The sequence below is a fragment of the Bacillus sp. AK128 genome (assembly GCF_053903075.1).
On record NZ_CP096379.1, the window covers coordinates 403,699 to 461,369 of the forward strand.

Sequence of the window (57,671 nt, forward strand, 5' to 3'; positions counted from 1 at the left end):
AAAAGAAGCAGGAATTGATATGAAGATTTCCGTTCAAGAGGATGCAACAATCCGTGCACAAAGCCCTGAGGGTGTCCATGAAATGCTTCTATGGACGTACGGCTGGTATGATGCGGACATTCTACACTCCATGTTCGGTAGAGATCTGTCATCACGTGTACATTATCAAAATGACGAGTTAATTTCGATTCTTGAAAAAGCGCGTGTCGAAATGGATCCAGATGCAAGAATGAAGATGTATGAAGAAGCACAGATGATAATCGTAGAACAAGCGCCATGGGTACCATTATTCGTTCGTGAAAATGTGACAGCGGTACGTGACTTAGAAGGATTCAAGCTACATCCAATTACAGGAACAATTATATGGTCTGATGTAAAGCTTGAGAAATAAACAATTTATATAGGTAGAAACATGAGTTGGGAGAGTCCTGTGCTTTCCCAACTTCATTGTAATTTACGGCTTTCCTATATAAAAGCTGACCTAAGTTATCATTGTTCTTAAAAGGGGGGAATTGCTTTGACCAGATATTTACTAAAACGGATGGGTACGATGTTAATCACATTATGGGGTGTTTCGGTTCTCGTCTTTCTGATGATTCATCTCATACCAGGTGACCCCGTTCTGAATATTTTAGGGGAGTTTGCAACGGAAGAGGCTGTTAATAAATTAAAGGCTGATCTCGGACTGGATCAACCCCTGCTCATGCAATACTTTTTATTTATAGGAGACGCCTTGCAAGGAAATCTTGGTCAATCCTATATTACAAATCAGTATGTGGTAGATGAAATTATTAATCGCTTTCCGGTAACCTTTCAGTTAGCTGTCTATAGCTTGGTCATTGGTTCGGTTGTAGGAATTGTGATGGGAACAATTGCAGCGGTAAAGCAAAACACAATTTTTGATCAATTGGCGATGTTAATTTCATTAATAGGTATTTCAGCACCAGGCTTCTGGATTGCGCTCTTTTTAATTTTTATCTTTGCTTACCAAATCCCAATTTTCCCTATTTCGGGGTATGACGGGATTTACTCATTAATCCTGCCATCCATTACATTAGGTCTTGCAACAGCAGGTAATATTGCCAGGATGACTAGATCAAGTATGCTTGAGGTCGTCAAACAGGACTATATGAGAACAGCTGAAGCAAAAGGAGTAAATGCATACCGTTTAATTTTTGGTCATGGCTTACAAAATGCGTTAATCCCGGTTATTACACTAATTGGATTACAATTTGGCCACTTATTGGCAGGTGCTGTCGTAACGGAAACTGTATTTGCCTTACCTGGTATAGGTAGCCTTGCGATTGATGCAATTGCCACACGTGATATGCCTACGATTCAGGGATTAGTTTTATTTATGGCATTTATTTTCATCGTCGTTAATCTTCTAGTAGACATTTTCTATAGTGCAATTGATCCGAGGATTAAATATGAATAGGAAGGGGGGCAGATTATGAGTCAACTTGCTACAGAAACAAAAGCAGAAGCATTGCTGCCAGGTATTAAGGAAGATAAACCAAAATCATACTGGTCTCTTGTATGGGGACGCCTTAGGAGAAATAAGGGAGCTTTAGTTGGGGCAGGAATTTTGTTGATTTTCATTATGGGATCGGTGTTTGCACCCGTGTTAGCTCCCTTTCCAGTTGAGGAAATGAAGATGGAAAATAGATTTTTAGCTCCGTCAGCAGCACACTGGCTTGGTACAGATGAGTTTGGTCGTGACATCTTATCAAGAATGATGCATGGTGGACGCGTATCGTTAATGATGGGTCTTGTCGCCGTTTCCATTGCTGCTATCTTCGGAGTTCTTTTAGGTGTTATTTCAGGTTATTACAGGAAAATTGACATTTATATTATGCAGGGCATGGATATTTTACTTGCATTTCCTTCCCTTTTATTAGCGATTGCGATCATTTCAGTCCTTGGTGTAGGTCTTACGAATGCGATGATTGCTGTTGCGATATCTGTCATCCCTTCCTATGTAAGGGTCGTTCGTGGAACGGTTTTATCAATCAGGGAAAAAGAATATATAGAAGCGGTAAAAGCATTAGGGGTTAGTGACTTTAAGATTATTGTAAAGCACATTTTACCGAACGTCCTATCACCTGTAATCGTCTTGTCAACTCTGCAATTTGGTACGAGTATCCTAGCAGCAGCAGCATTGAGCTTCCTTGGGTTAGGAGCACAGCCACCAACTCCTGAATGGGGAGCGATGGCCTATGTAGGGAAGTCCTTCCTGTTAAATGCATGGTGGATGTCTCTTTTCCCAGGGCTTGCGATTATGTTAGTCGTATTAGGCTTTAATATGCTGGGGGATGGACTAAGAGATGCGCTTGATCCAAGGTTGAAATAATTCTGGAAACATAATATAAGCAATTTTAGCCATGAGGGGGAATTCGGGTGACTTCTATGCAGGAAATTACGGCGTTACGGAATAAAGAAGCAGATGAAAAACCAGAGCTGGTAACGGTTGATGAGCTTTATATAAAGTTTAAAAGTGCCAAAGACACAGTCACGGCAGTGAATAATGTCAGCTTTCAATTAAAAGAAGGGGAAACAGTTGCCTTGGTAGGAGAATCAGGTAGCGGTAAAAGTATAACAGCGCTTTCGATTATGGGGCTGATCCCCAAGCATGCCGGATTTGTTGAAGGAAGCATCACAATAAAAGGGAAGCAATTGAACAATCTGCCTCCAAAACAAATGCGTAAAATAAGAGGGCGTGATATTTCGATGATTTTCCAGGAGCCGATGACTTCCTTAAATCCTGTTCACAAAATTGGAGATCAAATTGGGGAAGTAATTCGTTTACACGAAAACACATCGAAGGAAGAAACGACAAAACGGACCATTCAAATGCTTGAAAAGGTAGGAATCCCAAGGCCGGATAAAATTATTAAAGAATTTCCGCACCAATTATCGGGTGGAATGAGACAACGTGTGATGATTGCTATGGCGATGGCCTGTAATCCAAAGTTGCTGATTGCCGATGAACCAACGACGGCATTAGATGTGACCATTCAAGCTCAAATCCTCGATTTAATGAATGATTTGAAAAAACAATATAGTACTACGATTCTATTAATCACACATGACCTTGGCGTAGTAGCCGATATTGCAGACCGAGTCATGGTTATGTATTACGGTCAAATAGTGGAAGAGGCGGATGTTTATACGCTTTTTAAGTCTCCTAAACATCCGTACACAGTAGGACTTATTAATTCAATTCCAAATTTAGAAGAACAAAAGAGCCGGTTAGACCCGATTGAAGGTAATGTTCCAAACCTTGGTGGTATCACAAAGGGGTGCCCGTTCCGAGGTCGCTGTAAAGAGGCAATGGACATATGCGCTGAGAAAAATCCACCTCTTATTTCACTAGAGAAACAAACCGTTCGATGCTGGATTCATGAGAAAAAGGAGGTAGGATGATGAGCACGATGTTACTTGAAGTGGGAGATTTAAAAACCTACTTTCCTATTAAAAGTGGTATATTGAAGAATACAAGCGGCTATGTTAAGGCTGTTGATGGGATCTCCTTTGCACTAGAGGAAGGGGACACCCTCGGAATAGTTGGGGAAAGTGGTTGCGGGAAATCGACAACAGGCAGGAGTATCCTACGGTTAATTGAACCTACCGGAGGGTCGGTGAAATATAAGGGTGTCGAGGTTACCACGATGGGAAAAAAGGAGTTACGAAAACTTCGAAAGGATATGCAAATTGTATTTCAGGATCCGTATGCATCCCTTAATCCACGTATGCAGATTGGAGCGATTATCGAAGAAGCTCTTTCCACCCACAATATTGGCAAAAATTCAAAAGAACGCAGGGATATGGTAATCAGCCTTCTAGAAAAAGTGGGACTAAGCCGTACTGCATATGAACGTTATCCTCATGAGTTCAGCGGTGGTCAAAGACAGCGCATCGGAATTGCACGTGCTATTGCCGTGAATCCGTCCTTAATTATCGCGGACGAACCGGTATCAGCGCTTGATGTTTCGATTCAGGCGCAAATTTTGAATCTATTTCAGGATTTACAGGATCAGTTAGGGCTAACCTATATATTTATTGCCCATGATTTGAGCGTCGTCAAGCATATTAGTGATAAAATAGGAGTGATGTATTTAGGCAGGTTGGTAGAGTTTGCCTCAAAGGAAGATTTGTTTTCAAATCCATCACACCCATATACCCAGGCGTTGATGTCGGCAGTTCCAATACCAGATCCAACAGTTAAAAAGGAACGGATTATTCTAACTGGAGACGTACCAAACCCATCGAATCCTCCGAGTGGATGCACGTTTAACCCCCGGTGTCGTTCATGTATGGAGATCTGTACAAAGGTCGCACCAAAACCGATAGAATTAAGCCCAGGACATGTGGTAGCCTGCCATCTATATGATCCTGAATACGATTAAGCGAAATAGGATTTTACGTCATAGGAGAGAATTCATTGAAAAAAATCATACAGCAAATTAAGCAACATTATAATGACCTTTCGCAAGGGCTTAAGCTTGTTGCCAATTTCATTATTGAAAATCCAAAACTGATTGCCCTTTATCCGGCTAAGGAAATTGGAAAATTAACGGAGACAAGTGAAACAACTGTTATCAGATGCAGCATTGCTTTAGGGTACTCAGGGTATGCAAACCTTCAGGAGGATATCCGGAAGGCTCTGCTTTTACCAGAGGATGACGATCCGATTCAGGCACTGAAAAAAGGAATCAAGACTCAGAATAATATTATCCATGATGTCATGGAGCAGGACATTGAATATATCAGGCAAACCTTTGGTGCGCTTGATGAAACACTGTTTATGGAGGCAGTAAACAGCATTGTGAAGGCGAAAAAGATTATTGTGATAGGACTAAGAACATCCTACGCACCTGCTAACTGGCTTGCCTACAGTTTAAACATTGTAAAAGGTGAAACAGTTTTATTCAAAGGCGATATTGATGACGCCAATTACTTATTAACGGAAGTGGATGAAGACTGGCTAATTGTCGCCTTATCGTTTCAACGGTATGTGAAGCAGACCATTTCCTTCGTAAAAGCTGCAAAAGCAAAGGGGGCGCAAGTGCTGACGATTACCGATAACGAGCTGTCTCCGGTAGGCGTCATGGCAGATATAACGATTAGAGCCATTACTCCAGTTCCAACCAGCCTGAAAGGTATGCCGCCACTATTTTCGATTTTAAATGCCTTGATTTCCGGTGTCATGGTCACTGATCAAGTAAACGTCGAAGCAAGGGTCGACACCTACAATCAAACAAGCAAGCATTATTATTCCTTTTATCGTCAAGAAGAATAGGGGGGCCAACTTTGACAATTGGCTCTCATGATTACAATTTAAGGAGGAGTTCAAATGAAAAGTCAGGTTACGATGAATGCATTTGAAGTACATGCAAAGGCTTTGATTGAAAAGTATCAAATTCCCGGCACAGCCATCGGTTTTGCCCATAACGGGGAGAAGATTTATGAAAAAGGCTTTGGATACCGAAATGTAAATCAGCAGCTTCCTGTCACAATGGATACGGTATTCGGAATTGCCTCCGTTACGAAATCATTTACTTGTATGGCCATCATGCAGCTGCAGGAACAAGGCAAGCTATCTGTTCATGACCCGGTTGTGAAATACTTACCGGAATTCTCCACACCTACACATTCAACAAATAAGATGACGATTCATCACTTCATGACCCATTCAGCAGGACTACCACCACTTCCTTCGTTAATCTATGCAAAGAAAAGAAGCCTAGATCAAGACCCTTCAGCAAACGATTACCCAGGACTAAATATCAACAAAGATGATACCCAGCCTCCAATTGATACATATGAACAGCTAATGGAGTTTATCGCCGGATTGGAATTCGACCTTCTGGGTGAACCGGGAACTGAATTCAGCTACTCTAACGATTGCTATGCCTTATTAGGTACAATCGTTCAGCGTGTCAGCGGCATTTCGTTTGAACAGTTTGTAAAAGAGTATATCTTGGATCCGTGTGGAATGGAGCAAACTTGTTTTGAAATTGAAGAATTACAAGACTATGAAAATATCACCTCCTTATATGCTGCTAGAAAGATAGAAGGTGGAATGGAAGTATATGAAGCACCAGTATGGTGGGAGTCTCCGTCTATGAGAGGAGCGGGAGCCCTTAAATCCACGGTGAATGACATGCTGAAGTACGCTGAAATTATCCGAAACAATGGTAGAGTTGGAGATAAACAGATTATATCGGCAGAAACCGTAAAACAGATGACTACACCATATATTGAATGCTCTCCAGGGCGCTATTATGGATATGGGTTTATGATTACTCCTAATTATCACGGTGCGACTCTAGTCGATCATGGCGGAAACTTAAAAGCCATAGCCTCCCAGCTATGCATCATTCCAGAAAGAGGAATTACAGGGATGATCTTAACCAATCTTGCCGGCGTTCCAGCCACAACCATCATGAGTGGAGCACTTAATGACCTAGAAGAACGCCCTGTCGATGCATTACCATTCCCTACAGAAAAGCATGAACTTTCACAGGAACAGTTAAGCGACTACGTAGGCACATACACCTCAAACGAAGGAATGGGCTTATCCATAACTGTCCAAGAAGGTGAACTGGACCTAAATGTCCAAGGCATTTCATTCCCAATCACATGTGTTGGTGAGGACTTATTCCTGGCTGTAGTCAAAGACCAAACCGAACTCATCCGCTTCGTCCGTAACCCTGAAGGCCAAATCGAAAGAATTGCCTACCACATGCGCCAATTTCCGAAGGTGGGGTAGGTACGGGGGGACAGGGACCTCGTTCCAGGTACGAGGGGACAGGGACTTCGTTCCCAAGCTCGCTACAATCTGATATTGAAAAAATGGCAAATTCTATATAATGAATATAGTAGAGAATAAACGGTACGAGGGGACAGGGACTTTGTGCCTTGGAATCATTCTGCCTATAAGGATAAGGTTTAATGGGCTTGCACAGGCGCAAAAGTATTATCTCTTTTCGTAATTCTAAACTAATCATTTAAAGAACAGTCACTCAATAGGCTGTTCTTTTTTGCCATAAACATTAAAGAAAGAGTCCGAAGAAAGAATGTTCATATCATGCTAAATTAACGATTAGTAGAAAAGTAACAGAGTTTTTTTGTTCTTTCTATGATTTAGATATGCTCCTACTAAATAACTATGTGAAAGAATCTTGTAATCCAAAGTGATGATAGGATTTTTAAACATTATTATCTATCATTTTAAGCAAAGTGATAGTATAATAATCATAGGTAAAAATAGCTAATTGAATATTCGGCAAACTACTTGAAAAAGTAGGACGCAAAACTAAAGGGGCTAAATCATTCGATATGCCAGCCAGTTGCATCTATTAACGTTTAGATCACTACAGCCCCTATTTGTTTAGGGGCTTTTTATTTTGTTTGGAAGGAAAGAAATGAGTGAGTGTATTTCGTCCTATTGATAAAGGGATTGGGACCATCGGTGGAAGAAGTGAATACCGCTAGAAATACTTATTTATTTCTAATACGGTTGATTTAAAAAGCAAAACACAACATGAATATCAAAAGGGGAGAGAGTCAATTGAAAACAGTATTTAAACATATTTTTGCCATTTTAGGGATCGCATTTGCAATTGCGCTAATGTTATTTGCAACAGCCATTAGTATGGGTTCACAAGCTATGGAAGAATTACTGATTACTTCCTCCATTTATAGTGGACTGGCACTAGTAGGCTATATGATTAGTGGTATCATGCCAAGATTAGGTGGATGGTTCATGATTATAGGAGGGCTCGTGTTCTCAGGCCAATATGAAACATTAGGTTTTTTAGGAGTAGGGCTGCCACTTTTATTTTCAGGAATTTTATCCATTCGTAGTAAAAAGAAAAAGCGGCTATCTAAGGTTCTGGTGGAGCAATAATGAAAGTTATTAAATGGGGATTCCAAATTGTTACCATTTCTTTGTTGGCATTTTTAATTTTTTGTTTATTAACTTATATTTTATTTAATTATGTCCTAACTCCAGGGGAAAACCAAACGGGTGTTTCAGAAGAGATGTTCCAGGATTCTCAAACACTTTTAACGATGATAAATACTCAATTTTTAACTGTTGATTTAGATGCTCAAGTAGACGAGCAACAAGTAGATGAACTGTTAGATATGATTGACAGCTATGGATATAAATATAGCAATACTAACCTTAATCCAGCTGAAGGTGAAATGTTTACTGATATAGGGATTGTTGTGTACGATTATTTGCAACTGGCTGAAATTGATGCATTTTATCAAGGAGAACCTCTTGATTTTAACGAGAGATATGGAATGTATTCTTCACAAAAAAGAGATATTTATGAATCATTCCTGAACAATCGAGTGGGGCTTAGAGAGACCTATGGATTTAGCTATGAACAGTAAAAATGATAGTTTAGTTAAGTTAAGTATTAACAACTTATTTTCTTCAAAATAATGAAAGATTAGGATAAACAGTCTTTTTTATAGAATTAGGCTGGAATAAGAAGAGCTAATCCAAAACAGGCTTACACAATTGATGATTGTAATAAGCCTGTTTTGAACTAATTTTGTATAAGTAACTGAAGATACTCGATTACTGCGAGAGCAAAGCGATGAGGTACGAGGGGACAGGGACCTCGTTCCATTAGTAAAGATGCGAAAAACTTTTGTTAATGTAAGAAGGGATATTCCCGACAAGTGTAGAATATAAATTCCAACCTCGAAATTTCAACTCTTTTACTCTTCTATTATTACTTCGTATTTAGTTTTCCCCAGCTTCAAATCAAGATCCCAAGAAAATATTTTATATGATTCCTCATTAAGAGCATTTTTTCGTTAACCAGTTGGAGGTGATTTATGTTTGCCTAGAAAAGCAAGGAGAATTAGCAGGACGGGGATTTACCACATTATTATGAGAGGTATTAATAGACAAGTGATTTTTGAGAATGAGGAAGATAAAAAGAAGTTCTTAGAGATTCTTGCAAAGTATAAGAGAATTTGTGGATTTGAACTATATGGTTATTGTTTGATGGATAATCATGTTCATCTTTTATTAAAAGAGGGTGAAGAATCGATATCAAAAGTGATGATGAGAATTTGCTCAAGCTATGTCCTTTGGTACAACTGGAAGTATGAGCGGTGTGGGCATTTGTTTCAGGAACGTTATAAGAGTGAGAATGTAGAAGATAAGAGGTACTTTTGGACGGTTCTTCGTTATATTCACCAAAACCCTTTAAAGGCAGAAATTGTTCAAACCGTTTGGGATAGTAGATGGACAAGTATTCATGACTATGTAGAACATGTCAGGATAGTAGATATTGATTGGGTACTTAATTTGCTTTCAGGAGAACGAAAGGTAGCTATCCAATGGTTTAGGGAATACATGGAAGAAAGTAATACCGACAAGTGTCTTGAATATGAAGTGAAACTTTCTGATTCGGAGGTAAGGGATTATCTGTTATCTTTAGGTATAGAGAGTAGTAGCAAGCTTCAACAGATGGAGCGAGAACAAAGAGTTGGTATTTTGGCCCAGGTAAGGCTTCTTAATGGAGTTTCCTTAGGCCAAATTTCGAGAGTTACTGGAATTTCTAAGAGTGTGATTAGTCGAGTTAAGTAGAATAGCTGGTACGAGGTCCCTGTCCCTTCGTACCACCTAAAACTGGAAAAAATTCCATTAATTTAAAATCGACACGATTCGACAAAATATGATATATTACTAATATAAGATGTATGTCTTGTAAGCCATGTTTCTTGTAAAATATCAACCTATCTTAATCCTCCCAGCTTGTAGAGATAATTAATCTTTACAAGCTTTTTATTTTGCTTGGAGTTCTATCATGTGCTAACTCAGAAGTAATACATATTATTTTTGTCCTCTGGTTTTCTATAGTCATAGATAAGCTTGTAAAGAAATGGGATGTTTCTAAATTAATAGGATACTTGTTTAAGCTATTAGCCTATTCCCTCTTTGGATTTATCCCAATATTAATTACATATATTAATAGCTCTATCCTGAAGCAACTCTTTTTTATCCTCAAGCCACATTTTTCCCTGTTGCAGCATTACTGTACTTGCATGTTCTAATCACCATACAATACTTGTTTGGAAGATTCATTAATGCATTTAGGACTGTCTGAAGCTGAGGGCGTTTTTTTGTTTATGGCCTTTATTGATACTCACAAAGAACATGATGTCCTTTTCTTTGTGCAACATTATCTAAACGGCAAACTAAAAAAATAACCGATATAGAAAAACAACTCTCGTAAGAAAAAGGGAAGTTTACTTTTTAATGTTTTATAAACGGAACTTTGTGTAGGTGATGAATATGCATCCATTCCAGTAGACTTTGCCATTAAGATTGCTCTTTTCATATGCAAAGGATCGCTTACAATGGTATATGTGCTGAAGTTTTTCTCAGATGCTATTTCATAAGCATATTTTATGTTCTCTTCTGTAATCCTTGATTTTGTTTCAATTAGAATATCCTCTTGTCTAACATTGTTCTTAATAGCATAAACCCTTGCAACCTCAGATTCTGCATACTTGTCTCCTTTACCCTTCCCCCCGGTGAAAATAATTTTATCTACATAATTATTCTCATAAAGCCAGATGGAATGATTAATCCTTTCGCGTAAAACGGGAGATGGTTCACCATCCCAGGCGGCAGCACCAAGTACTACTGCAACATCCGTTTTAACTAATTGGTTTTTTCCACTGAAGGACCAAATGCTAAAAGCTGAATATGTAACGAATACAAGGAAAATAATGATGATAGAAAAGAATAATCTTAATACATATTTTTTGGTCAATTTAAATCAATCCTTTTTGGCACGAGGGGACAGGGACTTTGTCTCGTGAATATGTTCATTAAAGAGCCAGTTGCAATTGTACGAATCGAGGGAGCAGGTGGAAATGGCATATTGTCTTCTAGTATATTGGGACAAAGTCCTGACCCTGCTTTCCCATTCATGTCCTTTCATCCTCAGGATGGGAGTTCCGTTAATTACTGGAACGAGGTCCCTGTCCCTTCGTACCACCTTCGTACCCCTAAATTATGAAAACTGTTCCAAAGATAACGAATGAGATTCCAATTAATATTGTGAATCCCTTAATTACACCAAACGGAAATCTACTTAGTAATCTAAATAAAAGTTCAAACTCAATATAGTGTACACGAATACCACCTTTATCCTCATAATCCACTTTTGTCATTTTAAACAAAGTGGAATAGAGGACAAAGATTCCCCAGAAGATCAACAATACCAATACCCCGATAAATAAAGCCAAACTACCCACCACACCTTACTATTAATTGTTAAATTATTACAATAAAAGCCTAACATAATTTTCTTTGGTTTTAAATAAACAGCTTTCGACATTCATTTTAATAATTGTATTATCGGGGACCAGGTGGACGGTTTTACGTACATGTAGAATAGATAGAAACCGATAGAACTGTATCCGTGGTCAATAAGTTGCCAATACTTTTTAATCACTGGAACGAGGTCCCTGTCCCTTCGTACCGTTCGTACCGCTACGATACTTTTTCGGTGTAACGCCTGTCATCTTCTTAAATACCTTTGTAAAATGGCTTTGGTCGTGAAAGTTCAGCCAGGTGTAGATTTCTGAAATGGAGTAATCAGAGTGGGAGAGGAGCTTTTTTGCTTCTTTGATCCTTTCCCGCAAAATATACTCTGTAACGGAGAGTCCTACCTCTTTTTTGAATGTAGTAGATAAATAGTTTGGATTCATGTTTGCCACTTTGGCGAGATCTGCTAGTGAGATTTCTTCATATAAATGTTTGTAAATATAAGACTGGCATTGAACGATAGGACGAGAGTATGTATGGTGCTTTCCTTCAATTACACGGTCTGTAAAGTCTAGGATGGCTTGCTGTAATAGCTTTTGAATGGCAGTAATCTCCTTTAGTTCCTCCAATTCTTGAATGTATAAGTCACTCATTGTGTAAGCAAGCTCAGGCTGCACGCCGCCTTCCATTGCGGACCGCGTTGCTAAGGTGATTGCAGAGATGGCTAAGTTTTTTTCACTACGAAGTCGGCTTTTCTTTGAAAGGATGCCAAGCTTTCCCTCCATTTCAGGTAAGTTTATTCTACTCAGTAATTCCTCTTTACGACCTTCTTTAATACATTGAAAGGTTGCTTGCTCCGTTTCGTAGGTGGTATGAAACGAAATTTCCTGTCTATTTTTCGCCACATGAAGGTCAGGATTTTCCTTTGGTTTACCATCAAAATCCAATGAACTGTCCAGCTGAATCACTTCTGTAAGATCAAGGCGTTTAGAATATAACAAGTATGTAGCAATAAGAGCAGTATGTAGGAGGGAGCGTTTACTAACAATTGGTATTGTATGATAATAGTCGTATAACGTTTTCTTATCTACTTTAATTTGTAAGTCACTGATTAATCCATTCAAAGTTTCTTCAGCGGCTTCTCTATATAAAGAGGGGCCAATAATCCATGTCCCGTTTAATGGGCTTTGCGGTCCCACTCGAATAGAGATATAGTTTTCAAGAAAGGTAGTCGAGCGTAGCACTGGTACATCATAGGGATCCTTTTGAAAATCAAATTGTGTAAATAACTCTTTCTGTTCTGGGTGAATAGGGTTAACTGTGAAATTCGCGGGATATTGAATATCGACCTCATTGTCTTCGTTGTAAAAGTAGACTGGAATATACGTTATTTCATAGATGAGTTTACTAAAGTATTCTACTTCCTCTTTATCTTTATAATTAAAGAAACTCATGATGAACCTCCGAATGTATAAGGATTTATGAAAGCGTTTTAAAAATAGTGAATGATATACAAAAAATATAACATTTTTACAAAAAGTATGGAATCTCTTTAGTTAAAATTGGAAGTAAGAAAATTACAAAAACGTTTACAGGGAGGATACTATGAGTAGAAAAGAAACGATTCAACAACTAATAGAAGAACTAACTCTAGAAGAAAAAGCAGGTTTGTGTTCAGGACTTAACTTTTGGCATACAAAGCCAGTGGAACGACTTGGAATTCCATCCGTGATGGTGACAGATGGACCTCATGGGTTACGAAAACAGAAGCAAGGCTCAGATAACTTAGGAATATTCGATAGTGTCCCAGCTACTTGCTTTCCATCGGCTGCAGGTTTAGCGGGGTCATGGGATCGTGAGTTAATTCAGAAGGTTGGAGTTGCCTTAGGAGAAGAGTGCCAAGCTGAGGATGTGGCTGTTCTTCTTGGACCAGGTGCTAACATTAAACGTTCTCCATTATGCGGACGTAACTTTGAATATTTTTCAGAGGATCCATTCCTTTCCTCCGAGCTTGCTGCCAGTCATATTGAAGGGGTGCAAAGTCAAGGGGTTGGAACGTCCTTGAAGCACTTTGCGGCGAACAATCAAGAACACCGCAGAATGTCTTCCAATTCTATTGTAGACGAGAGAACACTAAGAGAAATTTATTTAGCAAGCTTTGAAGGGGCAGTAAAGAAGGCACAGCCTTGGACGGTCATGTGTGCGTACAACAAGGTAAATGGTGAATTTGCTTCTGAAAACAAAACCTTGTTAACAGATATTTTGAAAGACGAATGGGGTCATGAAGGCTTCGTCGTTTCTGACTGGGGTGCTGTAAACGAGCGAGCGGAAGGATTAGCAGCAGGTCTTGAGCTTGAAATGCCTTCAAGTAACGGAGAAGGAGACAAGAAAATCGTTCAGGCAGTAAAAGATGGGCTTCTATCTGAAGAGGTATTGAACAATGCTGTTGAGCGACTGTTAACGGTTATTTTTAAATCGGTGGATGAGAAAAAAGAAAATGCAACGTACGATCAAGCAGCACACCATGTACTCGCACGTAAAGTCGCTAGTGAAAGCATGGTCCTATTGAAAAATGAGGACCGAATTCTTCCATTGAAAAAGGAAGGAAAGCTTGCTGTAGTTGGTGCATTCGGTAAGCATTCAAGATATCAAGGTGGAGGAAGTTCTCACGTTAATCCAACTCAGCTAGATAGCGTGTTTAATGAGATTGAGAAAATGGCAGGAGCTGCTAAGGTTACGTTTGCGGAAGGGTATAAGCTAGAATCTGATGAGGTAGATGAGCAATTGATAGCTGAAGCAGTAGAGCAAGCACAGCAATCGGATGTCGCAATCGTATTCGCTGGTTTACCAGATCGTTATGAATCAGAGGGCTATGACCGTACACATTTACGAATTCCTGAAAATCACCAACGCTTAATCGAAGCGGTTGCAGCGGTTCAACCAAATGTGATCGTTGTGTTAAGTAACGGTGCACCGATTGAAATGCCATGGCTAGGCAGTGTAAAAGGAGTTCTTGAAGCATACCTTGGGGGCCAAGCATTCGGTGGTGCTGTAGCAGACATTTTGTTCGGTGAAGTAAACCCATCTGGAAGATTGGCTGAAACGTTCCCACAAAAACTAAGCCATAACCCATCTCATCTGAATTTCCCAGGGGAAGGGGACACGGTGGAATATAAAGAAGGCGTTTTCGTAGGCTATCGCTACTATGATACCAAAGAGATTGAACCATTATTTCCATTCGGTTACGGACTAAGCTACACCACTTTTGACTACACAAACATTACTGTTGATCAAAAAGAGTTAAAAGACACAGATACAGTGAACGTTCATGTAACGGTGAAAAACACAGGGGATGTTGCTGGTAAAGAAGTTGTTCAATTATATGTTCGTGATGTTGAAAGCACCGTTAATCGCCCAAGTAAAGAATTAAAGGGGTTTGAAAAAGTAGAATTGCAGCCTGGTGAAGAAAAAACAGTTCAATTTACATTAGATCAGCGGGCGTTTGCTTACTATAATGTAGACATTAAAGATTGGCATGTAGAAACTGGGGAATTTGAAATCCTTGTAGGAAAGTCGTCTGCAGAGATTTGTTTATCTGAAACGGTGAAGGTAGAGTCGACCATAGTCATTCCAGTGACATTCGATCGAACTTCTACGATGGGAGATATTTTGGCTCACCCACAAGCTGGACCTGTGCTTCAGGCAGCACTTCAAGAAATGCAGAAGAATAGTCCGATGATGGAAGCGATGGAAGGGGATCAGTCTGAAATGATGGTCGCGATGATGCGTTATATGCCACTTCGTACGATCGTTTCCTTTATTGAAGCTTTTACAGAAGAAATGCTAACAGCACTTTTAGCAACACTTAATGATGCTGTCTCTGAAAAAGTGGTGAATTAACAATTACTTTAAATAACCTTGTTGAATGTTGGTTTTCTTAATCATTGATTATTTTCAGTGGTTAGGAAGACCTTGCAAGGTTTTCGATTTCCTTATATATGTAAGCGTTTTATTCTTAGTTCCTACTATTCAAAACATATGTAAAAAATTAGGAGGGTGGCATATGGGGGCAGTTAGAAACGATGAGGTAATTTCCTCGGGAGAAAAGATAACACCAGTTGGAAGTAACATTGGATTTGGAGAGAAGCTCGGGTATGGTATCGGTGATTTAGCTAGTAATCTTGTTTTTACAGCGGTTTCTACGTTTCTTGTATTCTATTACACAGATGTTGCAGGTGCTTCAGCGGCAGCAGTTGGTACGATTATTTTACTCTCAAGATTATTAGATGGATTTACAGACATTGGGATGGGGGCAGTCGTCGATAAAACGAGATCAAAACATGGAAAAGCACGTCCTTGGTTAATGTGGATGGCCATTCCGTATACGATATCAGCCATCATGCTCTTTACCGTTCCCGACTTAGGTCCAGTTGCTATGCTGATCTATATCGCAATCACTTATAATGTCGTTCATATTATTTATACGGCAATTAATATTCCTTATGGTGTGCTAAATGCTCGAATGACCCAAGATAGCTATCAACGGGCAACGTTAAATATATTCCGTATGTTCTCTGCATTAATTGGTGGAATGATTGTAACCTTAGCAACAATCCCTCTTGTTGATGCCTTTGGTGGAGGGAAACTTGGTTGGTCTGTAACCTTTACAATTTTTGGAGTTTTATCTGGTATCATATTCTATATTACATTTTTGACAACGAAAGAACGAGTAGTGGCCGTTGCAAATTCTGAGTCCACTGTCCCTATTAAAGCAGGGGTTAAGGCACTATTTAAAAATAAGTATTGGGCATTACTTGTTTTATTTGCACTCGTGTCCTATACGGGTATGGGGCTAAGTGGTGGCCTCAGTATTTACTATGCACAATACATTTTAGGTGATCCAGGCTTAGTTGGCCCACTTGGTATAGCTGGAATGTTTCCAATCATGATTGGATTACTATTAATTGCACCCATTATTAAGAAGTTTGGTAAACGAAATACAATGATTGGTGGTTTCCTCCTCGGCCTAATAGGAACCGTTGTGATGTTAATCGATCCAACAAACTTTACCCTCGTCTTAATAGGATCTGTCATTCGCGGTTTTGGAACCGTTCCTTTCATGGGCTCCTTCTTCGCCATGCTAGCCGATACTATTGAATATGGTGAGTGGAAAACAGGACTAAGAACAGAAGGGTTAGTCTACAGTGCAGGAAGCTTTGGAACGAAGGTTGGAATGGGGCTAGGTGCAGCTGCTATGGGGTGGAGCTTAACTCTTGGAGGCTATATCGGAGGAGTTGCAGAGCAAACAGACTCGGCCATTTCCATGATCAACTTCCTGTTTATCTGGGTCCCAGCCATTATTGCCTTGATTCAGATTGCTATCTTAGCTTTCTATAAATTAGATAAGATGTATCCACAGATTTTGGCGGATCTTCAGGCGCGGAAAGAACAGTAGGGACGAGGAGGGACGAGGGGACAGGGACTTCGTTCCAGTAAGGGATATCAAATGCCGGAGGAACAGTTCTTGTTCCTCTGGCATTTTTTTAGTGCGGTGGAGGATCCGCTAATGGTATGAGTGGAATGAGAAAGCAACTTGGGTTGATGCGAGTTATCTAGTGCAGGGATAAAATTACCATCACTCATGTCTTTACATCCTCAGGAGGGGAGTTCCATAAAATGCTGGTACGAGGTCCCTGTCCCTTCGTAGAACACCTTCGTAGCACAGATTCTTATGAGGACCCTGAGTCCTCTATCTCAGCAATTTCGAGTCGTTTTGGACTTGTTGCGGACCCTGAGTCCTCTATTAGAGCAATTACAGAGAAAATTACTCGTTTTTGAGCAAATAGAGGACTCTTGGTCCACTTTGTCAGCATTTTCACTGATTATACTAGAAATAGAGGACTGAGGGTCCGCTAGAATCCGGTGTGGGCAAAAAACTTGGGAGGAAAGGGACGAGCGGTTTGGGAAAGGTATTCAGGTGATGCAAGGTATCAAGTGCAGGGATAAAGTTACCATCGCTCATGTCCTTACATCCTCAGGAGGGGAGTTCCGTTAATTGCTGGAACGAGGTCCCTGTCCCTTCGTACCACCTCCCTCCGTACCACCTCCGTACCAAATTTTTCGACATTTATTTATTATTACAATATTTTAATTCATAAGATGCAACTTACGGAAAAAGCAGAAGAAAACTCTTTTTTTCAGTAAGTAATCATCGTTATAAACCAGTTTCGTAGAATACAGTTAAACCCCAATAATATATTATAAGGCAATAGTTTGTTTTACAAAAAACGATCATTCTTTCCCTTTTACTCAAATTGACAACGATATATTACTTAAATATTATAATAATTAAAACTATTTAGATTGAATGGTTGAGATTTGTCGTGGTTTACAGCGTTAAGTGCTTTACCAATTAACAGTTTAGAAAGCGCTTACACTCTAAAAAGAAACCGGTTTCGTTTCTTATTCGAATAAACCATACCTATAACCACATATATCGATTTTCCACATGAACACTTGTAATAAAAAGTCTACAAAGTTTTTAAGGAGGTGATCCACTCTTAGCAACTGTACATAAATAAAATATGATTTTTAAAATTAGGAGGAACCAAAAGTGATACGTAGACCAAGGGTACAAAAGTTTTTAACCATCATAACAATGATTGTACTATCATTATCTACTATTCTTCCGGCCACTAGTGTTTTGGCTGCGGAAGAAGGCACTGTTTCAGTAGGTGCTGGTAATTACAGAACATCCATTGCTGGATTAAACTACGGAAGTCCTCAAAGTGATATTTATAAAACAATCAATATTGAAGGAGCAGTACCTACAAATGAATGGTGGAGCTCTGCGATTTGGAAGGATTATTCAAGTGCCATCTATCCTCATCCATTAGCTGTAAAAGCCTATGATCAAGGATTAGGAATTGATTATACTGAAGTAAAGGTTGAACCGAACAATCGAGAAGATGGAAAAGATTTTATTAATGCTCTCTATGAAGATGAAGGTAGAGACCTTGTATTAGGTGGAGAAGGTCTAACTGCTGAGGCAGCATTAGTAGATGGATATAGTGATTGGGCTGTTGACCTACTTTTTGAAAGCGCTGACAAATCTCAACAATTAAAAACGACCATTTCTCACGGTAGTCCCTACATCTATGCAACTTACACGAATACAATTCCTCAAATAAACCTTAATGGGCAAGCTACTTTATGGAGTGGAGATGAAAATAGCAATGTTTTAGGAGTAACCATTAATGGGAATCATTATGGTGTTTTTGCCCCAGCAGGAACAACTTGGACTGGACTAGACTCTAGTAAGTTCACTGCAACTCTTCCTTCTGGAGAAGACTATTTATCTATTGCAGTATTACCAGATGCAAGCACAGAAACATTAGCATTTTATGAGCAACACGCTTACGCATTTATTACAGATTCTATCGTTGAGTATTCTTATGACGAACAAACAAGTAAAGTAACAACTAATCTTTCTGTCACAACAGAATTAAAAGAAGCTGGAAAATCTGACAGTACGATTATGGCTCTTTACCCTCATCAATGGAGAAACACAACTGATAGTTTACTAGACTATGAGTATCATTCTCCTAGAGGAACCATGAAGACCTTTGCTGGCAACACAGTAACGACAGTCCTTACTTACCACGGAATGCTTCCATACATGCCGACACTAGGTGCAGATCAAGAAAGACTGCAAGACTTAGTAGATACAGTAGAGGCGGAATCTCAGTTAATCCGTCCAGGACTAGAAGGTGATGGACCTTATTGGGTAGGGAAAAACTTAAATCGTCTGTCTCAAATTTTACCGATTGCGGAACAATTAGGTGATGAACAAGCCGCAACTAAATTTAGAGAAGCGATGCAAAATGAATTAGCGGATTGGTTTGCTGCACCAGCTGATCGTGATACTAGATTCTTCTATTATGATGACAACTGGGGTACGTTGCTTGCTTATCCAAATGGATTCGGTGCTGATACGGCAATCAATGACCATCATTTCCACTGGGGTTATTGGGTTTATGCCGCAGCATTATTAGAGCAGAACTACAATTGGGCGACGACTACTAATTTTGATGAAATGGTCGAGCTTTTAATTAAAGATATGGCAAACTGGGACCGCACTGATACTTCTATGTTCCCTTACCTTAGAAATTTTGATCCATATGCTGGCCATGCTTGGGCATCTGGTAATGGAACTGATCTTTATGGTGGTGATGGTTCGGTAACGGCTGAGCCAGGTAACAATCAGGAGTCATCCTCAGAATCGATTAACGCATGGGCAGGAATGATTATGTGGGGTGAAGCTACAGGAAATGACGCAATTCGTGATGCAGGTATTTATATGTACACGACTGAAGTAGACGCAATTAATAACTATTGGTTTGATATTGATAATATGAATCTACCAGCTGAATATGAGTATGAGTATGCACCGATGGTATTCTCGTCTGGGGCTGAGTACCGAGTATGGTGGACGAAAAACAGTGAAGAGGTACATGGAATTAACATGCTTCCAATTACTTCATCTTCCTTCTACCTTGGCTTTAATCCAACCTATATGGAAGCCAACTATAACAAAATGGTAGAAGAAAATGGTGGAGTCGAACAAGAGTGGGCGGAAATTTTCTGGAAGTACCAAGCGATGTATGATCCTGCTGCTGCTCTAGAAAAGTTCAACACCACTGATTATGCTGCAGAGTATGGTGAAACGAAAGCACATACGTACCAGTGGATTACCAATTTTGAAGAACTCGGACATGTAGATCGTTCTGTTACAGCCAATGCTTCTATGTACGCTGTTTTTGATAAAAACGGTGTGAAGACGTATATGGCTTTTAACCCGGAAAGCACTGAAAGAACGGTTACTTTTACAAGTGTTGATGGATCTAGCCCAGCAGTTGAGCTAACGGTTCCTGCTAATTCAGTAGCATCAACTGTTAGAAATACAAACTTAGCAGACACTACAAAACCAGATCTAGTGGTAACAGATATTATTACAGATCCATCTGTTCCTGCTACTGGAGATATTGTTACTTTTAAAGTTAAAGTACAAAACCAAGGATACACTGAAGCAAAAAAAGCAGATGATGCTGTTGGTATGATTATTAATATCAACGATGGGAATCTTGGTTGGGGTGGAATCGATAACCCAATTGGACCTGGCGAAACGGTAGAGATGACGTTGCGTGCAGACTGGACTTCCCCAGCAACAAGCTGGACTGCAACAAAAGGTACTCACACCATTACTGCTCATGTTAATAACCCTACAGATGGACAGTTTGAAGAAGTGAATTTAGATAACAATACATTTACAAAAGAAATTATTGTAGAAGATCCGCCAAAAACGAATGAGCTATTCTTACGTTCATTAGGATCACTACCTGTTAGAACGCTATTAAAAGAGCAAGGTAGCTCAGCAGTTATTGATACGCTAACAGCAGACAATGACACTGTAGTTTACGAAGTAACGGATGTTCTTGGAGATTTCCAAGGAACAGGGACAACTGCCTATCAATTAGAAGTAGATGCAGCTGCAAATGCAGAAGTACAAGTGAAACTGTCTTATGATTTTAACAATGATGGAACAGTGGATCGCACAGAGCTATTTGCTCCGCATCAATTAGATGATACAACTGGATTTGAAACGATTTCTGGTACAGCTGATACTGCAGATGTAACAGGGATTTATAACAATTTTGCATACGGAAAAGTACAGTTAGAGGTTGTTAATCTAACTCCGGAATCAACAATTGATGTTCGTGTAAACGGTTCATCTAAAGTTCAGTTCCCTTACAATGAAATAAACATGATGACTAAAGCTGATCTTGTGATAAAAGATTTCACTTGGGAACCAGCTCAACCAAAAGACGGAGACACCGTAACGTTCCAACTAGTGGTCGAAAACCGTGGAAATGCATCTGCAAAAGACGGTAATGGTGCTGTTGGTTTTGATATGCATATAAACGGAGCAGTTCTTGGTTGGGGTGGAGTCGGCACACCAATTGGAGCAGGTGAAACTGTAACAATGGGCTTAAGAGATGACTGGGGATCTCCTGGCGCATGGACTGCCAAAGCAGGAACGAATACTGTTAAAGTCAATGTAAACAACCAAAAGAATATTGTAGAAGCAAACTATGAAAATAATACTCTAGAAAAAGAAATCGTGGTTGAAGGAGAAGCAACAGACCCAACAGACCCGACCGACCCGGGTGAAAAAGAATGGGTGGAAGTAGGAGAAAACCTAGTTATTGATGGCGGGTTTGACACGACTTCAGAATTTGGTACAGCTCCTGATCAATTAGTGGATGGTTGGAACATCTTTAATATGGGTGCCCATGATCCAAATGGAGGTAAAGCTGCGTTCTCTGTAATCAATAGTGAGTTACAAGTAACCGTCCAACAAGTGGGTTGGGAACTCTGGCATATACAATTATTGCAGAATTTAGATGTCCCAGTGGGAACTTATAAGTTTGCATTTGATGCTAAATCTGACTTGGAACGCCCAGTATATGTTGAACTTGCTGGTAGTGACATGGAAACCATAACAGTTACTGACACAATGGAAACTCATGAAGCGATCATTGAAGTTGGTGCGGATGGGGTTAAACAGTTATTAATTGGTCTTGGAAAAACTGGTGCTGATCCAACATTAACTACTCCATACAATATCATGATTGATAATGTGAAATTAGTTGAAGTGGAAGAGAAAGCGACTCAACCTGACCCAGAGCCAGAAAAAGAATGGGTTGAAGTAGGAGAAAACCTAGTTATTGATGGCGGGTTTGACACGACTAATGAGTTTGGGAATGGTGACAATCCGCTGGAAGGCTGGAACATCCATAACCAAGGTGAATTTGAAGCCTATGCAGGTCTTGCTGACTTCTCTGTTGTAGATGGTGAATTACAAGCAACAATCCAACAAGTAGGTTGGGATTGGTGGCAAATCCATTTGTTCCAAAATATCAACTTAACGGCTGGAACATACAAAGTTGCATTTGATGCAAAGGCTGACGAAGAACGTCCGTTATATCTTGAACTTCAAGGGACAGAGCGACAAACATTTGACATTACTAACACGATGCAAAACTATGAAGCAATTCTAGAAGTAAGTACAGATGGTACGGCCAAACTATTATTCGGCTTAGGACGTGTTGCAGCTGATGCTGAGCTTCCAGTACCATATCATGTAGTGATTGACAATGTGAGAGTGGTTGAAGTGAAAGAGGATATAGGTGGTGAACCAATCGTTCAAGTTACGGCTGACTTCGATCCATCTACTAATAAAGCTACAATTAATGGAGACTCTATTGAAGAATTAGCGTTAAAAGGAACTCTTGAGATCAACCTTGATGAAGCCAACAGTTATGAAAATATAATTCTAGAACTAGATGGCGGCCAAGTAGAAGCATTAAAAGAACGTTACGCTGTTATTCAATTAGCCAAGCAGGATTTGGTACTAGATATACCTGCTAAGAACCTGACTGAGGAAGGAACAGCACAAATCGCTATTACTAAATATGAAGACAATAATAAAGCTTTATCCGCAGTTTATGACTTTACCATTACCCAAGGAGAAACAGTGATTGATGCCTTTGAAACACCTGTAACGATTACGTTCAAGGTAGAAGGTTATAAAGATTCTAGCAAAGTTAAAATTTATTACTACGATGACGAGAAACATAAATATGTATCAATTGGAGGTACGTTTACAGATGGATATGTAACTGCTGAAACAGACCATTTTACCGTCTTTACGACTTTCGAAAAACCTAATAACAAAAAACCGAAGATAAAGAAAGGCAAAGGCAAAGGTAAAAATAACTAGTTACTCTGAAATCGGTGAAATAGAGGTCTGAGGGGACGCATCGGATTCTAGCGGACCCTCAGTCCTCTATTGCTAGTAAAAACGATGAAAATGCCGACAAAGTGGACCGAGAGTCCTCTATTTGCTCAAAAACGAGTAATTTCCTCTGTAATTGCTCTAATAGAGGACTCAGTGTCCGCAACAAGTCCAAAACGACTAGAAATCGGTGAAATAGAGGACTCAGGGTCCGAGGAGAAACGAGGGAGAAACGATGGGACAGGGACTTTGTTGCAATAAGCAGAGGTTATACTTTACAGGGCGGACAGCAATATGATCCAGTAGTTTAAGTGGAAAAAGCAATCCAACAAATGAATTCAAATGAAGTGATTTGGCAAGAGGAAGCATGGGTAAAGGTCATGCTTCCTTTTTCATGGACAGGAAACGGCAAATCCAGTCCTTTTCTTTAGATCAGAGCCGTCGCCTTTCCTCTATTTTTTGCTAGGTACAAAGTCCCTGTCCCTATGTTGCTCATTAATCACGACTCTGTCTCTACCCAAGTTTTTAGCTCTATATAAGCAATCGTCTGCCTGCTGAATCAATTCATCTATGAAGGAATTCGCACGCACTCCCTGATGAGAGACTCCAATGCTAACCGTTAAAAAGATCTCTATTCCGTGATCAAGAGTGAGTGGATGCAAATGAAAAGATTCTCTTAATACATTTGAGATTTCCATAGTCCTCTGTACATTAGTATTGGTTAATACTGCAATAAACTCTTCCCCACCATACCTTCCTACAAATCCACTGTTTTTCAAACTTTCAGCGATTTTGTTCGCCACAAATACAATGGCTTGGTCCCCGATGGTATGACCATACGTATCATTTACTTGTTTAAAGTGGTCAATGTCGATTAATAAGACGGATACTTCAGTGGATTCCTTTAAAACCATATTTGCTTGATCTAAGAAGTGTTTTCTATTTAATACTTGGGTTAGATGGTCATACATGGCTGATTTCTTTATCGAATCATAATTCATTACGTTCTCCATGAGAACCGTGAATTGTTCCATGAATTGTGGCAAAATTTTCTCTTGTTGATCAGGATCTAAATGATAGAATTCCTCACTATAAACAACGAGTAGACCAGTATGGTCCTGGCAGACAACAGGTATAGACAAGAATGTCCCGTTTAACTGTTGTATCCCAAATATCTTTGGATCTACTTCATGTGTATACGTGATTTGTTCTAATAATTGGTTATCAATATTGAAGGGTTGCTCAGCTGATAGATCACCATGTTGAGCTAAAATATGCCAAGTTGTTTTATCTTTAGAAAGGTATACCCCTTTTTCAAACTTAGTAAGATTCCTTAGAGCGTTTATAGCACTTTCAGCTAATAAATGATGTTCCTTTAAGCTAGTCATCTGTTTAAAGGATTGCTGAAGAAGGACTTGCATGAAATATTTTTTTGCTTCCGATTCTTTTTCAATCGTAATCCTTTTAATTCGATCTGCTAGTCCTAAGGATAGGACCAACACCTCGACAAGAGAGCCTATCTTTGGAGCGAATAACGTAATCGAATTAATAGGAAACACTTTATAGGCAGCTAGAATGTTGATGCTTACTCCTACTAATAATAAAGCCCATGCAGCTATAAAAAACCTGGCTTCCCGTGTTTGTAATCTTACTTTGAGTGCAATTAAAATAATAAAAACAACAAAAAAAGTAGCGATAATCGTACTAACCATAGTGGAAGTACCAACACTTAAAAATAAAGGGGTAACTAAAGAAATGGCACAAACAATTGTAAAACCATTCACCATTTTATATAGAAGCGGTGCAATGCTTTTCAACTGTAAAAAATGTTTAGCAAATTGTATGGCGAACAACGATGAGCAGAGTATAAAAAATGAGTTAGACCTAAGTGCCCACCAAGGGGAATCCCCCCAAAGCCATTGAAAGGCAAAGCCATCCCAGATTGCTTGCATGATGGTGAACGAAGCTATAAATAAAATGTAATACAAATAAGTTCTTTCTCTTAGAGAAAAGAATAAGAAGCTGTTATAGATCATCATGGCAATCATCGTGCCATAAAATAGACCGTAACTGATTTGATCATTAGATTGATTAACGGCAAAAGAAGTAGGGTCCCAAAGTGTAAGGGGGGCCTGAAAAAAACTATCTGTTTTAATCTTTAAATAATATGTAGTGATTGTGGTGGAAGGTTCTAGGTTGAGTGTAAAGACCAAGTTACGGTGTTTAATGGTTCGTTCGTTGAAAGGCAAGCTGTACCCAATAGTTTCCTCTAGTTTCAGAGTTTCATTTAAAGGAGTATACAAAGAAACCAAACTTAAATGTGGCTTCTTTACTTCTAATAACAACTCTTTTGGAACGTCGCTAGTATTTAATAGATTGAATTTAATCCAATAAGTAGAGTTAGACATATCACCGTCAATGTTAACCTCACTCATCGGAGAAAATTTGTCTTGAATGGTAAGAATCTCTTCTTCTGATAAATTGTCATGATCCACGTATACCGATAAATGCGGAGTGATATCCTCCTCCTCAAAATCGATACCTACTTCAATCGTATTGGGTGCTGCGTAAGCTTTTAGTTGACTATTTAAAAATAGAGTGAAAAGAAGAATACTAATGAGTATGTGGTACTTTTTGAAAGTTAGTTTCATAGTGTTAACTCCTGATTTCAAGGGATATTGCTATAATTATAGCATGAGGTCACGTTACGGGGAGATAGGGACTGAAGTCCTAAAGTAAGTCATTAAAAATTGTCTTCTTAAACCTGGTTACTCCTGCGAGGTTATATATATGTGAGAAACTAACTCAATCAAAGGGAAATGTTGAATAAGGATACTTTTTCACCGCTTGTTTGAGTCTTCGATTATCTTCAACTCTTCGTACTAGTTTGAAACTGTTTAAATGATATTGTTAAAAAATTCAGAAAATAACTATTAAAAAAGCATTATTAGCCTGTCTCTTGCATTAAATAATAAAAAGCACCTTTTTGTGGGTGGTCATACAAAACTTATTAAACAAACACTACTGCATTATTAATTAATTTACAATTAATACAGGAAGGAGGTCATTACATCGGAACCATTATCGGTATTTTACTTACTGTAATTATGGGCACTGTTGTCTAATTTCAATATCTTCAATTAGAAGAGTTTTATAGAATTCGAAAAAATACGACGTAAGACTATGTGACTTTTGTTGATGGAAAAAAGAGGGAATACGAATTGTTCCATCTGATCGAGTGATTATGAGAAACGATGTGACAGAAGAAAATTGGGAAGAGTTAAGGAATCTAGTAGATAGTTAGGGAAGAGTTCTAATTTCCTCCACACTACCTTTATAAAAAATGGATCACTTATTTCAATTGAATTCCTAAGCGTTTTATCAGTGATGTAGAAAGGGAGATCCAATTTGATGCTAGGTTTAATACTTGTAATTCTGTAAGTTAGAATAACTTTTCAAAGTAAACGCTTGTGTTCACTTTGAAGGGTTTAAATGATTCTCAAGTATTTTGTCAAATTCAATCTCCATTTTCTTTCGATTCCAACTACAATTTTCTTCTATTTTCATTTAATATGTATCTACAATTCAATTAATATGTAATTTCATATAAATGCAGATTCTTTTCTTTACTAACCTCTATTTCAAAACTTTTTGCTTGGATAGTTATACTCATTTCTTTCTCCTTCTTCAGGAATAAGAATTAGTATTAGATTAAGTTTAAGTGGAAATTCATTACATAGAAAGGCAACTTCAATCAATTTTCATCGGAAGAATATTGACCTTTTGAAGATGTAAGAGAAGGAGTCAAAATAATTACATCTGAAAAAGTTACCTTGAATTATTTTATAAACTTGGAAATAAATGTTGTTATGTTGGTTAATTATATATAAGGCTAGAAATTAACTAGATTTTATCGTATAAAATTATCAGTTAGGTAACAGAAATTAGAAAAGGAGGACATGTTTATGGGTACATCGGGTACTATGTCACGGAAGGGGGATAGAAAAGTAGCCACTAAATGAATATTACAGCTTGGTATCTATTTCTTGTCAGAAGAACTATTTACTTTGATCCTCAAGATTTCTAGTCCTAATTTCTCCGCTTTTTTTAGGTCAAATACCCTACCTTCAAAAATTAACTGTTTATCGAAATTTACTAGGTCTCCTTTCAAGAAGAGACTGCTCTAACTTATTAATAGTATAGTTGTAGAAGGGCTTAACATTTGGTGCTTTTTAATGTTTAGTTATAAAAGCTGTTAACTTTACTTAACCTTGGTTATTAACTGTTTGACCGATAGAAAATGTATGTAGGTGTTTCTGGTATGGAACATCTCTTTGGGTACTCTTTCAAATGCCTGTACCGTTTCGGATAAACTATAGCCTTTACCTGTTCCGAAATTGTAGGTAGGCATCAATAACGGTAGTTTATTGCTATGTAGAGTGTTTAAGCATACAAAAGGGTGGAGAAGATTGCGGATTTACCAAAACTAAAATAACGGATAAATAGAAAATGAAAAAAATATAATTTGTAGCTACTATAGTAAAAATGCATATTAATGTATTTTACTTACCATATTTAAAATGGTACCGATAATATGGTTATGAGATCCATGTATTATGAACTGTATTTTCAACATTCTCTCTATAAGCCATACGCTAATGGTGGCGGACAAACTAGATAGCAGCAAGGGGTTATTGAAAAAGTGGATTGAAAGTTATTTATACGGCTTGCTAAATTTTCTTCCATTTGAGAAAGATCAGGATGGGGTTAGGTATTTTTATGGCTATGATTATTGCTAATAGTAATTTTTAGTTGGTGATGGGCATGAAAAATAATAACAAAGAAATGATAGTAATAGCCCCGAAAAAACAGTGGTCGGAAGATTAATATTCTAAAGGATGCGTCCAATAAAAAAAGTATTATTAGGTCAAAATTATTTTTATTCAACTTTACAAAAAACAAAATTTCAGTGGAGGTTAATCATGAAAAAAGTAGCTTTAATTACAGGGATTACAGGACAGGATGGCTCTTTTTTAGCTGAATTCTTATTAGAAAAAGAGTATGAAGTACATGGCATTATCCGAAGAAGTTCATCATTCAATACAGGGAGAATCGAGCATTTATATATAGATGAGTTAATAAAGGATATGCATATTAATAGAAAGGTCCAATTACATTATGGAGATATGACAGATTCTACAAATCTAATTCGGTTAATTAGGGAGATAAAACCTAATGAAGTTTATAATCTTGCTGCTATGTCTCATGTTAAAGTTTCGTTTGAAGTGCCAGAATATACAGCGGATGCCGATGGTATAGGAACGTTAAGATTGCTTGAAGCGATTAGGTTTTTAGGTTATGAAGATAGAATGAGAATTTATCAAGCTTCCACTTCCGAGCTTTTCGGAAAGGTTCAAGAAGTGCCACAGAGTGAAAGCACTCCATTTTACCCAAGAAGTCCATATGGAGTAGCGAAATTATATGCTTATTGGATTACAAAGAATTACAGAGAAGCATACAAAATGTTTGCTGTAAATGGGATATTATTCAATCATGAGTCTGAACGGCGTGGAGAAACCTTTGTTACTAGAAAAATAAGTCTTGCGGCGGCACGCATAAAAAAAAGAACACAGGAAAAGTTATATCTTGGAAATTTAGATGCTAAAAGGGATTGGGGGTATGCAAAAGATTATGTAGAATGCATGTGGTTAATGCTACAAGCAAATGAACCAGAAGATTATGTAATTGCTACAGGTGAAATGCATACAGTAAGAGAATTTGCAACACTTGCTTTTGAGGAAGTTGGCATTGAAATTGATTGGCAAGGTGAAGGCATTGATGAAAAAGGTATAGATAAATTAACTGGACAAGTAGTTGTTGAGGTTGATCCGAAATACTTTAGACCGGCAGAGGTAGAGCAATTACTAGGTAATCCTGAAAAAGCAAGAACTAAATTGAATTGGAACCCTACAAAGACAAGTTTTAAAGAACTTGTAAGAATCATGGTTCAAAGTGATATGAAATTAGTAGAAAGAGAAACAAGAATTAGAAGAGAGTTTGATTAGGAGTGAATTGAAATGAGGGGAAATTCGAAAATATATGTTGCTGGCCATAAAGGTATGGTTGGTTCAGCTATAGTTAGAGGCCTTAAAAACAAAGGGTACACAGATATAGTGGGGAAAGGTTCTGACAAATTAGATTTAACAAGACAAGCAGATGTAGAAGAGTTTTTTGAAGTTGAAAAACCGGAGTATGTGTTTTTAGCAGCTGCTAAAGTGGGGGGGATTCATGCTAATGACAACTTCCCAGCTGAATTTATATATAATAACTTAATGATAGAAAGTAATATTATTCACAGTGCGTATAAGTATCAGGTTAAAAAATTGTTGTTTTTAGGTTCTTCTTGTATATATCCGAAGATGGCACAACAGCCTATAAAAGAAGAATATTTACTAACGGGGCTTCTCGAATCCACAAATGAGGCTTATGCAGTTGCTAAAATATGCGGAATTGAGTTATGTAAATTTTATAGAAGGCAGTATGGCTGTAATTTTATTTCAGCCATGCCAACTAATTTGTATGGAATTAATGATAATTTCAATCTAGAAACTTCACATGTACTACCTGCTTTAATAAGGAAATTCCATGAGGCAAAAATGAATGGTGATAAAGAAGTAATCATTTGGGGTACAGGAAAACCCCGAAGAGAGTTTTTATATGTAGATGATTTAGCTGATGCTTGTATACATTTAATGAATAAATATAATGATGAAATCCATGTAAATGTTGGTATTGGAGAAGACGTTGAAATTAGAGAACTTGCTGAGATTATAAGAAAGGTTGTGGGGTATGATGGCAAAATAGTGAATGACCTTTCAAAACCAGATGGTACACCAAGGAAACTATTAGATGTGAATTTACTTAGAGAAACTGGTTGGAAACATAAAGTTAGTCTAAATGAAGGGATAGAAAAGGTTTATACTTGGTTTATTAACAACTATTGATAGAAAAGCCTATATACATTTTTAAAATTATGAGATTATATGATAATATTTCTAAAGTTTTAGGAGTAGATAAGTTGGTCTTAAAAATCAAAACGCTACTAATACAATGGAAGTAAATAATGGTGATATATTAATTACAATAATGAGAAACAGAGTTGAAAATACTACAGGTTTTAACAAGTTATTAAATTATATTAATTTAAATATTGAAATTTCGTATGGAGTAGGTTCACTATAATTATCGATTTACCGATAGTGGAGTTGGATTCTCAGATATCTAAAGGAAAATTTACTTATTTTCCTATTATGGTGATATTGGGTAGATGTTATTTATTAACTACTATGATAACTATTATTTAAAAAAATTTTGTAAATATAACAAGAGGTTGTTATACATCCAAGATTATCTAAAACATTAGTATTAATTGCATTAATATTAGGAATTTGTTTTTAATAGACTCTATCAGGAAAATGGATGTAGTAGTTATGTTAAGTAATACTTACATTTGGCATAAACATCTATATTAAGTTCTGAATTAAGTACTTTACTATAGCAAAATTGGTTATGAAGTAGTAATCTAGCTATTATCCTAAACTGAATTTTTACTCGAATCCCACTTTTAATTAATAATTGCATAAAAGAAAAATCCTTAACAATATATTGTGATGGTAAACAAATCAGAGAATGGCTTCATGTATAAGATCATTGCTCTGCAATAGATACTGTTCTAGAACAAGGTAGGCCATGGTAAATATATACATTGGTGGTAATAATGAAAAGCAAAATCTTGAAATTGCAAAACTTATTGTTAATATATTGGGGAAAATTTGAAGCCTTAATCAAGCATGTTAAAGATAGACCAGGTTATGACAGAAGATATGCTATTGACAACAGTAAAATTAAAGCTCAAATAGGTTTGGAGCCCAATTATACATTTGAAGAATGAATAATGGAAACAATAGAATGGTACTTAAATAATATTGATTGGATTGAAAGTATAGTATCAGGCATTGACGGAATATTATATTGATTCAATTTAACTAATTCAAAAGAATACAATGATTTGCTTATTCCTTTATTTGTGAACAGTGTAAAAATCACCCCGATCAAATTATTAAAGAATATAGTGTTTTAGGAGGAAAATAATGAAGCTCATTTTATTATCTGGCGGTTCAGGAAAACGTCTTTGGCCTTTATCAAATGACTCTAGATCAAAGCAATTCTTAAGAGTACTAACTCAAAAATGTGGAAACTTAGAGTCGATGGTTCAAAGGGTTTGGGGACAATTAGAAAGTTTACAATTGAATGAGTCAACAGTAATTGCAACTAGTAAAGCTCAGGTGGATATGATTCATAACCAATTAGGCAATCATGTTCCAATAGTTATTGAACCCGAACGTCGTGATACATTTCCTGCTATCGCTTTAGCTGTGACTTACCTGTATTCTATGAAGGGTACTAATTTAGAAGAAGTAATAGGAGTTTTACCAGTAGATCCTTTTGTTGATATTAGCTTTTTTGAAAGAATAAAAGAATTAGAAGGTACAGTATTGAAATCAGGTGCTGATATAGCATTAATGGGAGTAAGTCCTACTTATCCTTCTGCAAAATATGGCTATATAGTTCCAACAAAAGATACTGAAAGTGACTATATTCAAGTAAGTCATTTTAAGGAAAAGCCTTCTGAGAAAGAAGCGGTTGATTTAATCAATCAAAGCGCTTTATGGAATTGTGGAGTTTTCGCTTTTAAGCTTCAGTACATTATAGATATATTACAAAATAAAGGTTTGCCAACCCGATATGATGAATTATTAAAAAAATACCAAAGTCTCGAAAAGATCAGCTTTGATTATGCAGTAGTTGAAAAGGCAAAAAAAATGGTAGTACTTCCTTATAGTGGTAGTTGGAAGGATCTTGGAACTTGGAATACTCTTACAGAAGAAATGGGTACTAATCTGATTGGTAAAGGGGTTATCAGTAATGATTCTAGGAATACTCATTTAGTAAATGAATTAGATATCCCTGTAACTATATTGGGTATTAAAGATGCAGTTGTTGTAGCGAGTCCAGACGGGATATTAGTAACCGACAAGGCTGCCAGTCCACGAATAAAAGAGGTATTAAATGGGTTTGACAAACGTCCGATGTATGAAGAACGTCGATGGGGGTGGTATAGGGTGCTGGACCATACAAAATTTGAAGAAGGAAATGAGGTTTTAATAAAGAGAATTGGTGTAAAAGCCGGTAAGAACCTAAGCTATCAAAAACACTATGCTCGAAGGGAAGTTTGGACAATTATTAAAGGTGATGGTGAATTTGCATTAAACGATGAAATCTGTCATGTGAAACCTGGAGATGTTTTAGAGATTCCTGTTGAGGCGAAACATGGATTAAGAGCTAATACTGACTTAGAATTTATTGAAGTACAAACTGGTTCGCAACTTATTGAAGAAGATATTGTACGTATATTTATGAAATGGGAAGATGTAGAAGAACATTGTCGATCCATAGTGAAATAATATATTTCTTAAAAGATGAGAGTGTCTACCCATGTAACTGGTATTTTTGTGTCTCATTCATGTGTTGGATTAATTGAGGGTGGAGATAATGTTTTTATAGCAAATAATCTTTGTAATTCTTGGATATATAAGCAATGGGAGACAAGTAGCCGTTGGTTGAGTGTATACGCTTGTAGTTGTAAAAGCTGACAAGGTATTCAAAAATACTCTGCTTGGCTAGAGTTCAAGTTTTATAGCTTTCATGGAAAATGAGTTCTCTCTTAATAATACTGAGGAAGGATTCGATAAGAGCATTATCGTAACAGTTTCCCTTTCTACTCATACTCGTAATGATGTGATTCTCTCGCAATAACTGCCGATAGTCATTGGAGGCATACTGGGCACCGCGATCTGAATGGTGGATCAAACCAGGTGTAGGCGGTTGTGTAACCATGGCCCGTTTTAAAGCCGTTATAACTAGCTCTTTGGTCATTCGTTCACCCATGGCCCAACCAATCAGTCGACGTGAAAACAGATCCATAATGGAGGCAAAATAAAGCCATCCTTCACTTGTCCAAATATACGTTATATCTCCAACCCATACCTGACCTGGACGTTGAACGTGAAAGTGCTGGTTCAGTAGGTTTGGATACACAGGGAGTGTGTGATTCGAATTCGTAGTCGCCTTATATTTTTTGACTGTCTTTGATCTTATTTGATTCTTATGCATGATTCGAGTGACGGTCTTCTGGGATAAGTGAATGCCTTGTGCCTGTAACGTTTTGTATTTTGGGGCTACCATATATTTTCCTAGACTCTAAATGAATACGTTTAATACGAGCGGTTAGTTGTTCTCTTCTCTTTATTTGTTCACTCTTGGGTCGGTTGACCCAAGAAATAACCACTCTTTGAAACACCTAATACAGTACACATCATCGCTACAGGAAATTCGTGTCGGTGTTTGTGAATGAAGTCGTAAAATACTTCTGGTCTTTTGCGAAGATGCCCATAGCCTTTTTTTAAGATCGCATTCTCCTCTTCCAAGTCACGGATACGCTTTTGGAGATCACGTTTATTTTTCACTTCATGTTGTACATTGCCACTTCCGACAAAGGCTGCCTCTTTACCTTGGTTGTACTTCTTTACCCAATTGTGAAACGTCTGTTCAACTAGATCTAACTCTCATGCTACTTCGGCAATTCGTTTGCCATCCTCCTATACCATTTTGATTGCGTGTAGTTTAAATTCTTTATCATATGTTTTTCTCATTCATTGACACTCCCGATTAATTGTTAGTTTTATTATACTGAATTTCTACCAATTTACCGTGTCCATTTTTTAGACTAACATCATAAATCCTACCTACTCCATATCCTCCATTTTTGGTAATCGCCCCAAGCAACTTTGTATTTCCCACTAGTACGGTTAAATTAAAAACCCCTACTAATAAAAGTAGGGTAGAACGTTGTAGGGTGATTTATCTTTATAACTCCAATTTTCCACCTTTAGATATTCAAAAATCCTCTTATCTAATTCTTCGCTTATTTTCATTATTTCAGGGGAGTTGAACCCTTTGCTTAAACCAATTTCAATTAAGAGTCTTCGCATTTCTTCAATTTTTAGTAAAAGATGATCATGTTTCAAGATGAATTCAAGCTCCCTATTGTGAAGATATAACTATTTTAAATAAAGTTGATAAGGTTAAATAGATATATATTCCCGAATAAGGTTGTGAAGTTTTATTGGATAAAAGTCAATAGACCTTTATGATTCATGATGTATTTTGTTAAAATGTTGTCCTCTCAACTCAAAAGCCATATAATTTGAGGTAGAGCAAGTAGAGATTTTATTGAGAAAATAAAATTAGCATAGATTTCGTTTCGAAAGGAAGTAAGTAAATGAATATAACAGTTACTGGAACTGGATATGTTGGCCTTGTAACAGGTGTGTGCTTAGCTCATATTGGTCATACTGTCACGTGTTTAGATATAGATGAAGAAAAAGTTGAAAAAATGAATGCTGGTATTTCTCCGATATATGAGCCTGGATTGGATGAATTAATTCAACAAAATATAAACCAAGGCCGCTTACAATTTACAACGGACAAGCAAATGGCCTATAGTGGTGCGGATGTAATTTATATTGCTGTTGGTACACCTGAACATACAGATGGTTCAGCAAATCTTGATTATATTAAAAATGCTGCGAATCAGATTGCAACATATATTCAGAAGGATACGGTTGTGGTTACGAAAAGTACGGTTCCAGTTGGAACAAATGCTTGGATTAAGACTTTAATTGATCAAAAAAAATCTCCTGAATTACATGTAGAAGTGGTATCAAATCCTGAATTTCTTCGTGAAGGTTCAGCTATACATGATACTTTTCACGGTGATCGAATTGTAATCGGTGCAGACAGTGAAGCAGCTGCTGCAATCATAGAGGAGATTAATCAACCATTCGGAATCCAAATCATCAAAACGGATTTACATAGTGCAGAGATGATTAAATATGCTTCTAACGCTTTTTTAGCAACTAAAATTAGTTTTATAAACGAAATCGCTAATATTTGTGAAAAGGTTGGTGCAAATATAGAAGATGTGGCTAAAGGTGTGGGACAGGACCAACGAATTGGACCACAGTTTTTACAAGCAGGAATTGGATATGGTGGTTCATGTTTTCCAAAGGATACAAAAGCGTTGATTCAAATTGCTGGGAATGTGGAGCATAAATTTGAACTATTAGAATCAGTGATTAAAGTAAATAATCAGCAGCAAGTCCTTCTTGTTACGAAGGCAAAGGAATATCAGGGCTCTTTAAGGGGCAAAAAGGCTGCTCTTTTGGGGCTAGCATTCAAACCAAATACAGATGATGTGAGGGAAGCAGCTTCTCTTGAAATATGTAAGCAACTTCTTAACGAAGGGGTCGAAATAACTGCCTATGACCCGGTTGCTACTAATAATGCAAAAAGGATCTTAGGAGACAAAATTAACTACTCCGCTTCTGTAGAAAAGGCTTTAGAGGGTGCAGACATCGCATTTATTGTGACGGAGTGGCCAGAAATAAAAAACCTTTCTCTATCTACATATAAAGAGTGGATGAAGTCACCCATTATTTTTGACGGACGCAACTGTTATTCTACTAATGAAGCGAAAAAAGAGAGTGTTGTTTATTACTCAGTTGGAAGAGAGTTTGTTGACTTGAAACTAAAATAAGGATATTTTTCCCTATTAGTATTTGTTAGAACTGATGTTGTTGTGGTTTAATGGAATATAGTATATTGAGACTTCGCGATTGTAGGTGTAATAATGGATAAAATAAAAGTAATGACGATATTTGGAACTAGACCAGAGGCAGTCAAAATGGCGCCACTAGTGTTGGAACTACAAAAATACCCTGAACAAATAGAGCCGATTGTAACAGTCACTGCTCAGCATCGCCAAATGCTTGATCAGGTTATGGAAATGTTTGGAATTTCGCCTGATTATGACTTGGATATAATGAAGGATCGACAAACCTTAACAGGGGTGACCATTCGAGCTTTAGAAGGTCTAGAAGAGATCATGAAGAAGGTTAACCCTGATATCGTGTTAGTACATGGTGACACAACCACGACATTTGTTGCAAGTTTGGCTGCTCTATATAATCAAACTGCCATTGGTCATGTGGAAGCTGGGTTAAGAACGTGGAATAAGTATTCGCCTTATCCAGAAGAGATGAATCGACAGCTTACCGGTGTAATGGCTGATTTGCATTTTGCTCCAACAAAACAGTCATATGAAAATTTAATCAATGAAAATAAAAAAGAAGAGTCTATTTTTATTACTGGGAATACTGCCATAGATGCATTAAAAACGACTGTGAAACCAGAATATCAGCATGACGTGTTAGATAAGATAGGTGATGATCGTCTAATACTCCTAACTGCACACCGCCGTGAAAATCTTGGTGAGCCGATGCGTAATATGTTTAGAGCCATTAAAAGGTTAGTTAATGAGCATGAGGACGTTCAGGTTGTGTATCCTGTTCATCTAAATCCAGCTGTTCGTGAGGTTGCTGATGAGATATTAGGGGATGATTCTCGTATTCATTTAATTGAGCCACTGGGTGTCTTCGATTTTCATAATTTTGCAGCAAGAGCCTATATTATTTTAACTGATTCTGGTGGTGTACAAGAAGAAGCTCCTTCTTTAGGAGTACCGGTGCTCGTGTTACGTGATACAACTGAACGCCCTGAGGGGATTGATGCGGGTACGTTAAAGTTAGCAGGAACTGAGGAAGAATCAATTTATAAGCTTGGCTATGAGCTTCTAAATGATCCAATCACATACGAGAAGATGTCTAAAGCCTCTAATCCATATGGAGATGGACAAGCCTCGCACCGGATCGTTCAAGCCATCTTATACTATTTTGGTAAAAGTAATCTTACCCCACAGTCCTTTAACTATCAGGAAGAATAACTTTTATACGTATATTTTTAATAGATTGATGAATAGTAGCACATAATGGTACTATATATACTACTAATTAATGATGCAATATTCATAAAAATTTGTCAGATAAAGTCAGTATATGATAAGATGCTGACTAGATAGAGAAAGGTCTGGAGGTATTTAGTATTAATGATAAATAATCTTCCTAATGGAGTTAAAATAAGTTTAACAAGATCAATTACAACAGCGTTTGAGCAATATATGAAATCAATTCAATGGAGCAAAGAAGCATACAATCTTGAGAAATTCGTAACTGAATGGAATGAGTATGCATCTAATAACGCAGCTTGGTATAATAAAATAGATGGTCAATTAAAAGCAGATCCTCAATTTCATCAAGACCTAGCTAATAAAATAAACGAAACGATTGAGAAAATCCTCACAGAGGAACCTACTCAAGAGCAAATGGATGAATTAGAAATGCTCATTAGAGATCTTGAAATTGCAGACATCGATTATTCTTGTAAAGCAGAAGCAAAATATCATATTGATCGACTGAAAAAATCTTAATTGTATACATAGGCTTACATTGAGGTCCTTAGCGGGACCTTTTTTCATTGAAAAATTCCTCTTATAAAGATGGTGAAAATCATGAAGAAACGTCTAATTTATAGTCTGGTTTTGTTATTGCTTTTATCTTTAGTTGCCATCAAGTTTATCCCGATAGGGGAGTATTTAGTAGTAAATGAAAATTTAAAGAACGTAGATGTGCTTATTGTTTTAAGTGGAGATAATGGTAGACTTGATGAGGCAATAACCTTGCACCAAGCAGGATACGCTGAGTATGTATTACTTTCAAGGGCTAATGAAAAAGGAACACTTTTAAAAAAGGTGTATAGAGAATTGCCTAAGGAAAAGGTACTCCTAGAGAATCACGCGACAAGTACTTACACAAATGCAGTTTACTCAAAGGAAATCATGCTAAAACACGGATTTACTTCTGCGATTATAGTTACGTCTGATTACCATACTCGAAGGACAAAACTAACCTTTGATAAGGTTTTTAAGGACAACGAAGTAAATCTCACGTATAGAGCAGTGGAAAGTAATTATTTTAAAGCAGAAAAATGGTGGGGTAATTTAAAAAGTCTCCAAATAACAGTAAGAGAATATATAAGTATTGTTGGCTATCAATTGAAATTATATAAGTGGATAGATCTTAATCCAGGGATGGCTTTGATGCGTTAAGAAGAGAAGGGGAGGAGGAGAAACCTACAAAAATAGATATAATCAACCGAATATTATTGAGGAAAATGAAATTAACAAATTCTTTTACAATTAATTATAGGAATTGAACCATAATAATAGTAAGAAAAAGAGAAAAATCGTTGACTTTATCGTTTAATGCTATCATCATTTTACATTATTCGATATAATAAATAACAAGTGAAAAAACACTTCTGTTTAAAAAGGAGCTATTTTTAATGACAAAGAAAGTCTGTGTAATTGGCTTAGGTTATATTGGATTACCTACAGCTGTCATGTTTGCAAACCATGGACTACAAGTTCACGGTATGGATGTTAATGAGAAAGCAGTAAATATGATTAAACAAAAGCAACTTCATATAGAAGAGGAAGGTCTTCAAGAACGTTTAAACCTTGCAATAGATAGTCAAAAACTTACGGTTTCTACTTCGCCAGTGGAAGCGGATATTTTTATCATTGCGGTACCTTCTCCTATTAATGATGATAAATCAGCAAATCTTGATTATGTTCGTTCAGCAACCGAATCCATTGTTCCTTTTGTGAAAAAGGGAAATCTTGTGATTCTTGAATCAACAGTTCCGCCACGTACGGTAGAAGATGTGATGATGCCTGTCCTGAAAAAGACCAATCTTCAATTCGGTACAGAATTATATATTTCCCACTCCCCGGAACGAGTGATTCCAGGCAGAGTATTTGAAGAGCTTGTTAATAATGATCGTATTGTTGGTGGGATTAATGAGGAATCTAGTCGCTTAACCGAAGAGCTTTATCGCACATTTGTTAAAGGTACCATTCATATTACAGATGCAACCACGGCAGAGATGGTAAAGGTTATTGAGAATACGTATCGTGATGTCAATATTGCTTTTGCAAATGAATTAGCGAAGATTAGTGAAAAACTAGGCGTCAATGTGTGGGAAGCTGTAAAATTAGCGAATTATCATCCCCGCGTAAATATTCATCTTCCAGGTCCTGGTGTAGGTGGACACTGTATTGCAGTTGACCCATGGTTCCTTGTTGAATTACAACCTGAGCTAGCAAATATGATTAAGCTTGCGCGTACGATTAATGATGGGATGCCGGAGTTTACAGCTCGAAAAGTAAAAGAAATTTTAACGAGCAATGGAATTCCTAATGGGCGAGTTGCCGTATTCGGTTTAGCCTTTAAAGGGAATATTGATGATATTAGGGAAAGTCCTTCTCTAGAGGTTTTACATCATATGGATCAGCTTGAGATTGATTACACGGCCTACGATCCACACATTAAAGAAAATAAGGTGAAAAATCAAACACAGCTCTTAGATGAAGCAGTATTAAAAGCAGATCTAATCGTTATATTGACTGATCACAACGAATTTAAATATTTACAACCTGAGCAAGTAAAGGATAACATGAGATCAACATTTATCTTAGATACAAAAAATTGCATTGACCGAAATATGTGGAACTCTCAGCAATTTGAGGTATATACACTAGGTGACTCTAAAAATGTCCCAAACAATTAAGAGTTTGGGACTTCTGTTTGAATAGGTGATAGGATGAAGGAAAATTTTTTAGGCGTAGATGTTTCAACATATAATTACGATGAATTAGCTGCTAAACTAATGGAAGATATCCATTCAAATCGCAGTTCGTTTATTGTGGCCATTAACCCGGAAAAAGTGATGAAGGCTCAAGAAGACGAGACATTATTACACTTACTAAATAAGGCAACTTATCAAATCCCGGATGGAATCGGGATTATCATTGCCTCCTGGTTAAAAGGCGGAAAAATTCGTTCACGTGTCACTGGTATTGATATGATGCTAAGGTTATGTGAAGAGGCTACGAAGCATCATAAAAAGATATTTTTATATGGGGCAAAGCCTGGAATTGCAGATAGTGCCAAGGAAAAACTAGAGGAAAAGTTTCCTGGTATTCAAATTGTGGGGACAATGAATGGCTATGAAAAGGATGAAACCGTCATTTCTTCTGCAATTAATGACTCACAAGCGGATATCATTTTTGTAGCGCTAGGAAGCCCGGTACAAGAATATTGGATTTTAAATCATATGGAAAAGCTAAGCCCTTCTATTTATCAAGGTGTAGGTGGCTCATTTGATGTGGTATCAGGTCGTTTAAAGAGAGCACCACTTTTCTTTCAGAAGTTGGGGTTAGAATGGCTTTATCGATTAATAAAGGAACCTTGGCGTTGGAAACGACAATTAATCCTTCCAAAGTTCTTACTTAGGGTAATCAAGAAATAGTGAGGAATGACAATGTCTAAGCTAAAGCTTGCAAGTATTTTATTATTACTATCGACTTTTATATTAAAGTTCTCTAGCATGCTTCGAGATCTAGTCATTGCTCAATTTTTTGGGGATTCTTATATGGCAGATGCCTATATTGCTGCAATGACAATTCCTAATGCCATTATTTTGTTTATGTTAACTGGAATGAAAGATGCCTTTTTGCCAAGCTACTACAAATTTGAAGAGCAAGGCAGAGGCTTTTCTCATTTAACGAATGTGGTAAAAGGAACATTTTTAATCGGAGCCATTATATCTTTAATTGGTGCGATTCTCTCTCCACTATTGATTCGGTTCCTCTACCCTGATTTTAACGAGCACGGTACTGAAATTGCTATTTGGACGGCAGTCATTTATTTCGTTTCGGTTATGGTAGTCGGTATAAATGCAGTATACGAAGGATATTTCGATGCAAAGAGGAAGTTCTCTTTTTCTACCTTTTCTCAAACTGTGGTTGTGATTTGTACGATTGGTGGTACTTACCTTTTACATGAGGAATTAGGGATTTATTCAGTTGCCATTGGCTATTTAGTTGGAACAATGATTTCCTTCTTAATCAAGGTGTTGTACTTTAAACCATCTAAGTTAATGCTATGGAGTCAGAAACTTGACCGACATGAAGTACAAGCCTTTTATCTCATTTTCTTACCAGTCGGGTTAACGATTGCTGTTGGACAGGTCAACCTATTTGTTAATACATTGTTTGCTGCAAGATTAGGAGAAGGTGTGGTCGCCAATTTAAACTATGCATTTCGCCTGGTTAATATACCTCAAGCAATCTTTGGAGTAGTTATAGCAACGATTATTTTCCCTATCTTAGCTGAAGCTAAATCAAAAGGGAATACAAAGCTTTTTTCAACAGGGATAGAGAAGGGACTTATGTACATGTTCCTATTCCTAGCACCTGCTGTAGCTGGAATGTTGTTGTTAATGAAAGAGATTGTTCAGCTCGTTTATGAACGTGGTGCATTTGATGCAAATGCTACGGCGTTGACAACAGAATATGCCTTGTTTTATATAGGCTCGGTGTTGTTTTATAGTATACAAGCTGTAATTGCCAAAGGGTTTTATACGCTTGAAAAGGGACACTATATGCTCCGGATCGGAGTTATTTCAATAGTATGTAATATAATCTTTAATGCCATTTTATCTAACGTAATGGGTGCATCCGGTTTGGCACTATCCTCATCTTTAGTGGGTCTTGTCTACTCGGTCATAACATTTGTGACGTTATATAAGATGACAGGCGGCTTTAATATAAAGCTAATCGGTAAAGAATACAGCAAGATCATTTTGGCTACTGTCATAATGGTAGTAGCTTTACTTGGAGTTCAATATATAGAATTCATTGAACAATTACCCGTATTTATATATTTAGTATTTATGGTGATGCTAGGAGCTTTGGTTTATTTTACCGTCTTAATCCTAATGAAAACATCATCTTTACAGGAGATGCTTAAACGATCAACAAAATTGAAGGGTAATTAAATTGGATATCGTGTATAAGGGGGTAAACAATCGTGATTACAAGTTTACGTAAATATCAGCATTCATTCGAGTCTTTTTTACTAATTTATATAATGATTCAGCCATTAATTGATATCCTGACGACATTATCAATTTTTGCTTTAAAGGTTAATCTAACACTTGGAATCATCATACGACTATTAGTTCTATTGTTGGCGGGTGCTTATCTTTTTATAGTGAATGATGAAAAACAAAAAAAGCGTGCCATTATTTATTTAGTGATCCTGGCTGCCTTTTTTATTATCAATCTTGTCATCAGTCTTGCAATGAAAAATCCCGTTTCGATTTTTGGTGAAGTACGCAATCTTGCTAAGCTTGCCTATTTTCCAGTTATCTTATTTGCTTATATTTTCGCATTCCGTTCTCTAAAAAAGAGAATAGACTGGGATCAAACCGTTCAAAAGTTTGTATATATATCCATGACTATTGTTGCCTCTGTCATGCTAATTGCTGGACTTACGGGAACAGGAATTAAAAGCTATGAGAGTATTAAGAAAGGCCATCAGGGGTGGTTTTTCGCTGGAAATGAAATAGGAGCCATTATGGCTATAAGTTTTACAGTTGTTGTTTTATATGCAGTTCGTAAAACAACATCGTGGAAAACCACTTATTATTGGATACCAGTATTGTTAATGATGTATGCCTTATTATCCCTAGGAACAAAGGTAGGGTATGGAGCCATTGCAATCGTACTAGGTGTTGCACTAGTCATGAAAGCGATCGAATGGCTAAAAACTAGAAAGAAAGCTATCTTGATTAGCATCATTGTAAACCTCTTATTACTTGTTGGGTTCTGGCTTATTACTCCACATACACCAACCTACTATAATACGACCGTTCATCTTCGGTGGGTAGTACCTAAGGAATCGAAGGAAAAAGTAGATAATAATGAGATTACAAAAGATGATATCCCTAGTGAAGGGATTGAGAATATGCTCTTGAGTGGTAGAGAAAATTTCTTAGAGCAGCATAAATTATATTTTGATGAGGCACCTGTTGTACAAAAGCTCTTTGGAATGGGCTATGGTGGAAATTATGAAGAAACCCCTAAAACAGTAGAAATGGACTTTTATGATTTATTCTTTAATTTAGGAATTCTAGGAGCCATTTTATTTCTTCTCCCATTACTCTATTTCGCCATGAGGATTATTTGGAAGTTGATCACGAATTTAAAGGAATATTTTAATTTAGAAATCGTCTTATTCGGTTCGGGACTTGTGCTAGCACTTGGAATTGCCTATACAGCAGGACATGTATTTTTTGCACCTGCAGTTAGTGTATATGTAGCGATCTTACTAGCATATCTAGTGGTTAAAATGGAAGTATTCGAAAAATAATAACAATAGTAATTATCGGCTAAAACCCAAAAAAATTAATTGTTATCTTATGACTTGAGTGGTAAAATGTAGTTATAAGTGAAGTATTATTTCCTTCTGCTTTTAAAAAATAGAAAAGTCTCGGTTGGTAGCCCAGAAAGAAAAGGTATCTATCTTTTAGATAGATGCCTTTTCTTTTTTTTGATCTTAAAAGGTGCCAGGCACTATCCAATAACTGGATGGTGCCTGGCACCTTTTTTCCCCTTTTCTCACCTTTTTTCGTAATTTAAAAGGATATTCTTAATAAAGAACGAATAAGTATAACTGGTAATAAAATAAAAATCTGGAGGTTTCAATGAAAAAGCTAAAAAGTTTTATTGGTTTATTTATTTTTGTATTAGTAATGGGCATTCATTCCGGGGTATCTGCTCAAGGAAGTATATTCTCAGATGTTTCGAATGAACATTGGGCAAAAGAAGAAATAGAATACCTGGCAATGGATAGAATCATCAATGGTTTTAATGATGGAACTTTTAGACCACAAGGTGACTTGAAAAGAGTTCATATTGCACATATGATGGACCGAAAATTCAATTATTCATATTATCTAGAAGGCCAGATTCAAGATCAAGGTCTTGTAGATGTTCCGAAATCAGATGAGAATTATAATGTCATCCAAGCAGTTGTTCAATCAGGTCTATTTGACGAGATTATTAAAGATAATAAATTTGAACCTTATAAAACAATGACTCGTGCAGAAATGGCGTATGTTTTGGCAAAGGCATTCGAATTAGAACCTAAGACTACAACTATGATAAATGATGTACCTAACAACCATTGGGCGAAATCTTCTATTCAAGCACTTATTGATCATAATCTTACTGTTTTATATGATGGAGGAAACTTTAAACCAGATCAAAGTCTTACTAGGGCACAATTTTCAGCTTTTATGTGTCGTGCGGTTAGTGAGTACTTTAAACCGGTAAAAAACCAACTTGTGGGAGAAAATGTTCTATATTGGATTGGTAATAATGGTGTGAACGCGACTTTAGGTGACACAAAAGAAACAGTCAATTTATATCCGTATCCTGTCATGGATGAAGTGTTTGTTCAAGGAGATTGGATATATTTTATCCATCAAACTGAGTTTTACGGATATTATGGAAGTATTGAAAAAGGGCATCTTTACCGAATTAAAAAAGATGGAAGCTCATTAGAGGAATTATCGAATGAGGACGTGACATCTTTTACAATGAATAACGGAAAACTCGTCTATAGTGTTCACTACGAAAGTATGTATTCTCTAAATTTAGATGGAAGTGGAAAAAAGGCCATTAAAAACACTTGGTCAATCCAAATAACATCAAATCAGGATTGGATTTTCTATTCTGATCTAAATGGAATTCACAAGATGAAAGCTGATGGATCAGAATTTACAACGCTTACAAGCGATACAGTTGCATATGATGGTGGTATTCTGGAAGTCTCGAACGATGCTGTTCTATATATCAATGAAGAATGGGGTCAAATAGTAATGGATACATCAGGTAAAGTAATACAAAACATAGTAAATGATGTTGCTGTTATTGACCTGATTGATGATAAGGTCATGTACTCCAGATACAATGAAGAAACTGGGGCAGAGGAGCTTTATGTAACAAATTTAGCAGGCAATACTGAGCAAATCTCCGATAATTTTAATGGATATTATATGGGGCATTTAAATGGATTTGTCTATTTTGATGACAACTATTATACTGATTCGATTTTGTCATTTAACATAAATTAAAATTTCAGATACTAAGGTGCCAGGCACCATCCAAAATCTGGATGGTGCCTGGCACCCTCTTTATTTTTATTAATTCCCCTGCGGTGGATAAGCCTTCCACTTAGTCAAATCAGGATTTTCTTTAACAACAAGCGAACCAGGGAATATAAATGTCCATGGCTTACTTGTATTGGCCTTCACTTCAAAGGATTCAAGGGTGAATCCTCCCTTGGCAACCACCTCACCAGTGGCATCCTCGACAATTAATGGCAGCTGCTGTAGATTAATATTCTTATGACTACCGTTACGGATCAACATGGTTACATGTAATTCACCTGTTTCAGCGTGCTTGATTTGTAGTCCCATGAAATTAACTTCACCATCTTTAGGTGGTGTTAACGATTGTACTAATTTCTCCAATTTTTCTTGTTCTTCCGAAGAAAGGTTTTCCTTCCAACTATCTGCTAAATCAAGCGAATGAGCTCTTTTAAGTTCAAATGCAAGCTTCCAACCAGTAGCTGGAATATCTTTTTCTGTTAGGTATTGATCCTCAAATACAAAGTACCAAGGCCGACTGCTTCGTGGAGGAAGCTCCTCAAGAAGAGAAAGGTCAAATTCCTTTCTACCTAGCTGTTTACCATCTGCATCGATTAACAATAAATGCATCGACTGAAGCTTGATGGTTTTATTTAAAGTGTTTCGTACAAACGCATTGATGGCATATCCGTTATCCAACTTTTTAAGTTCGATTCCTGAAAGGGATAACTGGTTTTCCTTTAGAGGTGGTAGCTCATTATTTAAAAACTGATAATAATATTTCTCTTCTGTCGTCATTTCAATGGCTGGATGATAGGAAAGCTCTGTATAGACATCTAGATCAGAAGACTCTACACCTTCACCTTCTAATAAGTCCTTGGAATCAACAATAGCTTCCTTACCCTGGGGCTTTTTGTTTTTACGATTAAAGATTGATAACATTTGGTCAAACCTCCATTACATTACGTAGCCCCCTTTTAATCTAAAAGGGGGTCGTTTTTGTCTATATACTTATTATAGCATTCTTGACAGTTTTATACTTATATCTCGTTCCATTTGATGATACATATTGGTAAAGATCTCTAAACCTTCACGTTGATACTGTCTCATTGGATCTTCCTGGCTATAGCTGCGAAGACCAACACCTTCTTTTAGTCTCTCCATAGAGTCAAGATGTTGTAACCAATGTTGATCAACAACTGAGATTAGAAGTTGCTTAACAGCCATCTGTAGATTCTCATTCTCTGCCTTTTCGTCCAAAAGGGTGAAGTATGGACTAACAGCAGACTGAATCAGTTCTTTTACTTGTTTCACATCTAGGATCTCTTCACCTAATGTGATGTTTTCTCCTGGGATCACTTCATTAAGTTGATCTTGAAGAGCTGGTAAATCCCACTCTTCTGAATCTAATTCAGGATCACAAGTAGTATCAACTAGGTAATCAAGATAACCGAGAATCATCGGCTTAGCTAGGGCAAATCCATCCTCTTTTGTTAAGATATTGTCTCGAAGAGCATAAATGGTAGTTCGCTGTTCATTCATAATATTATCAAGCTTTAGGTTGTATTCTCGGATGGAGAAGTTAGCACCCTCACAAATTCGTTGAACACGATCGACAAATTCATAGATATTCTTAGATGAAATTAGACCAGAGTCATCTGTTTTAATCGTCTTTGTAAGCTTTTCTACTTCTTCACGAGCAAATCGACGGAACATATCATCTTGAATAGAGATAAGGAACTGGGTAGTACCAGGGTCACCTTGTCGGCCAGAACGTCCCTTTAACTGGTTATCAATACGACGTGATTCATGACGTTCTGTTCCAATCACATATAGACCACCAAGCTCTGATACACCTTCACCAAGTGTAATATCAGTTCCACGACCAGCCATATTGGTGGCAATCGTGATTTGACCCTTTTGTCCAGCTAAAGAAATTAGACGTATTTCCTGATCGAGACTTTTGGCATTTAATAATTCATAGTCAAGTCCTTCAGCCTTTAGATAGTCAGCTACCTTTTCGGATTGAAGGATTGAAGTGGTTCCTACTAATACAGGCTGTCCAGTTTGATGGATTTCTTTTACCTTTTGAGCTACTGCCTGGTATTTTTGCTCAACCGTAGCGTAAATTTGATCGATGAGATCTTGACGAATAATGGGTTTATTGGTTGGAATTTGGATAACTTCCATATCATATAGCTCTTGAAATTCTTTTTCCTCTGTCTTAGCAGTTCCAGTCATTCCTGATAGAGTTGGATATTGACGGAAGTAGTTTTGAATCGTAACAGATGCTTGTATTTTATTCTCTGCTGTCAGCTCCAAGCCTTCCTTTGCTTCAATAGCTTGGTGTAGACCGTTGCTAAGGCTACGGCCTTCCATTGGACGACCTGTAAACATATCAACAAGTAATACTGCTCCTTCTTTCACGATATAATCTACATCCCTTTTAAACATGACACGTGCACGTAATGCCTGGATGACATAATGGTAAAGGGTCTGGTGCTCAAGATCATATAAATTATCAATTCCAAACCCTTTTTCAACCTTTGCAATTCCATCCTCGGTAAGATTAGTTGTTTTGGTTTCTTCATCAAATTGAAAATCAACATCAAGTTCAAACGATTGTACGACTCTTGCGCATAAATAGCTCAACTCTGAGCTAACATCTGTTTTTCCAGCTACAATAAGTGGTGTTTTTGCTTCATCAATTAATACGCTATCTACTTCATCAATAATGGCATAATGGTAAGGACGCTGCACACGTTGGTTTAGATCGTAAACCATGTTATCCCGAAGATGGTCAAACCCAAATTCAGTTCCTACTCCGTACGTAATATCAGCCTGATAGGCAGCCACTTTCTCCTCAGGAGATATTTGCGATATATTTAGGCCCACGGTTAACCCAAGGAATTCGTGAATCTTTCCTATTTGCTCACGGTCACGACGGGCTAAATAATCATTTACGGTTATTACATGGACGCCTTTTCCTTCTAATGCACGTAAATAACTAGGAAGGGATGCAACTAAAGTCTTTCCTTCACCAGTAGGCATTTCAGTAATGTTTCCTTCTGCTAACACCATTCCACCAATTAGCTGAACATCAAAATGTCTCATTCCTAACACACGTTTAGATGTTTCACGAACGACCGCAAAAGCCTCAGCCTGAATATCAAAAATGGTTTTCCCTTCTTCAAGCTTCTTTTTAAATTCAAGGGTCTTCTGCTTTAGTTCCTCATCTGAAAGCTTTTCAAAATCAGGCTCTAGCTTATTTATTTCTTCGACTAATTTATAGAACTTCTTGATACGACGATCCTGCTTCGTACCAATCATTTTTTTAACGTAAGTAATCATTTTATTCGCTCCTAACACAACTTACATTTAATAGAAACAGTATAGCATTCTTTAGCAGGTGTTTCATCTTGTATTTCTTGGTTAAGTTTTTAGTAAAAAAAACTAATCCAACCCTTATCTTCCAAATTTTTCTATGTTACAATACACTAGTATGGATAACTTTCCCTTTTTTAGCAAGTTTGTTTTGCTAGAGTGCAAGGTTATTAGAATAAGTGAGATGATAAGGAGGAGTAGTATGAAGAAATGGACAAGGACTGCGTTAACACTTGGACTTGCTTCATCACTTGTTGTTCCGAGTATGACCAGTGCAAATACACTTGGGAATGTTTATAACAACAAGAAGGATGAGCCCTACAATGTAGTGGAACGACTCAAGTTATCAACAGAGGAACAAAGTAAATTAGGGTATGTGAACAAGACGAAACAAACCGATCAATATAGCGAGGATACATTAATTGTAAAGTACCATAAACAATTATCTGCTAAGGTACATAAACAATTAGGAACGTATGTGGTTAAATCTTATCCGGATTTAGGATATGAAGTAGTAAGAATTAAAAAAGGGAAGAAATTGGATGCTGTTCAGAAAGCATACAAAGAGTTTAGTGAAGTTATTTCTGCAGCACCTGCAGTGAAGCTTCAGCAATATGGCTCTAAGGATCCGAAAATTGATAATATGTATCAGCTTCGTTTATTAGAAATTGATAAAGCATTGTCTCTTGCTGGGGACCATGAAGTGACAGTTGCGGTTATTGATGGTGGAGTGGATACGAATCATCCTGAATTAAAAAGTAAAGTATTAGCTCCATATAATGTAGCGGATCCTGCAAATCCAGGTATGGCTGATTATCACGGGACACATGTGGCTGGAATCATTGCTTCTGAAAAGGACAATGGAATTGGTGGCCACGGTATTAACCCAAAAGCTAAGATTATGCCTATTAATGTATTTGAACGAAATGGAAGCTTTGATTATATCCTAGCCGATGCGATTCTTTATGCTGCGGAAAATGGTGCAGATGTAATCAATATGAGTCTAGGTGCATCATTCGAAATGCCATTAGTAGAAGAAGCAATTAAAGTAGCTGCTGAAAAAGGTGTTGTCATTGTAGCAGCGGCTGGTAATGATGGTGCTATTCAATATAACTATCCTGCAGGTTATGATGGGGTCATTACGGTTGGTGCAACCAATGACCAAAATAAATTAGCGGAATTCTCGACATATGGGCCGCAAATTGATGTAGTCGCTCCTGGTGAAGATGTGTATAGTACATTATACGAACCAGTAAAAGGATCAACTTTCGTGAATATGAGTGGTACTTCGATGGCCTCACCTGTTGTGGCGGGTGTTGCATCATTAATTAAATCAAAATACCCAGACTTAAATACTTATCAGGTAGAAGCTATTTTAGAGCAAACAGCTACTGATAAAGGAAAAGAAGGTTTTGATCTAGAATATGGTTGGGGATTAGTCAATCCTGTTGCCGCACTTAAGTATGACATTAAAAAGCTACCAACCTTTGAAAAAATGTCCGATGAGAGTATTTTAAAGACAGCAACAGAATTAAACCTAGACAATAACTTTACTTCTAGAAAAGGTAAGCTAATGACACCAGAAGAAGTTGACTACGTTAAAGTGAATGTAGCAGAGGGTGAATATATCCAATCTACATTAATGGGATCTGGTGAGTTTGATCATGAGTTAGTTTTACGTTTCTATCCTGAAGGAGAAACAACTAGTGAAGAACCAGTGATCGTAGGCGATGCAGCGTATGATGAAACAGAAGGAAGATTATTTAAGGCACCTTCTAATGGAACTCTAGTAATTGGAATTAAAGACCGAAATGAAAACTATAGTCCGAATGGAAAATCTTCATATGAATTAACACTTCAAAGTGCGACGGAGCTTGCTGAGGATATTGCAACAGCAGAAGAACCTATTAGTATTTCTAAGCTTCCGTTTAATTCAAAAGTGGATGTTGCATTACCATTACAATTAGTTGCAGAAGAGAGTCATGACAGTGATTATTTTATGCTATCCTTTGAGGAGCCTACTTTAGTTGAAATCGACTTGTCGGCAATCCCTGGAGTGAATACGGCTATGAATCTTTATTTTGCAGAAGAATTTTATATGCCACTACCTGAATGGCTTCCAGAGTATGAAAAAGAATACTGGCCATATCCAATTGATGCGGCTAACATGAATGGCTCCGGTGAAAAAGAGGTCTTAACCTTTGAAGCTATGCCTGGAATGGATTTAATTCTTGAGGTAACTGGAACAGATTCAGTGAGCTATAACGATTTATATTACCTAATTTACGGTGAATCTGCGCCACAAACAGAAGAAGCAGCGTCTATTAAAGGCTCGATCCAACCATACGATTTAAAAGTAACAACAAAACAGTTACCACCGGATGAAGATGGCTATCCGATGATGGATATTCCTTACTATCCTGAAGAACCAATGGAGGAAGTAACGGAAGAAGCTGTTCAAGAGCGTCTAGACTTCCTAAAGAAATCACTTCGAATGGATCATGAAGGTGAGTATTACTATTCAGAATTCACGCCAGATGAAACGGATCAAATTGTAAATTCAGCTGTTCCTTTAAATATTGGGGAAGAGTTCACGGGATATTTCCAAACAGCATACGATTATGATTGGTTAACGTTTACTGTAGATAAGACTGGGTTCTATCAGTTTAATATGCCTACCACAGATACTCTGTTTCCTAATATGATGGTCTATGAGTATGACCACAATGTGTTAGCGTCTATCTATGATTCATGGATGTACTATGATCCATTCTTTGGAATGAGTAGTGATGAAGTGAAGGTAACCCTTACGTTAGAAGAAGGGAAGACCTATTTTGTCCGCTTAATGAATGAAAGAAGAGTGTCATTTGAACCGTATACGTTCTCGTCGACTTATTTTATGGATGCACCTGAAGATGCGAATGAGGACAACGATACTCCAATTCGTGCAACCATTCTAAATGACAAGGATACGAAGACGGGTAACTTTGCTTTATTAAATGATACAGATATGTTCTATTATAAAAATAGACAAGATGAAAAAACCGTGAACTTCTCGCTAAAGCCAGTTGATTTAACGGATGAGCAGAAGTCTGAGCTACCAGCTGGCATTACAGCTCCTCTTGACTTGGTAGGATCGATCATTGAAGATACTGACGGTAATATGCAAATCAGTGACGATGAAGCAAATAAGAGTATTATCTATGACTTAGGCTTTGATCATGAACCAGAAGCAGGTTCTTTTAAAGCTAGAAAAGATGTGGGATATTTTATCGTCGTAGATAATTATTATTCAATCACGTCAAATGTAAATGAATATGAATTATCTTTATATGAATCAAGCGGTGTGGATGAAGATGCTAAATCTGTCGTTAAGAACAATATTCCTTCACAACCAATTAGCCTTCATAAAGATGGAGCTAATAAGTGGAAAGCTGAAGGAAAGTTAAATGGTGGGGTAGCATTTGGAGATAAAGACTACTATAAAGTAGATGTTGCTAGTGATGGCAAATTAAAAGTAGGACTTACTCTTTCATCTGACCTAGATGGTGTCATTACAATCTACGATCAAAAGGGTCAACAAGTAAGCAAGCTAGACTACTACGGTATCGGTGACGATGAAATCGGTGAAGTAAGTGTTAAAAAGGGAACTTACTTTATTAAAGTAGAAGATGTTTACGCTCGTTCTAGTGTCGACAGCTATAAGCTTTCCGTTGAATTAACTAAATAATAGAAGAAAGTACTCTATCATGATTTTTTATGGTAGAGTCTTTTTTTTGTAGAGAATATGAGACTATTTACCTCTTCCTTCAAAGAATGACGAAATTCGTCTAATACAATAGTAGAATATGATAAAATAAATCTAGAATTCTAGTTGAAGGAGAGATGGGAAATGAAATGGCTCATTACATCACTGGTAAGTTTGGTAGCAGTCTTTTCACTAACTACTCAAGTAGGAGAGGCTCATGTTGTCGATCAAACGGAAAGTAGAAGTGTCCAATCCTACAGTGATTTATATCATCAGGTTGCAGAATACAAGGGCCAAAGTGGCGTTACGTTTAAAAGCTATAGCCCCGCGTGGAATACCCAGGATCAATTAATAGCATTAGAAGCAGAGTTATTAAGGAATAAACATGGTAAAGAGCTAGCACTTTTGGGTAGCGTTGAAATATATCCAGACTATCCAGCTGGGAAAGGTGTGCTTGGGCAATATTTGGCTGAATATGAATATGGGACAAGCGATGTTACGTTAATGGAGGGCCGAGTGATTCAGTTATATGGCGGGAATGAGCGGAACACTACTCAGAAAATGGCAACAACACTTTCTCATGAATACGGCCATCATTTCACGTTTTATCATATTTTAGATCAGGAAGATAAACTCCCGGCAGATTGGATGTCTTCGGAGTACGCAGAAGCTCGCCTGCTACCGAATACAAAAGCGCATGATGAGATGACAACCGGTGAGTATAAATGGAGAATTCAGGAGATTGCAGCAGAAGACTATGTCCAGCTTTTTGGTTCGAACGATGCAATTAAACATCATACCCCTCATAACGTGGAAATTGGCAATCCATTTGATACAGATGAGGTACTAAGCTATTATTCCTCAAGATTAGAGACAAGTCAGTACAAAGTAACTCTTCCAATCCCATTTTATTTAACAGATTATATGAATAATAATAGAGATTCTAGTTACTATGACCTTCAATTTATGGCAAAAGAATTACAAGGTAAACAGACCTATTTAACAGCCCAAGATGGCACTGGCACCTATGCCGGTGTTCAGCTTGGTGATGTTAAGGGGGTAAATGACTTTAATAAATGGTATGTGGCAGATCAGCTTGGTGATCATCAATCATGGTTGCTTGACAGTTATTCAAATGATACGGTTCATTTCAAACTACTTCAACATGAGGATATGGGTTTTAACCGAGGATCAAAGACATTAAAATTAACCTATGCCAATATTGATACGTTCAAAACTAATCAAGCAAGCCTAAATCTTGAAAACAGATTATCCATTGCTGAAACAAAGAGACTGTTGCAGGAAGCATCAGTTAAATATGGAATTCCTGCTGAAATCTTAAAAGCCATTGCCTTTATTGAAACGGGCATGCAGCAATTCGATGAAAATGGTCATCCAATTATTACTCCTGATGGAGGAATTGGAATCATGCAGGTTACACTAACTGAACAAGAAATGCTTAGTCGTGGAATTAACCGAAATCAACTTGAGACAGATACCGCTTATAATATTGAGATTGGTGCGCAAATATTAAAAGAGAAGTGGAACTGGGCTAATTCAGGTAGAATTCCAAAAATAAATGACCATAATCCTGCTATGCTGGAGCATTGGTACTTTGCCGTTATGGCCTATAACGGACTATCCAAACGGAATGATCCTAATATAGATCAAGCAAAGCCTCCTTATCAGGAGAGAGTATATGAAGCGATCCGTAATTATAGCTTTGCGAATGTAAAAGATATTCCTACATTTACAATTGAATATCCAACTAATGATATTATGAGCTTTCCAGTCAAACAATATAACTGGCCAGAGCTAAATACAAAAGCGAGCCAACAATTACAGGTCGGGGATAAGGTTTATACGTTTAATACCCAAGCGTCCTACTCTAATTTACGAGATGGAATTGATGGTCAAGTTAAGCAAAGGTTAAAACACTATACTCCATTTGAAATTATTGGTGGGCCATATCAACCAACAGCAAATGCATCTAATCACTATGTAATGTACAGAATAAAAGCAAATGGGATTGAGGGGTACATCGCATCCTCTAATGTTGTACATGATGCGGATCTTACATTATTATCGGATATTAGCTACGACCCTGAGTTACTATCGGCAGTTACGTACTTGAACGTGAATGAAATCATTAATGGGTATCAGGACGGAACCTATCGTCCTAAAGATCCGTTGTTACGCCGTCATGCGGCTAAAATCTTGGTCGATGCTCTTAATTTGGAGCTTCCTGCTGGCTACACGCCGAAGCAAAAGGATATGAAGCCCGGACAATTAGGTTATGAGGAAATGGTCATTGCTGAGGCCCATGGATTAATGGGGCAGGGTAGTGATTATCGTCCGAATGAATACCTAACAAGAGCACAAATGGCGTCAATTTTAGTACGTGCATACAGTGATGTCTATGAAACACCAGCTACCAAAAAAGTGTTTGCTGACATTGGCACCATCTATTACAACTATGATGATATCAATACATTGTATTTCAATGGAATTACGATTGTCGATCGATTCAATCCACAGACTGATGTCACCAGAGCACATTTTGCTTTATTTCTGAAAAGAACATTAGATCTAAAGTAGTCATAAAAAAACCCCCATTCTCATATGCTGGAGATTGGGGGTTTATTATGTAAGTAGGTTTATTTTTTAATGGCTCTGTATAAGAATGCTGCAAATTGTGCACGAGTAACTGGTTCATCTGGTCTAAAGGATTGGTCCGGATACCCCACTGTTATTCCAGACGCAGCTAGACTTTGGATATCGTTATAAGCCCAGTGAGAAATAGATACGTCTGAGAAAGAAATAGGAGTTGAAGCTGACTTTAAATTAAATACCCTTGTAAGTAAGGCTGCCATTTGGTCCCGGGTTAGGGTGCCTTCCGGGTTATAGTTCCCATTACTCCCTTTTACATAACCTTCTTTATATAATGCATTAACTGTCCCTACAGCCCAATATTTAGATGAGACGTCATTAAAAATGGAAGAACGATTTGCTAGATTCAACTCTAAATACTGTGCAAGGTATGCAGCTACTTCAGCTCGGGTAATATAATCATTAGGTTTAAATTGACTACCAGCATAACCAATTACTAAATTTTCTTCAGCAAGAGTAGATATGGCATCTTCGGCCCAGTGATTCTTACTGATATCTTTAAAAGCTCCTTGATCTAGGGGCATATCTAGAATTCTTCTAGCGCCTAAGTAGCGTTTCCCCCAATAATAGGGATCATTAATAGAAGAAACAGAAATTCCTTTTGAAGAAGAACTATGAATAAATTGATCATTTCCTATATATATACCAGCATGAGAGACTCCACTTCCTGATGTATTGAAGAACACAAGATCGCCTACACGTAAATTACCCTTTGAAATACTAGCACCTGTGTTATACAACTGAGAGGTTGTCCGAGGTAGGGAAATGCCAAGATTGTCATATACATAACCGATATACCCAGAACAGTCAAAACCACTTGGGGTCGTTCCTCCATGTTGATAAGGAATACCGACATACTTTTTGGCGACAGGGAGTAATTTGTCATAATTAACATCAGAATTTGCTGAAGCAATACTAGAAAATAAAAATAAACTGAAAAAGCATGTAACTATTCCGTATAAAATACGTCTAATCATTATGTAGAGTCACTTCCTTATGTAATATTTATCGAATTATTAAACTATTTAGAAGTATATCATATAAAAATAGAATGCTATTTTACAATTACGTAACAAATATAGTCATATATAAGGAAAGACTACATATAATGCGTTGTTGTGTAAAATTTCATCTATATGAAAATACTACCACCGCTAAAAATTCCCCAAAAGTATTGCAATATGTGACAAAAACTGTAGAATAGGTTCTAGGTAGTAAATGAGTTAGCCGCTCACTACCGAAGTTTTTCTAGGAAAAGATGTTGACTTCTTTTAATGGAAAAACTATACTATTTAATAGGTTTATAAACTAAGTTTGAAAGATTGCTATTATAATAGATTCTTTCCTTATATTAAGGTACAAACTTAGTTTTATAGAAAAAAAGAAACATATATTAAGAGGAGGAAATACCCTTATGGCTTACCAACCAAAGTCTTACCGCAAATTTTTAGCTGGAACTGTTACAGCTGCTGTAGTAGCATCTGCAATCGGACCAGTAGCAGCAAGTGCTGCAGAAGTTAACTTCTCAGACGTGACTGCTGATCACATGTATTTCAATGAGATTACTGCATTAGCAGGTCTTAACGTAATTAAAGGATACGAAGATGGAGAATTCAAGCCTGAAAGAAACATCACTCGTGCACAAGTTACAGTTATGGTCTACCGTGCATTAAAGGATCAACTTGAAGTGCCATCTGATTTAACATCATTTAATGACCTTCCAGCTGACGCTACTCAAGAATTAAAAGTAGCAGCTGCAGCTTTAAAAGCTGAAGGAATCATTAAAGGTAGCGAAAACGGAACAAAGCTTCGCCCAAGCGACAGCTTAAACCGTCAAGAAATGGCTACAATCTTAGTTCGCGCATTCGGTTTAGAAGCTAAGCCAGGTGTTGAAGTTAACTTCAGCGACATCGATCAAGCTGATGCTGCACACAGAGAAAACATCCTAATCTTAGCTCAAAATGAAATCACAACTGGTAAAGATAACGGAACTTGGTTTGATAACCACGGTCTAGTTAGCCGTCAACACTTAGCAGTGTTTGCTTACCGTGCTTTAGGATTAGTTGAAGTTGCTCCTGAGGTTTCTAGTGTAAGTGCGATTACTGCTAAATCATTAAAAGTATCATTCAATAAGGCAGTTGCTGGTGAAGATGCGACATTTGAAGTTAAAAAAGGCGCAGTTAAAGTTAACACTTCAGACGTTTCTTGGAATGAAGATAAAACTGAAGCTACTATAGTACTTGCTGGTAAACTAACAAAAGGTGAGTATACTGTTAATGTTACAGGCTTAACTGATGAAGCATTAACTGGTGCAGTTACAGTTGAAGACGAGAAGGTTGCTAAAATTGAAGTTCTTTCTTCAGAAGCACCATTAGTTGACTCTGTTGGTGGAGACACTGACATTGATGACCTTCAAGTTGGATATCGAGTTCTTAACCAGTATGGTGAAGATATCACAAAGACAACATCTTTAACAACATCATCTAATAATGTATCAGTTAACCCTGCTACAGGAATTGTTACTATTGAAGGAAACTATAATACTACAACTAATAAGTTAG

The 57,671-nt window shown here is 37.3% G+C and carries 38 protein-coding genes, 1 pseudogene and 1 riboswitch (2 of these 40 only partly in view); of the genes and pseudogenes, 30 read left to right on the forward strand and 9 right to left on the reverse strand.

What is annotated here, in order from left to right; all coding sequences use genetic code 11:
• The 10 genes from M1D60_RS01925 to M1D60_RS01970 all read left to right on the forward strand — a co-directional run.
• Positions 1 to 391: the 3' portion of an ABC transporter substrate-binding protein gene (locus M1D60_RS01925; RefSeq protein ID WP_456277544.1), read on the forward strand. 1,235 nt of this gene lie to the left of the window's left edge; only the last 391 of its 1,626 coding nucleotides appear in the window; the start codon falls outside the window, past its left edge; its stop codon occupies positions 389 to 391.
• A gap of 126 nt (positions 392 to 517) precedes the next feature.
• Entirely contained in the window at positions 518 to 1,438 is a 921-nt protein-coding gene (locus tag M1D60_RS01930) for an ABC transporter permease (protein ID WP_456277545.1), read from the forward strand.
• A 15-nt stretch (positions 1,439 to 1,453) separates the two neighbouring features.
• A complete protein-coding gene (locus tag M1D60_RS01935) occupies positions 1,454 to 2,353 on the forward strand; it encodes an ABC transporter permease (RefSeq protein ID WP_456277546.1) in 900 nt (299 codons plus the stop codon).
• Between the two features lie 56 nt (positions 2,354 to 2,409).
• Positions 2,410 to 3,426, forward strand: a complete 1,017-nt coding sequence (locus M1D60_RS01940) for an ABC transporter ATP-binding protein (RefSeq protein WP_456279551.1) — start codon at positions 2,410 to 2,412, stop codon at positions 3,424 to 3,426.
• Positions 3,426 to 4,409, forward strand: coding sequence for an ABC transporter ATP-binding protein (locus tag M1D60_RS01945; RefSeq protein WP_456279552.1), 984 nt, complete (start codon positions 3,426 to 3,428; stop codon positions 4,407 to 4,409). Before M1D60_RS01940 ends, M1D60_RS01945 begins: the two co-directional genes overlap by 1 nt.
• Positions 4,410 to 4,444: 35 nt before the next feature.
• Positions 4,445 to 5,302 (forward strand): MurR/RpiR family transcriptional regulator, encoded by an 858-nt coding sequence (locus M1D60_RS01950; RefSeq protein ID WP_456277547.1) that lies wholly within the window; start codon positions 4,445 to 4,447, stop codon positions 5,300 to 5,302.
• A 54-nt stretch (positions 5,303 to 5,356) separates the two neighbouring features.
• Positions 5,357 to 6,775: a serine hydrolase gene (locus M1D60_RS01955; protein ID WP_456277548.1), complete on the forward strand. Its 1,419-nt coding sequence runs from the start codon at positions 5,357 to 5,359 to the stop codon at positions 6,773 to 6,775.
• A 505-nt stretch (positions 6,776 to 7,280) separates the two neighbouring features.
• Positions 7,281 to 7,363, forward strand: a riboswitch (cyclic di-GMP riboswitch).
• 213 nt (positions 7,364 to 7,576) lie between these two features.
• Entirely contained in the window at positions 7,577 to 7,915 is a 339-nt protein-coding gene (locus tag M1D60_RS01960; protein WP_456277549.1) for a hypothetical protein, read from the forward strand.
• Positions 7,915 to 8,409 (forward strand): hypothetical protein, encoded by a 495-nt coding sequence (locus M1D60_RS01965; protein ID WP_456277550.1) that lies wholly within the window; start codon positions 7,915 to 7,917, stop codon positions 8,407 to 8,409. The genes M1D60_RS01960 and M1D60_RS01965 overlap by 1 nt, the downstream gene beginning before the upstream one ends.
• A gap of 457 nt (positions 8,410 to 8,866) precedes the next feature.
• Positions 8,867 to 9,622 carry a transposase gene (locus M1D60_RS01970; RefSeq protein ID WP_456277551.1) on the forward strand — a complete coding sequence of 252 codons (756 nt, stop codon included), beginning with the start codon at positions 8,867 to 8,869 and terminating at the stop codon, positions 9,620 to 9,622.
• A 595-nt stretch (positions 9,623 to 10,217) separates the two neighbouring features.
• On the opposite strand, the gene M1D60_RS01975 is transcribed toward M1D60_RS01970, so the two are convergent.
• The gene (locus M1D60_RS01975; RefSeq protein ID WP_456277552.1) at positions 10,218 to 10,814 is read right to left on the reverse strand and encodes a YdcF family protein; all 597 of its coding nucleotides are present in this window, start codon (positions 10,812 to 10,814) and stop codon (positions 10,218 to 10,220) included.
• A 45-nt stretch (positions 10,815 to 10,859) separates the two neighbouring features.
• On the opposite strand from M1D60_RS01975, the gene M1D60_RS01980 reads away from it, so the two are divergent.
• Positions 10,860 to 11,063, forward strand: a complete 204-nt coding sequence (locus tag M1D60_RS01980) for a hypothetical protein (protein ID WP_456277553.1) — start codon at positions 10,860 to 10,862, stop codon at positions 11,061 to 11,063.
• On the opposite strand, the gene M1D60_RS01985 is transcribed toward M1D60_RS01980, so the two are convergent.
• On the reverse strand, positions 11,053 to 11,292 hold the full coding sequence (locus M1D60_RS01985) for a hypothetical protein (protein ID WP_456277554.1): 240 nt from the start codon (positions 11,290 to 11,292) through the stop codon (positions 11,053 to 11,055). The genes M1D60_RS01980 and M1D60_RS01985 overlap by 11 nt on opposite strands.
• A gap of 201 nt (positions 11,293 to 11,493) precedes the next feature.
• Entirely contained in the window at positions 11,494 to 12,768 is a 1,275-nt protein-coding gene (locus M1D60_RS01990) for a helix-turn-helix domain-containing protein (RefSeq protein ID WP_456277555.1), read from the reverse strand.
• Between the two features lie 151 nt (positions 12,769 to 12,919).
• Here M1D60_RS01990 and M1D60_RS01995 point away from each other — a divergent pair, with 151 nt between their 5' ends.
• The 3 genes from M1D60_RS01995 (at position 12,920) to M1D60_RS02005 (ending at position 23,156) form a co-directional block, all read left to right on the forward strand.
• Complete coding sequence (locus tag M1D60_RS01995; protein ID WP_456277556.1) at positions 12,920 to 15,214, forward strand: beta-glucosidase; 2,295 nt, start codon at positions 12,920 to 12,922, stop codon at positions 15,212 to 15,214.
• Positions 15,215 to 15,377: 163 nt separating this feature from the next.
• Entirely contained in the window at positions 15,378 to 16,769 is a 1,392-nt protein-coding gene (locus M1D60_RS02000) for a glycoside-pentoside-hexuronide (GPH):cation symporter (protein ID WP_456277557.1), read from the forward strand.
• Positions 16,770 to 17,927: 1,158 nt separating this feature from the next.
• On the forward strand, positions 17,928 to 23,156 hold the full coding sequence (locus tag M1D60_RS02005; RefSeq protein WP_456277558.1) for a glycosyl hydrolase: 5,229 nt from the start codon (positions 17,928 to 17,930) through the stop codon (positions 23,154 to 23,156).
• A 467-nt stretch (positions 23,157 to 23,623) separates the two neighbouring features.
• On the opposite strand, the gene M1D60_RS02010 is transcribed toward M1D60_RS02005, so the two are convergent.
• Positions 23,624 to 25,822, reverse strand: a complete 2,199-nt coding sequence (locus M1D60_RS02010; protein WP_456277559.1) for a sensor domain-containing diguanylate cyclase — start codon at positions 25,820 to 25,822, stop codon at positions 23,624 to 23,626.
• 2,331 nt (positions 25,823 to 28,153) lie between these two features.
• Between M1D60_RS02010 and gmd the strand changes: the two genes are divergently transcribed.
• The 4 genes from gmd (at position 28,154) to M1D60_RS02030 (ending at position 32,695) form a co-directional block, all read left to right on the forward strand.
• On the forward strand, positions 28,154 to 29,236 hold the full coding sequence (gene gmd / locus M1D60_RS02015) for a GDP-mannose 4,6-dehydratase (protein ID WP_456277560.1): 1,083 nt from the start codon (positions 28,154 to 28,156) through the stop codon (positions 29,234 to 29,236).
• Positions 29,237 to 29,248: 12 nt separating this feature from the next.
• Positions 29,249 to 30,175, forward strand: coding sequence for a GDP-L-fucose synthase (gene fcl, locus M1D60_RS02020; RefSeq protein WP_456277561.1), 927 nt, complete (start codon positions 29,249 to 29,251; stop codon positions 30,173 to 30,175).
• Between the two features lie 773 nt (positions 30,176 to 30,948).
• Positions 30,949 to 31,122 (forward strand): hypothetical protein, encoded by a 174-nt coding sequence (locus M1D60_RS02025; RefSeq protein WP_456277562.1) that lies wholly within the window; start codon positions 30,949 to 30,951, stop codon positions 31,120 to 31,122.
• Positions 31,123 to 31,321: 199 nt separating this feature from the next.
• The gene (locus M1D60_RS02030; protein WP_456277563.1) at positions 31,322 to 32,695 is read left to right on the forward strand and encodes a sugar phosphate nucleotidyltransferase; all 1,374 of its coding nucleotides are present in this window, start codon (positions 31,322 to 31,324) and stop codon (positions 32,693 to 32,695) included.
• Between the two features lie 94 nt (positions 32,696 to 32,789).
• Here the strand turns inward: M1D60_RS02030 and M1D60_RS02035 are convergent.
• Positions 32,790 to 33,943, reverse strand: a pseudogene (locus M1D60_RS02035) (IS3 family transposase).
• A 174-nt stretch (positions 33,944 to 34,117) separates the two neighbouring features.
• The gene (locus M1D60_RS02040; protein WP_456279553.1) at positions 34,118 to 34,282 is read right to left on the reverse strand and encodes an aspartyl-phosphate phosphatase Spo0E family protein; all 165 of its coding nucleotides are present in this window, start codon (positions 34,280 to 34,282) and stop codon (positions 34,118 to 34,120) included.
• A gap of 290 nt (positions 34,283 to 34,572) precedes the next feature.
• On the opposite strand from M1D60_RS02040, the gene M1D60_RS02045 reads away from it, so the two are divergent.
• The 9 genes from M1D60_RS02045 (at position 34,573) to M1D60_RS02085 (ending at position 45,293) form a co-directional block, all read left to right on the forward strand.
• The gene (locus M1D60_RS02045; protein ID WP_456277564.1) at positions 34,573 to 35,889 is read left to right on the forward strand and encodes a UDP-glucose dehydrogenase family protein; all 1,317 of its coding nucleotides are present in this window, start codon (positions 34,573 to 34,575) and stop codon (positions 35,887 to 35,889) included.
• A 90-nt stretch (positions 35,890 to 35,979) separates the two neighbouring features.
• Positions 35,980 to 37,134, forward strand: a complete 1,155-nt coding sequence (wecB, locus tag M1D60_RS02050; RefSeq protein WP_456279554.1) for a non-hydrolyzing UDP-N-acetylglucosamine 2-epimerase — start codon at positions 35,980 to 35,982, stop codon at positions 37,132 to 37,134.
• A 162-nt stretch (positions 37,135 to 37,296) separates the two neighbouring features.
• Entirely contained in the window at positions 37,297 to 37,677 is a 381-nt protein-coding gene (locus M1D60_RS02055) for a hypothetical protein (RefSeq protein ID WP_456277565.1), read from the forward strand.
• An 81-nt stretch (positions 37,678 to 37,758) separates the two neighbouring features.
• Complete coding sequence (locus M1D60_RS02060; protein WP_456277566.1) at positions 37,759 to 38,355, forward strand: YdcF family protein; 597 nt, start codon at positions 37,759 to 37,761, stop codon at positions 38,353 to 38,355.
• Positions 38,356 to 38,591: 236 nt separating this feature from the next.
• Positions 38,592 to 39,878: a nucleotide sugar dehydrogenase gene (locus tag M1D60_RS02065; protein WP_456277567.1), complete on the forward strand. Its 1,287-nt coding sequence runs from the start codon at positions 38,592 to 38,594 to the stop codon at positions 39,876 to 39,878.
• Positions 39,879 to 39,911: 33 nt separating this feature from the next.
• Positions 39,912 to 40,619, forward strand: a complete 708-nt coding sequence (locus M1D60_RS02070; protein ID WP_456277568.1) for a WecB/TagA/CpsF family glycosyltransferase — start codon at positions 39,912 to 39,914, stop codon at positions 40,617 to 40,619.
• A 12-nt stretch (positions 40,620 to 40,631) separates the two neighbouring features.
• Entirely contained in the window at positions 40,632 to 42,149 is a 1,518-nt protein-coding gene (gene murJ / locus M1D60_RS02075) for a murein biosynthesis integral membrane protein MurJ (protein ID WP_456277569.1), read from the forward strand.
• A 32-nt stretch (positions 42,150 to 42,181) separates the two neighbouring features.
• Positions 42,182 to 43,525 (forward strand): O-antigen ligase family protein, encoded by a 1,344-nt coding sequence (locus M1D60_RS02080; RefSeq protein WP_456277570.1) that lies wholly within the window; start codon positions 42,182 to 42,184, stop codon positions 43,523 to 43,525.
• 334 nt (positions 43,526 to 43,859) lie between these two features.
• Entirely contained in the window at positions 43,860 to 45,293 is a 1,434-nt protein-coding gene (locus M1D60_RS02085; protein ID WP_456277571.1) for an S-layer homology domain-containing protein, read from the forward strand.
• Positions 45,294 to 45,362: 69 nt separating this feature from the next.
• Here the strand turns inward: M1D60_RS02085 and M1D60_RS02090 are convergent, their stop codons facing one another.
• Both M1D60_RS02090 and secA2 read right to left on the reverse strand, forming a co-directional pair.
• A complete protein-coding gene (locus M1D60_RS02090) occupies positions 45,363 to 46,250 on the reverse strand; it encodes an accessory Sec system S-layer assembly protein (RefSeq protein ID WP_456277572.1) in 888 nt (295 codons plus the stop codon).
• Positions 46,251 to 46,322: 72 nt separating this feature from the next.
• Positions 46,323 to 48,659 (reverse strand): accessory Sec system translocase SecA2, encoded by a 2,337-nt coding sequence (secA2, locus tag M1D60_RS02095; RefSeq protein WP_456277573.1) that lies wholly within the window; start codon positions 48,657 to 48,659, stop codon positions 46,323 to 46,325.
• Positions 48,660 to 48,894: 235 nt separating this feature from the next.
• On the opposite strand from secA2, the gene M1D60_RS02100 reads away from it, so the two are divergent.
• Both M1D60_RS02100 and M1D60_RS02105 read left to right on the forward strand, forming a co-directional pair.
• Positions 48,895 to 52,422, forward strand: a complete 3,528-nt coding sequence (locus M1D60_RS02100) for a S8 family serine peptidase (RefSeq protein ID WP_456277574.1) — start codon at positions 48,895 to 48,897, stop codon at positions 52,420 to 52,422.
• A 162-nt stretch (positions 52,423 to 52,584) separates the two neighbouring features.
• A complete protein-coding gene (locus tag M1D60_RS02105; protein ID WP_456277575.1) occupies positions 52,585 to 55,038 on the forward strand; it encodes an S-layer homology domain-containing protein in 2,454 nt (817 codons plus the stop codon).
• A gap of 59 nt (positions 55,039 to 55,097) precedes the next feature.
• On the opposite strand, the gene M1D60_RS02110 is transcribed toward M1D60_RS02105, so the two are convergent.
• On the reverse strand, positions 55,098 to 56,087 hold the full coding sequence (locus M1D60_RS02110; protein WP_456277576.1) for a C40 family peptidase: 990 nt from the start codon (positions 56,085 to 56,087) through the stop codon (positions 55,098 to 55,100).
• Between the two features lie 437 nt (positions 56,088 to 56,524).
• Between M1D60_RS02110 and M1D60_RS02115 the strand changes: the two genes are divergently transcribed.
• Positions 56,525 to 57,671, forward strand: the 5' end (the start) of a protein-coding gene (locus M1D60_RS02115) for an S-layer homology domain-containing protein (protein WP_456277577.1). 2,111 nt of this gene lie beyond the right edge of the window; the window shows 1,147 of its 3,258 coding nt (coding positions 1–1,147); the start codon lies at positions 56,525 to 56,527; its stop codon lies beyond the right edge, outside the window.

Coding starts and splice junctions, on each gene's coding strand:
- M1D60_RS01935 (WP_456277546.1), top strand. CDS start 1,454: ATGAGTCAACTTGCTACAGAAACAAAAGCAGAAGCATTGCTGCCAGGT.
- M1D60_RS01940 (WP_456279551.1), top strand. CDS start 2,410: ATGCAGGAAATTACGGCGTTACGGAATAAAGAAGCAGATGAAAAACCA.
- M1D60_RS01945 (WP_456279552.1), top strand. CDS start 3,426: ATGAGCACGATGTTACTTGAAGTGGGAGATTTAAAAACCTACTTTCCT.
- M1D60_RS01955 (WP_456277548.1), top strand. CDS start 5,357: ATGAAAAGTCAGGTTACGATGAATGCATTTGAAGTACATGCAAAGGCT.
- M1D60_RS01965 (WP_456277550.1), top strand. CDS start 7,915: ATGAAAGTTATTAAATGGGGATTCCAAATTGTTACCATTTCTTTGTTG.
- M1D60_RS01990 (WP_456277555.1), bottom strand. CDS start 12,768: ATGAGTTTCTTTAATTATAAAGATAAAGAGGAAGTAGAATACTTTAGT.
- M1D60_RS01995 (WP_456277556.1), top strand. CDS start 12,920: ATGAGTAGAAAAGAAACGATTCAACAACTAATAGAAGAACTAACTCTA.
- M1D60_RS02000 (WP_456277557.1), top strand. CDS start 15,378: ATGGGGGCAGTTAGAAACGATGAGGTAATTTCCTCGGGAGAAAAGATA.
- M1D60_RS02010 (WP_456277559.1), bottom strand. CDS start 25,822: ATGAAACTAACTTTCAAAAAGTACCACATACTCATTAGTATTCTTCTT.
- gmd (WP_456277560.1), top strand. CDS start 28,154: ATGAAAAAAGTAGCTTTAATTACAGGGATTACAGGACAGGATGGCTCT.
- fcl (WP_456277561.1), top strand. CDS start 29,249: ATGAGGGGAAATTCGAAAATATATGTTGCTGGCCATAAAGGTATGGTT.
- M1D60_RS02025 (WP_456277562.1), top strand. CDS start 30,949: ATGAAAAGCAAAATCTTGAAATTGCAAAACTTATTGTTAATATATTGG.
- M1D60_RS02030 (WP_456277563.1), top strand. CDS start 31,322: ATGAAGCTCATTTTATTATCTGGCGGTTCAGGAAAACGTCTTTGGCCT.
- M1D60_RS02040 (WP_456279553.1), bottom strand. CDS start 34,282: ATGCGAAGACTCTTAATTGAAATTGGTTTAAGCAAAGGGTTCAACTCC.
- M1D60_RS02045 (WP_456277564.1), top strand. CDS start 34,573: ATGAATATAACAGTTACTGGAACTGGATATGTTGGCCTTGTAACAGGT.
- M1D60_RS02055 (WP_456277565.1), top strand. CDS start 37,297: ATGATAAATAATCTTCCTAATGGAGTTAAAATAAGTTTAACAAGATCA.
- M1D60_RS02060 (WP_456277566.1), top strand. CDS start 37,759: ATGAAGAAACGTCTAATTTATAGTCTGGTTTTGTTATTGCTTTTATCT.
- M1D60_RS02065 (WP_456277567.1), top strand. CDS start 38,592: ATGACAAAGAAAGTCTGTGTAATTGGCTTAGGTTATATTGGATTACCT.
- M1D60_RS02070 (WP_456277568.1), top strand. CDS start 39,912: ATGAAGGAAAATTTTTTAGGCGTAGATGTTTCAACATATAATTACGAT.
- murJ (WP_456277569.1), top strand. CDS start 40,632: ATGTCTAAGCTAAAGCTTGCAAGTATTTTATTATTACTATCGACTTTT.
- M1D60_RS02085 (WP_456277571.1), top strand. CDS start 43,860: ATGAAAAAGCTAAAAAGTTTTATTGGTTTATTTATTTTTGTATTAGTA.
- M1D60_RS02090 (WP_456277572.1), bottom strand. CDS start 46,250: ATGTTATCAATCTTTAATCGTAAAAACAAAAAGCCCCAGGGTAAGGAA.
- secA2 (WP_456277573.1), bottom strand. CDS start 48,659: ATGATTACTTACGTTAAAAAAATGATTGGTACGAAGCAGGATCGTCGT.
- M1D60_RS02100 (WP_456277574.1), top strand. CDS start 48,895: ATGAAGAAATGGACAAGGACTGCGTTAACACTTGGACTTGCTTCATCA.
- M1D60_RS02105 (WP_456277575.1), top strand. CDS start 52,585: ATGAAATGGCTCATTACATCACTGGTAAGTTTGGTAGCAGTCTTTTCA.
- M1D60_RS02110 (WP_456277576.1), bottom strand. CDS start 56,087: ATGATTAGACGTATTTTATACGGAATAGTTACATGCTTTTTCAGTTTA.